This is a genomic window from Bradyrhizobium sp. CCBAU 51745, assembly GCF_028128715.1.
In the GTDB taxonomy this organism is placed as follows: domain Bacteria; phylum Pseudomonadota; class Alphaproteobacteria; order Rhizobiales; family Xanthobacteraceae; genus Bradyrhizobium; species Bradyrhizobium manausense.
Map to the genome: position 1 here is coordinate 1 of NZ_LBJP01000082.1, position 57,671 is coordinate 57,671.

The window sequence follows — 57,671 nt, forward strand, 5'->3', positions numbered from 1 at the left end:
TGGCGCCTCCCGGCTCCGCCAACATTCCCTTGACGGTGGGGGCGATCGCCTTCGGCATCACGGTCATCGCGGCGCTGGCAGCCGTCACTGCCCGGGAAACCTACCGGGTCCGCATCGACGATCTCGGTAATCCCAAAGCCGTTCCGATCGCGCGGGCCGACTATGATCGGCAGCGGACGGAGGCAGCGACCGGTGCTGCCGCAGCTCGGACCTGACCGAGAGAGGCCGCGCCGCTGCGATCGATGGCGCTCGCAGCGGCGCAGCTTCACGGTATAGACTGACGGTCGATCGACTTGGTATGCGCGTGAGCGCTCATGATGAGGTTGCAGGATGAATCCCGCTGTTGTTGCCGTCGCCATCACCGGCTCTGTTCCGCGCAAGAAGGATAATCCCGCGGTGCCGATCCTGCCCGCCGAGCAGATCGAATCGACGCACCAGGCCTTCGAGGCCGGTGCTACGCTTGCCCATATTCATGTTCGCAACGACGATGAGACGCCGTCTTCAGACCCGGAGCGCTTCGCCCTGGTGCAGGAAGGCATCCGGAAGCATTGCCCAGGGATGATCGTGCAGTTCTCGACCGGCGGGCGTGGCCGCGATCCCTCGGCACGCGGGTCATCGCTCTATCTGAAGCCGGACATGGCCTCGCTGTCGACGGGGTCGGTGAACTTTCCGACCATTGTCTACGAGAACAGCGCCGCGCTGGTCGAGACTCTCGCCGCCGGCATGAAGGCAAATGGCGTTCGTCCTGAAATCGAGATCTTCGATCTGTCGCATCTGCATGGCGCACGACGCCTGATCGAGGCGGGGCTGATGGATGCGCGTCCGCATGTGCAATTCGTCATGGGCGTCAAGAACGCGATGCCGGCCGACGAGCACGTGCTCGACATCCTGCTGGCCGAGCTGCGTCGCCTGATCCCGAAGGCAACCTGGACCGCGGCCGGCATTGGCCGCCATCAGGCCGAGGTCATGGACTGGGCCCTTTCGCGCGGCGCCGATGCGGTTCGCACCGGGCTCGAGGACAATATCAGGGTCGACAAGACGCGCCTTGCCGCCAGCAATGCGGAGCTCGTGAGCATCGCCTGCGAGGCCTTGGCGCGCCATGGCCGCCGAGCCGCAACCGCAACAGAGGCGCGATCCTTGCTCGGGATCGTGCGGTAGGGGACGACCGTCCCGCACCTGACATGCTCCTGGCTGCCTTCTGCCATTCGGCGGCCGGCGTTCCCGTGTGCTGAGTCTCCCGGTAAGAGGGGCTCACAGGCGTGATCGGCGCCTGCCGGGCAGGCGACGACTGGAATGCGGTTCTTGAAATCTGACAGCAGGCTCATCGGGGTCCTGCTGGTGCTCGCAATCACCCAGCTCATTGCATGGGGTACGATCGGCCTTCCGGCCGTGGTCGGCCGCGACCTCGCGGCCGATCTCGGCATGAGCTTGCCGGCGGTGTTCGCGGGCAGCTCGGTGCTCTATGTCACCATGGGCCTGTGTGCGCCCTGGCTCGCCAAGGCGTTTGCGCGCCACGGCGCGCGCAAGGTGATGATGGTGGGCACTGTCGTCTCCGCGCCGGGCTACGTCGTTCTGTTTTTCGCGCGCGAGCCGATCCTGTATTTTGCCGGCTGGATATTTCTCGGCATGGGCGGCAGCGCCACCTTGTCGACCGGCGCCTACATCATGCTGAACGAGATCGCGGGGCGGGGCGCCAAGAATGCCATCGGCGGGCTGATGCTGGTGACGGGTCTGTCCAGCAGCATCTTCTGGCCGACCACCTCGTTCCTCAGTGACCTGCTCGGCTGGCGCGGCACCTGTCTGGTCTTTGCAGTCATGCTGCTCGGCATCAATCTCCCTCTCTACGCGTTCGTCGCGCCGCGCCGCAAAATCGTGACTGACGAACATGCCGAGGCCGTGAAGGCGGTGCGGCGGCCTGCGATTCCAAGAAGCACTTTCGGCCTCGTCGCCTCCGTGATCACGATGAACGCCTTCGTCAATTTCGGCATCGGCGCCATCCTGATCGAGCTGTTGCGAGCGGAGGGCCTCGCGCCCGCCCAGGCGCTTGCATTCGGCTCGATGCTGGGCGTGATCCAGGTCAGCGCCCGCGGCCTCGACTTCCTCGGCGGCGGCCGCTGGGACGGCATCACCACCGGGCTGGTTGCCGGTACGGCGCTTCCCATCGCCATGGTGGTGCTGATGCTGAGCGAGGGCGCGACCTGGGCGGTCGCAACCTTCATCCTGCTCTATGGCGCCGGCAGCGGCGCGATGGGGGTGGCCCGGGCAACGATCCCGCTGGTCTTCTACGACCAGGCCGAGTTCGCCAAGGCGATGTCGATGATCGCATTGCCGCTCAATCTGGCCTCCGCGATCGCGCCGCCGCTGCTTGCCGGCCTGCTCACCCAGTTCGGCAGCCGCGGCGCGCTGGGCCTCACGCTGGTGATCTCCTGCGCGACGGTGCTGATCCTGGTCCTGCTCGGACGGCGTCGGCCGCGGCTGGCCGCAGCGGCCGCGACCTGAGGCGTTACTCGCAGCGCGGAATTCGTCGCAGCCGGATTGCGTCCGCTGCCAGGGCAGCAGATGGCCGTATGCCGCCAGTGCAGTGCTCAGGGCACCAAAATGGTGTATCCGCAGGGAGCGCGGTCACGGCCTCTCGCCGCTGCGCCAAGATCAGATTCAAGATCCAGTTCCCCGGAGGAAATCGCATGTCGGCCCTGCCGCTCTCAGGCATCAAGATCCTTGATCTCACGCGCGTCCTCGCCGGCCCCTTGTCGGCCCAGATGCTGGGCGATCTCGGCGCCGAGGTGATCAAGGTCGAGCGGCCCGGCACCGGCGACGACGCCCGCGCCTTTGGCCCGCCTTACCTCGCCGACCCCGAGGGCAAGGCCAACAACAACAATTCGTTCTATCTCTGCGCCAACCGCAACAAGAAGTCGGTCACCGTCAACATCGCCAAGCCCGAGGGGCAGGCGATCATCCGCGAACTCGCCAAGGACGCCGACGTCTTCATGGAGAATTACAAGGTCGGCGATCTCAAGCGCTACGGCCTCGACTACGAGACGATCAAGGCGATCAACCCCAGGATCATCTATTGCTCGGTGACCGGCTTCGGCCAGACCGGCCCTTACGCGCCGCGTGCCGGTTACGACGCCATTCTGCAGGCGATGGGCGGCCTGATGAGCGTCACCGGCCATATCGACGGCGAGCCCGGCGAGGGCCCGATGAAGGTCGGTCCATCCATCGTCGATTACATGACCGGCATGAACGCCTCGATCGGGATTCTCTCGGCGCTCTACCATCGCGACGCCAATGGCGGCGTCGGGCAGCATCTCGACGTCTGCCTGTTCGACACCGTGATCGCCTCGCTCAGCCACTGGCTGCAGATCTACCTCGTCAACGGCAAGATCCCGCCGCGCCGCGGCACCTGGGGCAATGGCGGCATGCCGGCCGGCGTATTCCGCTGCACCGACGGCGAGCTGATGGTGGTGGTCGGCAATGACGGCCAGTTCCAGCGCACCTGCGCCGTGCTCGGCGAGCCCGAGCTCGCGAGCGATCCGCGCTTCGTCAGGAACAACGACCGCGTCGTGCACGGCAAGGAGATCATGGCGATCTTCGCCGGCCTGTTCCTGAAAAAGCCGGTGGCCTATTGGCTGGACAAGCTCGAGGAGGCCGGCGTGCCGTCAGGCCCGATCAACAATTTCGAGCAGGTGTTTTCCGATCCGCACGTGCAGTCGCGCGGCATGCGGGTGAAGGTGGACCATCCCTTCCAGCCTGATCTGTCGCTGATCCGCAATGCACTGACCTTCGCCGGCACGCCGATCACCGACTACCGCGCTCCGCCGCTGCTCGGCGAGCACACAAAGGAGGTGCTCGGCGGCAAGCTCGGCTATGATGCCGGAAAGATCGACGAGCTGAAGAAGCAGGGGATCATCTAGCCCTGCGCATCATCTGGTGACCAAAGCATGACGATGGCGCGGCCTTATCTGAGGCTTGCGCGCAATCCCCAGATAAACCCGGTCCGTACTCGCACAGGCTTTCGTTTCGGCTCCGACTCAGTTTCGATCTCATCACTGAGTTCGGGGAGACAGGTGCATGTCCTACACGATCGGGTTCCAGGCAAAGAACCAGAAGGCAATTCTGGCGACCGAAGCGGCCACAGCCAACCAGGCGGTCGCGATCATTGCCGCACTGCGGCAAAGCGCCGAAGAGATCAAGTTCATCCGCTCGCCGCAGGAAGGCGACATGGGCATCGAGATGCTGCTGCTGCTCGCCAAGGAAGAGGCCGAGGAGATGCCGCAGCGGGGCTAGCCCCGCACCCACACTTCGATCAGAAGCGAAACATGCTGGCTGCAGAATAATGTAGTCAGCAAGCAGTCCGCTTGAATCGAAGGTGGCCCATGAAACGCGAAGTGCTCCGTGTCGAACCGATCTCGTCCTTTCTCGATCGTGTGAAGGCGCCGACCTCGCCGGTGACGCGCGCCGGCAACATGGTCTTCGTTGCCGGCCTGCCGCCGTTTCACCCGGAGACGGGCGAGATCGGCGGGATGGGAATCGAGCGCCAAAGCGAAATCGTCATGGAGCAGATGAAGCTGTGCCTTCAGACGGCCGGCGCCTCGCTCGACAATGTCATGAAGTGCAACGTCTACTGCACCTCGACCAGGCACTTCGCCACGTTCAACACGATCTATGCGCGCTATTTCCCTGAAGATCCGCCGGCTCGGATCTTCGTCGTAACGCCGGAATGGTTCGGTCCGTTCGACATCGAGATCGACTGCATCGCCATGATGTGAGGACTACCGCGCCGCGACCTTCGACGCCGCCTTGGTCTCCGTTCGTCCCGCCGTCAGCGCCATCGTCGCGACGCTGACGACGCGCCCGACCACGTCCTCGACGTCGTCGAGATCGCACTGGCCTTCCGACAGTTTCGTCAGGCGCTCGCTCTCGCGGATGGTGTGATGCGCCATCGCCAGCGCGAAATTCAGGCCCCAATAGATATCGACGTCGCTGCGGTCGGGCAGGGACCTGCGCATCGCACCCGCGAATTTGCGCAAATGGTCGATCTCGCGGTTCTTGATGCGACGGATCGGCGGCACTGACTCGATCGAGGCGCGGATCATGAAGCGCGCCGCGGTGGAGCGCTGGTTCTCGGGGCCCAGGCACCCGCGCAGCGTGGGACCGACCAGCGCGCGCAGGATCACCTCGATCGGCGCGCGGCCGCCGCCGGCTTCTTCTGCCGCCTTCAATTCGCGCAAGCGTTCGCGATTGGTTGCGATCGAGCGGGTGACAAATAATTCCGCGATCAGCTCGTCCTTCGAGCCGAAATGATAGTTCACCGCCGCGAGGTTGACGCCCGCCTCGGCGACGATGTCGCGCAGCGTGACGTCGCCAAAGCCGCGATCGGCATAGAGCCGTTCGGCGGCGGCGAGAATGGCAGACCTCGTATGATCGCTGGCCATGGTGAGAACCTCGTCATTCCGGGGCGCGACGCAGTCACGGACCCGGAATCTCGCGCCGCAGCTTCTGGATTCCGGGTTCGACGCTCCGCGTCGCCCCGGAATGACGAGCGGGGGCACGAAGCGAGGGGAGTTGCATTTCAAACACTTGTATGAAACTATCGTTTGAAGGCCGGAGAAAGTCAATCCGCATGATGGAATTGTGCCGCACCAGGGTGCCGCCGGTTCCACGCCCCGCAATCCGCTGATGGCGCTTGCGGGCCGCGCACCGCGGGAGGACAGTCCGGCGCAAAACAGGCTTTCAAAGCGAGAGACGAGGAGCGTCCCATGGACTTCGATATGTCGCCCAAGCAGAAGGAATGGCTCGAGCGCGTGCAGTCCTTCATGGCCAAGCACGTGCGTCCGGCGGTGCCGATCTACGATCAGCAGGACAAGAGCGGCGACCGCTGGAAGGTGATTCCGATCCTTGAAGACCTCAAGAAGAAGGCGAAGGCCGAAGGCCTCTGGAACATGTTCCTGCCGCCGAGCGAGCATGAGGACGACGAATTCCGCGGCGCGGGATTGACCAATCTCGAATACGCGCTGCTATCGGAAGAGATGGGCCGCATCACCTGGGCCTCGGAAGTGTTCAACTGCTCCGCGCCCGACACCGGCAACATGGAAGTCTTCATCCGCTACGGCTCCCGGGAGCAGAAGCGCAAATGGCTGCGTCCGCTGATGGACGGCGAGATCCGCTCGGCCTTCCTGATGACGGAACCGGCCGTGGCCTCGTCCGATGCCACCAACATCGAGACCCGCATCGAGAAGAACGGCGATCACTACGTCATCAACGGCCGCAAATGGTGGTCGTCAGGCGTCGGCGATCCCCGCTGCAAGATCGCGATCCTGATGGGCAAGACCGATTTCAGCGCCGCGAAGCATCAGCAGCAGTCGCAGATCCTGGTTCCGCTCGACACGCCAGGCATCAAGGTCGAGAAGATGCTGCCGGTGTTCGGCTTCGACGATGCGCCGCACGGTCACGCCCAGGTGCTGCTCGAGAACGTGCGGGTGCCGAAGGAGAACATCCTGCTCGGCGAGGGCCGCGGCTTCGAGATCGCGCAGGGCCGCCTCGGACCCGGCCGTATTCATCACTGCATGCGCACCATCGGCAAGGCCGAGGAAGCGCTGGAGAAGATGGTGAGGCGGCTCTCCTCGCGCACCGCCTTCGGCAAGAAGATCGTCGAGCACTCGGTGTGGGAGCAGCGCATCGGCGAGGCCCGCACCAACATCGAGATGACGCGTCTTCTGTGTCTGAAGGCTGCCGACATGATGGACAAGGTCGGCAACAAGACCGCGCAGGCGGAGATCGCCATGATCAAGGTCGCCGCGCCCAATATGGCGCTGAAGATCATCGACGAGGCGATCCAGGCGTTCGGCGGCGCCGGCGTCTCCGATGAGGCCGGCCTTGCCAAGGACTACGCCCACATCCGCACGCTGCGTCTCGCGGACGGTCCTGATGAGGTGCACAATCGCGCCATTGCAAGGTTGGAAGTTCGGAAGTATGCAAATTCTCCCAAGCACTAAGCGGGGGAGAACGCGGGATATTCCCAGCTCGTCATTCCGGGGCGATGCGTAGCATCGAACCCGGAATCTCGAGATTCCGGGTCTGGTCCTTCGGATCATCCCGGAATGACGACAATGAAAAGAGGGGAGCGTCACCGTGACTGACGGCGTCAGGAAAGACGAGGAGTTCTCGGGCACCAAGCCGGTCGAGGAGCGTCATCGCTTCGACGAGCTCAGGCTCGAGGCCTGGATGCGCGAGCATGTCGAAGGCTTTGAAGGCCCGCTGGTCGTCCTCCAGTTCAAGGGCGGTCAGTCCAATCCGACCTACCGGCTCAACACGCCCACGCGCTCCTACGTGATGCGCAGAAAACCGTTCGGCAAATTGCTGCCGTCGGCACACGCCGTCGACCGCGAATATCGCGTCATCGCAGCCCTTGGAAAGCAGGGCTTCCCGGTCGCGCGCGCCTATGCGCTGTGCCAGGACGACGGCGTCATCGGCGCTGCCTTCTACATCATGTCGATGGAGGAGGGGCGCGTGTTCTGGGATCCGACGCTGCCGAGCCAGGACAAAGATGCGCGCCGAAAGATCTTCACCAGCAAGATCGAGACGCTGGCGAAGCTCCATATGTACGATCCGGTCGCGATCGGCCTCGGCGACTTCGGCAAGCCCGGTAACTACTTTGCGCGCCAGATCGACCGCTGGACCAAGCAGTATCGCGCGTCCGAGACCCAGCACATTGCGGAGTTCGAGAAGGTCGCCGAATGGCTGCCCAAGACCGTGCCGGAGCAGGCGCGGGTCTCGATCGTCCATGGCGATTATCGTCTCGACAACATGATTTTCCACGCGACGGAACCGCGCGTGCAGGCCGTGCTCGACTGGGAACTGTCGACGCTCGGCGATCCCATGGCCGATTTCACCTATCTGTTGATGCAGTGGATCATGCCGGGCCTCGAGGGCGCCGACCTCAAGGCGCTCAACATCCCGAGCGTCGAGGAAGCCGCGCAGATCTATTGCAACGTTACCAGGATGACGGTGCCTGATCTGAACTGGTATTTCGCCTACAATCTGTTCCGCCTCGCCGGCATCACCCAAGGCATCGCCGGCCGCGTCCGCGACGGCACCGCTGCCAACGCCAAGGCGCTGGAGTCAGCCAGGCGCACCGTCCCGCTGTCGAAGGCATCGTGGGAATACGCGCAGAAGGCGGGCGCGGTGTAGGGACGAACGAGCGCGGCCGGTGGCCGCGCTTTTGTTTGGTGCGAATGCTGCTTCTACGTACACAGCGTCATTGCCCGCAAAAGCGGGCAATCCAGTACTCCGTGAAGGCGTGATTGAAGCGAGATGCCGCGGCGTACTGGATGCCCCGGTCAAGCCGGGGCATGACACCTGCGGTGGGGTAAGCTCGTTCCGCCGTCATTGCGAGCGCAGCGAAGCAATCCAGAATCTTTCCGCGGTTGCAGTCTGGATTGCTTCGCTGCGCTCGCAATGACGCTGAGGCAAATTGCGAGACGCCCTATCCGCACTGATGCGTAGGGCGGAATTGACACCCCGCCATCCCATCATATCTCCTCTTGTGCTGATCCGCTCCGGAGCCCGCCACATGATCGATCACGCCACTCTCATCACCTACGTCCTCATCGTTCTCGGCTTCGTCTTCATCCCGGGCCCGGCGACGCTGCTTACCATGGCGCGCGCCGCAAGCTCCGGCACAAAGGCCGGCATCGCGACCGGCGCCGGGATTGCCGCCGGTGACCTGATCCACACCAGCATGGCCATCGTCGGCCTCTCGGCGATCATCGCGACCTCGGCGCTGCTGTTTAGCATCGTCAAATATGCGGGCGCCGCGTTCCTGATCTATCTCGGCATTCGCGCCATGCTCGACAAGGCGCCGATCGAGCCGAACGGCGGCGCGCCTGCGATCGGCGCGGGCCGCGCCTTTCGCCAGGCCGTGCTGACCGAGGTGCTCAACCCCAAGACCGCGCTGTTCTTCCTCGCCTTCCTGCCGCAATTCGTGCGGCCGGAGCACGGTTCGATCGGACTTCAGCTTGCGATCCTGGGCATTGTCTTCGTGCTGCTCGGCCTGGTCAGCACCGTCGTATTCGCCCTCGGCGCCGGCCGGCTCGGCAATCTCCTGCGCCGCCACCCTGCCGTGGTGAAGTGGCAGGGCAAGGTGGTCGGGACCATCTACTGCGCCGTCGGCGTGCGGCTGGCGTTGCAGGAGCGATGAGGCGCAACGCTGACTCTGAGGCCGGACCCGGAGGGCGGATTAGCGCAGCGTGATCCGCCACGGTGCTGAGAGCGGAGAGAATGGCGGATTACGCTGCGCCAATCCGCCCTGCGTTTTCAATTCTTCGCGCAATGCGCGATCAGTCTCTCCACGAAGCTCGCGCACTTTTCCAGCTCCGCCATCTCCACGAACTCATCCGGCGTATGCGCCTGCGCAATCGAGCCCGGTCCGATCACCACCGAGGGGACATCGGCCATGCTGGCAAACAAGCTCGCCTCGGTGCCGAACGCGACCTTGGCGTGATCGTTTCGGCCGGCGAGACCCTTGGCCAGCGTGACGATGGCCGCATCCGCCCTGGTGTCGAGCGCGGGGTAGTCGAGGATCTCCTCGAAATCGATGCCGCAGTCCGAATGTCGCGCCTTCATCGCGGGCTCGAGCTCGGCTTTGGCCCAGGCGATGATCGCATCCGTCACCTCCTTGGATTCGGTGATGCCGATGCCGCGGCATTCGAAATCGACTGTGCAGGTATCAGGCACGATGTTCAGCGCCGCACCGCCATGCACGATGCTGGTCAGCAGCGTCGAATGCGGCACGTCGTAGAGGCTGTTGCGCTCGGCTTCGCCGGCGAGCTTCACCGCGCGGCGTCGGATCTCGGTGATCAGCTCGGCGGCATATTCGATGGCGTTGACGCCGTCGGGCGCGATCGAGGAGTGGCGGGCGAGGCCGTGGAACGTCGCGCGCACGCCGTGCTTGCCCTTGTGGCCGATGATGACCTTCATCTCGGTCGGCTCGCCGATGAAGGCGCCGAGCGGCCTCACTTTCTTCTTCGCGACCTCGGCAAGCATCGGCCGCACCCCGACGCACCCGATCTCCTCGTCATAGGAGATCGCAAGATTGATCGGCGTCGTCAGCTTCGCCTCCAGCATCTCCGGCACCATGGCGAGGCACACCGCGACAAAGCCCTTCATGTCGGTGGTGCCGCGGCCGAAAAGCTTGCCGTCGCGCTCGACCAGCTTGAACGGGTCGTGGCTCCAGTCCTGGCCGACGACGGGTACGACGTCGGTGTGCCCTGACAGCACGAGACCGGGCTTATCCTCCGGTCCGATCGTGACCCAGAGCGAGGCCTTCGTCCCTGTTTCGTCGGTGATGCGCTCGCCTTTGACGCCGAGGAAGGCGAGGTAGCTTTCGATATGTGCGATCAGGGGCAGGTTGGTGCGGTCGCTGATCGTGTCGAAGGCGACAAGCTCGGCAAGCATGTTGCGGATACGGTCGGGGCGTGAGTTCGGGAAGATCGGATTGGGCATTGTCAATTCTTGTCGGAGGAAGACGGAGGCAAAGGTGCCTGCATGAACCATACCAACGTGATGCTGGGGCGCGCAAATCAACACAGGGGCCGTAGCCCGGATGGAGCGCAGCGCAACCCGGGGCCTCCGCGGGTCTTGGCGAGAATCCCGGATTACGCTGCGCTCCATCCGGGCTACGAGATCTTGAGTTGCTTGACGAGCAAAACACGCAAGGCGGTGGGCGTGGGTCATACCGGCGCGAAGGGTTTTTGCAGGGCGGGCAACCGTGAGTTTGGCGACGAGTGGTTGTTCGGCGTTTCGATCTTCGGCGCTCGATAGATTCCGCGGTATGGGTCCCGGCTTTCGCCGGGACGACACCGACGATGTAGTGGCGCCGACGCCGGAGCCGCTAAACCGGCTTGCCCGTATACGGCATCGACGCCGTGAGACCACCATCCACCGGGAAGGCCTGGCCGTTGACATAGGACGCTTCATCGCTCGCCAGGAACAATCCCATCGCCGCGAGCTCGTGCGGCTGGCCCGCACGCTTCAGCGGATTGAGCTGGCCGATTTTGTCATGGGTGCCGCGCTCCTTGGCGCGGTCGAAGATCGGCTTGGTCATGCCGGTTTCGATCAGGCCGGGGCAGACCGCATTGATGCGTACGCCGGTGCCGGAGAGCGAATAGGCCGTGGTCTGCACCAGCGAGATGACGCCGGCCTTGCTCGCGGCATAGGGATGTCCGCTGGCACCGGCCTTGAGGCCCGCAACCGACGCCGTGAGCACGATCGCGCCGGATTGCTGCCTCACCATATGCGGCATCGCATGCTTCACCGCGAGGAACGGCCCGATCAGATTGACGCGCAGCACCTCCTGCCAATGCTCGACGGTCTGCTCGCCGAGCGGAACGAGCCCGCCGGAGACGCCGGCATTGGCCCAGATCACGTCGAGCCGTCCATGCGTCGTCACCGCCTTGTCGATGACATCAATGACATCCTTCTCGGAGCCTGCGTCGGCGATCATGGCTTCCGCAACGCCGCCGGCCTTCTTCACCTCGTCGACGGTCTCTTTCACCGCCTCGGTGCGATCGACCGCGATCAGCTTGGCGCCCTCTCTGGTGAACAGCAGCGAAGCCGCGCGGCCGATGCCGCTGCCGGCGCCGGTGATGATGACGGATTTGCCTTGCAGGCGGCCCATGCGTTTCTCCCTTTGCTTCGCACGCGACGCTTGCCGCGCGACGGAATTTCAAACAAGATTTCAAACAGTAAAGTGTCTTGAGACACGTCCGCACCTCACGTACAGCGACATGAGACAGGATGGAAGGGTTTCGATGGCAGCCGAAGACAAGCCTGATGTGGTCATCACGCGATGGTGGTGGGTCCGGCATGCGCCGGTGCGCAACGACGGCGGCAACATCTACGGGCAGAGCGACATCGCCTGCGATACCAGCGACACCTACGTCTTCAATGCCGTTGCCAAGGTGCTGCCACGCCAGGCGGTGTGGTATTCGAGCAATCTGATGCGCACGCATCAGACCGCGGAAGCGATCTGGGCGGCGGGCTATCCAAAGCCTGAATCGATGACATGGGAGGCGGACCTCGCCGAGCAGAATCTCGGCCGCTGGCAGGGCATGAACCGCGCCGCCTTCATTGCGAGCCGTCCCGTCGGCTCGAACTGGTTTGCCGACATCAACGAGCCCGCACCCGGCGGCGAGAGCTTTATGGATCTCTATATCAGGACGCGCCGGACCATCGATCGGATCAACAATGACGCGGCTGGGCGGGACGTGATCGCGGTCGCGCATGGCGGCACCATCAAGGCGGCGATCGGCCTTGCGCTCGACGGGCAGGTCGAGCGGGCGCTGTCCTTCGACATCGACAACGTCTCGATCACGCGGCTCGATTATTTCGCCAGCCCCGAGCGCTCGGTCTGGCGGCTGCCGATGGTGAACCAGCAGCCCTGGATCGCCGACGATGCCCATGCCGAGATGCATCAGCCGTCAGGGCCGGAAGTCAAGAAGCTCGCGTGAGCTCGCAGTCATTCCGGGGCGGCTCGAAGAGCCGAACCCGGAATCTCGAGATTCCGGGTTCGATGCTTCGCATCGCCCCGGAATGACATTGAAGATCAATCTGGGAGGAAAGCATGACCTTGTTCGACATGAAGGGTAAAGTTGCCGTCATCACCGGCTCGACGCGCGGCATCGGGCTTGCGATCGCCGAGCGCATGGCCGAGCACGGCGCCAAGGTCGTGATCTCCTCGCGCAAGGCTGACGTTTGCGAGCAGGTCGCCAAGAACATCAACGAGAAGTACGGCAAGGGCACCGCGGTCGCGATCGCCGCCAACATCTCCTCGAAGGAGAATCTGCAAAACCTCGTCGACGAGAGCAACCGCGCCTTCGGCAAGGTCGACGTGCTGGTCTGCAACGCCGCGTCGAACCCGTACTACGGCCCGCTCGCGGGCATTTCCGACGACCAGTTCCGCAAGATTCTCGACAACAACATTGTCGCCAACAACTGGCTGATCTCGATGGTGGTGCCGAAGATGATCGAGCGCAAGGACGGCTCGATCATCATCGTCTCCTCGATCGGCGGACTGAAAGGCTCGACCATTCTCGGCGCCTACGCGATCTCGAAGGCCGCCGACATGCAGCTCGCGCGCAACCTCGCTTGCGAATACGGCAAGCACAACATCCGCGTGAACTGCATCGCGCCCGGCCTGATCAAGACCGATTTTGCCAAGGCGCTGTGGGACAATCCGGAGAATTTGAAAGCGTCGACCTCGCGCTCGCCGCTCTTGCGCATCGGCATTCCCGACGAGATTGCGGGTGCAGCCGTGTTCCTGGGTTCGAAGGCCGGCGACTTCATGACCGGCCAGACCATGGTGATCGACGGCGGCGCGACGATTAGTTGAGATAACAACAGGTGTCATCGCCCGCGAAGGCGGGCGATCCAGTATCCCTGTGGCCGGCGATAGAGAGCTCGCTCTCACAACATCCGCCTCGGCGTACTGGATGCCCCGGTCAAGCCGGGGCATGACAGCGAGGATTAGGATGCGGCGTTGCGACTAGACGAAGGGAAGCAACCTTACTCCACCGCCGCGTAAACCAGGTTCCGCACCAGCGTCCTTGTCAAATCACGCTGTCCCGGGCCCTGGCTCATGAACACCGTGACCAGGTCCTCCTTCGGATCGATCCAGAAGAACGTTCCGGCGATGCCGCTCCAGGAGTACTGGCCGACGCTGCCGGGGAAGGGCGCGATACCAGCTTCGCGACGCACGGCGAAGCCGAGGCCAAAACCGTGGCCGGGCGCGAGCAGCGTGCCGTTGGTCTGAACGTGAGGTCCGAGGTGGTCCGAGGCCATCAGCTCCAGCGTCTTGCGACCGATGATCCTGGCGCCGTCGAGGGTGCCGCCATTGCGCAGCATCAGTGCGAAGCGGGCGTAGTCCATCGTGGTCGAGACCAGACCGCCGCCGCCGGACTCCATCACCGGCTGCTCGAGCATGTTGAACAGCGCGACCTTGTCGCCGGTCCATGGGTCGGCTTCGAACGGCTGGGCGAGCCTGCCGGCATTGGCCTCGGAGGTCGAGAAGCCGGTCTCGGTCATCTGCAAGGGCGCAAGGATACGCTCAGACAGGAATGCGCCGAGCGATTTACCGCTGACGACCTCGATGATGCGGCCGAGGATATCGGTAGAGCGGCTGTAGTTGAATTCGTCGCCGGGATGGCAGACCAGCGGAAAGCTCGCCACCAGTGCGGCGTGCTCCGCATTGGTGATCTTGCGGCTGCGGACGCGGGATTCCTGATAGAGCTTGTGCACGGGGCCGTCGCCCTGGTGCTCGTAAGTAAGACCCGAGGTGTGGCGGAGCAGGTCCTGCACTGTCATCGGCCGCTTTGGTGCAACCAGTTCCAATTTGCCGCCGCTGACGACGCCGACTTTCTGATTAGCGAATTCCGGAATGAACTTGGCGACGGGATCGCCGAGCAGAAGGTGGCCGTCCTCGACCAGCGCCATGACGCCGACCGAAACGATCGGCTTGGTCATCGAGAAGATCCGGAAGATCGAATCAAGCGCCATCGGCGCCGCGGCTGCCGGGCTCTGCTTGCCGAGCGCCTCGAACCAGCCGACTTGGCCGCCTCGGGCGACCAGCACGGTCGCACCGGGGATGGTTCCCTTGTCGATCTCGCGCTTGAACGCATCCGACATCGCCTGCAGGCGGGGCCGCGACAGGCCGAGGGTTTCGGGGCGGGCGTCCGGCAGGGCCGGTGTGCGGGCTGCAGAGGCGACTGTCGTGGCGGCGTGGGCGTTCATGGGGGCTCCCGGCTGTGTTCTTGTCGTTAGGGCGCAACACTGGCCCAGAAGCGGCACTGTGAACAAGCGGCCCCGATGCGCTTCTCCCTTGCAATCCGGTCGTCCCCTGTGCTTGAAAGCGCCCCTGAGCCGCGGCGACGCAGGTTCGTAGGAGTGTAGCTCAATTGGTAGAGCACCGGTCTCCAAAACCGGGGGTCGCAGGTTCGAGCCCTGCCACTCCTGCCAGCAAAATCAATAACTTAGCCTAAATGTGAGTGCGGTAGAACGAGGGTTTCTACCGTCCTTGTACCCAATTTTCTCTGATGGCTCGTCAAGCAGGAAGCTTGCTGCCAAGTCAGTGATGGTACTCGTCAGGGGCTGATCGGCTTGCCGGCTGCGCCTGCGCTTCGTGCAGGTGCGCTGCAAAACCGCTGGGTCGTCACCCATCCGCTGGGCCAGGCTGTGGATCGGCACACCTGCGTCGAGCAGGGCTGGGGCGTGGATGATAGTCCCGAGAGAAGTTCCGGGGATGCCATGGGGGTAGCCGACACGGAGATGGCTGCAAACATGAGAGCTGCTTCCGGCAGGCCGATCATGGATAGGTCTACGTCAGGGTCGTGAAGCTCGGTGAGCAGCCGAAGCTGCCGCTCCTTTTCAGCCAACAGGATCGCCACTATTGCCGGGTCGAGCTGGATAGTCCGATAGCCGCGCCGAGTCTTTGGTGGGAGAGCGTGAGACGGCGGGTGAGACGCGCGGTCGGAGCGGTTAGCTGGCGCCGGCAAACACGGCAGCGCTCAAACGCGAAGATGAGCGCCCACTGTCGCGACAGGCTTCAGCGACGACGAAAACCCGTTGGCGAGTTGACGAATGTCAGTGCGAGCTTGTGGAAACCCAAAGAGCATGCAGCGTGCGCGCCTTGCGCATAGATCACCAAACGGCGTGCGGTTTGGCGACCAGATCGTGGATCTTCAATACCTTGATCGCGATCGAACGCAAAACCGGTACCCATCTTTTGCTGATCGCACTCGGGGGCGGAGCGGCATCGCCGAGAGAAGAGGACGATGAATATTGAACAATATACCGAGCGCTCGCGCGGTTTCATCCAGTCCGCGCAGTCGTTGGCGATGCGCGAAGGTCATCAGCAGTTTTCCACGCTGCATCTGCTGAAGGTCCTGCTTGATGACAGCGAGGGCCTTGCTGGCGGTCTGATCGACCGCGCCGGCGGCAATTCCCGTGCAATCCTGAAGGCGACCGAGGACGCCCTGAACAAGGTGCCAAAGGTCTCCGGCGGCGGTGCCAGCCAGGTTTATCTTGCACCCGAGCTCGCCCGAGCATTCGACGCCGCGGAAAAGGCAGCCGAAAAGGCCGGCGACAGCTTTGTCACGGTTGAGCGTCTCCTGCTCGGCCTCGCCATGGACAAGAACAGCGAGGCAGGCCAGCTACTGGCCAAGGGCGGCATTACCGCGCAGAACCTAAATGCTGCGATCGAATCGCTGCGCAAGGGCCGCACGGCTGACTCCGCGACGGCCGAGAACGCCTATGACGCGCTGAAGAAATATGCCCGCGACCTGACCCAGGCTGCGCGCGACGGCAAGCTCGATCCGGTCATCGGTCGCGACGAGGAGATCCGCCGCACCATTCAAGTGCTCTCGCGTCGGACCAAGAACAACCCCGTCCTGATCGGCGAGCCCGGCGTCGGCAAGACCGCCATCGCCGAAGGCCTCGCACTGCGCATCGTCAATGGTGACGTGCCCGAGAGCCTGCACGACAAGAAGCTGCTCGCGCTCGACCTCGGAGCGCTGATCGCTGGCGCGAAATACCGCGGCGAGTTCGAGGAGCGGTTGAAGGCCGTGCTCCAGGAAGTGACTGCGAGCGAGGGCACCTTCATCCTGTTCATCGACGAGATGCACACGCTGATCGGCGCAGGCAAGGCCGACGGCGCAATGGATGCGTCCAACCTGCTCAAGCCCGCGCTTGCCCGCGGCGAACTGCACTGCATCGGTGCGACCACGCTCGATGAGTACCAGAAGCACGTCGAGAAGGACGCCGCGCTGGCGCGGCGATTCCAACCGATCTTCGTCAACGAGCCCTCGGTCGAGGACACCATCTCGATCCTGCGCGGCTTGAAGGACAAGTACGAGCAGCACCACGGGGTGCGCATCACTGATTCCGCGCTGGTTGCGGCTGCGACGTTGTCGCACCGCTATATCACCAACCGTTTCCTGCCCGACAAGGCGATCGATCTGATGGAAAGCGTCGCAGGTCCGCTCATCCCTCACGCCGCCACGGCGGAGGAGCCAGTCTGCTCGTTCTGGCGGGCGCGCAACTTGAAGGACAGAACGACCAGCGCAATACCGAAGGCCATCGCGTAGGCTCCCATCCACCACGTAAGTACCACTGCCCCGATCAGCGGCATAGCAGCCAGCAGCGCGCCGTAAACGAGAGACAACAGCCCGCCCAGAACCATCCACCAGCGGCCATGGTCAAGCTTGAGGCGAAAGCCAGCAGCCAGCATCAGCGCGCCTGAGATGACCGCCCAGGCGGCGACCAGAAAAACAAAGGCAAGCACCGTCAGGCCAGGCCAGACAAAGGCTGCAACGCCGACGGCGATATTAAGAAGGCCTTCAAATATCAGCAGTCCCCATTCATCCTTCCGTCGCATCGCCCGAACGGCGGAAATGATTCCTGCTATGCCGTCGACCAACATGTAAGCCGAGAACAACAACGCCAGCGAAAGCATGGTGGGCCCCGGAAAGAGAAAAGCGAGCAACCCGAAGATAATTCCGAAGATGCCCCGCAGCAGGAACAGCCACCAATTCTTGGCAAGCATCGGGGAGGCGGAGTCGATGTTGAAGTCAGCATTGCTGTTGAACGTCGTGCTGGTCATGTCTAGCTCCAAGAATAGCCGTCGGTTCCAGGTCCCCGCCATACTAGCGACCTGCCGCCAGGACGTGCCTTGACAGCTATCAAGCTTTGAGCGCTCCGAGAGAATTCGGATCGTAGAGTCTTACGTATTACTTCTAGATGGCAGAACCGCCCTTGAGCAGTATGATGAGCAGGGGCGCGAGTACCTCTGCAGAGGCAAGGAGAAGAGCGTGCCGAAAGACCGTCCCATGAACGGCGTTGAACCCGAGAAGTCAGAAGATGACATTCAACGCGAGATGTTGGGGCCGCGCGGCGTTCCCGGAGCGCCAGACCCCGCCAAGATGACGCCGCAGCGCGCGAAGAAGACGCCGCTCTACCATTTGGACCCCGGCCACCCTTCGTAGAGGGGGACGATCGTGCTGATCGGTACCATCGGTGGGAGCGATCGACAGAACTGCTCGGCCTCTTCGTCCGGCCGGGCATTGTGGCCGCTGTGCTGTGCGTGGATCCGCGCCGGCGACGCCTGTCTCTCACTCGCGTGGAGAAAGAAAGGACCGCTCAGCTGTGTGCTGGCGGTCCAAGTCAAGGGAGGACGCCCGGGAAAGGGCAGCGATGGTGGACACCGCGTTTGGTTCATCGCAAAGGCTAAGGGGCCGCGCATTGACGGTTCTCAATTGGATCGCGGTAAAAGTGAAGAGCGTGAGGCCATGAGCGCCGGACACGCTGACACCAGTCTGGGCGGCAGAATATCCTCCGGCCATATGGTCCCGGCTGACATCGCATGGGAAGAAAGCGTCGGGGGCGTGCGCGCGGTCCACTCCGATGTCCTGCTGGATTCATGGCCGGCGATCAACCCTCAATTTTCTTGATCGTTGAAATGGGCCACTGACCATCATGTCCAACTATGGATATGCGCAGCCCATGAATGTCGTCGAGAAATAGGCGTTCAATCGAACCTGCCTTACCGTCCGTCAAGATGACGGCGCGCCCTATCAGCTCTTCCTCAGCTTCATGTAGCTCGGCAAGGATGTTCATAGCTCGCTGGTCACCCGTCACTTCGGGCACCGCTACTTGCCGGTGAGCGACTTCATCGCCTCAAGAAGGCGTTCAAGTCTGAATGGCTTTTGAAGCATGACACTGCCCGATACCGGACGCGGCGCGGTGTGAGTGTAGCCGGTCGCGTAGATGACCGGGATGCGTGGATTCGACTCCCTACATTTGATGGCTACATCCCATCCCGACAAAGTGCCGGCCAACCTTATATCGGTGAATAGAAGTTCGGGTGCGGCCTGCGCGCAGAGCTGGAGCGCGCGTTCGCCGCTATCGGCCTCCATCACTTGATGTCCGTGCGCCTCCAGAATGTCCACCACCACGTCACGGATCAGGTCTTCGTCCTCTGCTACAAGAACCCGCAAGTTATCCTCCGCTCGCGCTCTTCGTCCACGACATGAGGACCTTGCGCAAAATCGTGGTCCCTTCCCCGCGGGAAAGGGCCGCTCGCCGATGCAGCCAGCAAACCAGCGCATAACAATTCGCCGCCGGTTCCAGCGTTCCTAAGGACACCAAGCCTTATCTCTCCAGACGAGCCGCAGGCAATTCGAGGATTGGTAGGCCGAGATCCCGCGTTCTTTCCGAGGGTCTAGAATAGTCGATCGTGGAGACGTGGCGATGTGACAGTGATCGGACCTGGCTATCCCGGTTGCGTTCCTCCGCAGTGCTTTCCTGCTTGTTTGGTCGCGGAGTGGTTGGAGCGGCTACTAGGAACGATCCAACAGAAGGTGAGTTCGTCCTCGAGACAACAATTGAAAACAAGACCAAGAGGACGAACATGACTCGATCGGTGGAGGAGCTACGACGCGAGTCCGAGCGTAGCCGGGCAGAGTTGGCGGCCACGGTCGACCGTCTGAAGCAGGGGATCTCCGAAACGACGCGGGATCTGCGTCAGATGGTCTCGCCCCAGCACGTCAAATCGGAAGTGTCGGAGTATGTGAACGACAAAGCTCAAGGCTGGGTCGAAGGGCTCAAACAGCAGGCGATGGACAACCCGATGCATGCGATCGCCGCGGGCACCGCAGTGGCCGTGCCTCTGCTGCGATTGGCGCGAGGTGTACCCCTGCCGCTTCTCATGATTGCTGCGGGCCTCGCTCTTACCTCCAAGAGCGTCCGCGAGCGGGCTGCTGGAGCGGCGTCGCCGCTGGTGGATGGTGCGGGCCGATTCATCGGCCAAACTGCCGAGGGAGTGCAGGCGAAGGCGAAATTTTCCGAATTCCAAGGACGGGCCGCCGGCGCAGTCAACGATGCGATGGACGCGGCCAAGACGGCGGCCGACGACCTCAAGACGCGAGCAACGGAGGCGGCTGGAACAGTAGCTACCAAGATCACCGGGGGAATGGACGCCATCAGGGATTCGGCGACCGCCGCTCCGGAACAGGCGCGCCAGATCGTCGGCGACAATGCCGCGCTGATTGGAGGACTCGGTATCGCCATCGGAGCCATGATTGCGGCCGCGCTCCCGGAAACGAAATTCGAGGACAGGACGGCAGGCCCGACCAGCGACAGCCTTAAGGAGGCGGCAAGCGAAATGGCTCAATCCGGTTTCGAGGCAGCCAAGGAGGCCACGTTGTCTGCCGCCGATGCTGCCACGAGATCTGTGAGTGAAGCCGATCTCGGGCGGCACGCGAGCCGCATGACACGCAATTTTGCCGACAACCTCAAGGAGGCGGCGGGCGAGGCCGTCGACGCAGCATTCAGCCCACCCTCAAAATCGAGCACCTGAGAGACAGAACATGAGCGATTCAGATGTGATCAAACCGGCCAACTTCAACAAAGGTAAGAACAGCTCCTCCACAAGCCTGAAGGATCAGGTTGGGGACGCCGGGGCCGAGATGAAGCAGCGCGCCACGGAGGCCCTGCAGGCATCGGCGGACATGGCCCGTGACGGGTTCAGCGAAGCCACCGATGCCGCTAAGGACGTCGCGAATGGTACCGTCGACCAAATCCAAGAGCATGCGCGGGGACAACAGCGAGCGGGCGCCGATTTCATCGAGCGCCTAGCGGGCAACTTCCGCCAGGCCGCCGGCGCCTTCGAGACTGACGTGCCATTCGCCGCACGAGGGATCAATTCAGCTGCGGACTACGTGGAAGAAGCGGCCGCGAAGGTTCGCGACGGCAGCTTCCGCGAACTCGTGGGCGGTGCGACCGATTTTGCGAAGCGGCAACCCGCGGCATTTCTAGGCCTGTCCGTTTTGGCCGGGTTCGCCGCAGTACGCTTTCTAAAGGCTTCGGGCGGCTCCTCGACCTCACAGCGAACGGGCTCGACGACAGCCGCAGGAGCTGGCTCATCTGGGCAGAGAGCCGCCTACGCGAGCGGCTTCAGTGGCCAAAACTCGACGGAATCGACGACTGGACAGCAGCAGAAGTCACCTTCGGGGAATGGTGGCGCATCATGAGCATCAAGCACGATATCGAAACCGGCGAGAACGATCTTCACAAAATTTCGGGACTCGTCGGCGACGCAATGGCTCAGGTCGCGAAGCTTTTCCAGAATGAGCTTGATCTGGCGAAGGCCGAACTTGCGGAAAAGGTGCAGAGGCTCGGTGGAGCCGTTGGACTATTTGCCGGAGGCGCAGTCCTGGTTATACCTGCCGTAGTGATGGCATTGTTCGCGTTGTCATCGGCGCTGATCAGTGCCGGGTGGTCGCCGACATTGGCCTACCTAAGCGCGGCGATTGTCGCGGCCGCCATATCGGGCGCCTTGTTTGCTGTTGGCGTGAAGCGGCTGGACCCGCGCAACCTCACGCCGCAGGAGACGATACGGCAGCTTGAAAAAGACAAGGACACTGTGAAGGGAATGGTGCGATGAGCGGTGGTGCGCAAACCGGTTTTTTTGACAGTCTCCTCGCTGCGGCCCGAGAAAACCCGCTCTCCGCCGCGCTGATCGGGGCTGGAGCACTCTGGCTGCTGGTTGGCGACGAGAAGATTAAGGGTGCTGCACGATCAGCTGCCAACGTCGCGTCAGATGTCGTCGACACCAGCGCGAGCAATCTTCGGGCTGCCGCCTCGGGCTTGCAGCGGACGGCAGCACCGCCGACTGCCCCGGAGTTTGACCATGAGGGGAGCGATGCGGGCGGGACGATACGCTCGGCCGCCGGATCTGCAGCCGACACGATGTCTGATGCGGCGGAGGGCGTCCGGGACCATTTCGAGGAAGGCGTAGCTTACGCTCGCGAACGGTTCGCCAACGTGGGCACAGCAGAGACCTTGGCGAAAGCTCAGTCTTCGCTCGGCGAGATTATGGAGAGGCAGCCGCTGGTCATCGGCGCCATCGGCTTGGCCATCGGCGCCGCACTCGCGGGCGCGTTTCGAACGTCTCAGATCGAAGACGAGTACATCGGCGGGGTCAGCGACGAGGTGAAGGATGATCTGAGCAGGCGTGGGACTGCCGTGTCGAAGGCGCTGCGCGAAGCGGCCGATACGCTGGTGGCGGAGGCGGGCGATATGGGTGCCGAGGCGGTGGATCGGATGAAGCAAGCGGGAACGGATGCCGTCAAAGCAGCCAAGGAAAAGGCAAAGCAGTCGTGAGGCCGGACGGCCTTGCGATGGGCCACTATCTCGCAGTTCTAAATCTTGAGCCAGGCGGCCGAAAATGAGCCGCCGAATCTCACGACTCATTCCAGAGGCCGCAGCCGGCGCACTCCAATGGCGATGCTTTGGAGTCTTCGCGAAGCCCGATCTACCCTCTGAAGGCGCCCCAAGCGCGCGTACGGACCGACACGAACGCTTCCCAGACTTTCGCGAACCATGGAATTGTGAGCAGCTTCGGTTTGACGATGATGAAAAGTCGCTCGACCACGAGAAGGCTAAGCGCGTAGCACGCAACCATCATCGCCGTACCTGTAATCCAGTGGCCTTTGCCGGCCACCGCCACCGCGACGAGTTTCAGTGGTTCTACGGTCGCCACCGGAACTGCCAGCAGGAGCAGCGACTGATAAGGTCCGAGACGTTCGATCGATTTCCTCAATCTCATGGAATGCTCCTGGGCAGGAAACCAACGTCGCCCGCCCGTTGTTCCCCGTAGCGCGCCATCCGTTTCGCCATCCCATTTATGCGCGCTGCACCGCTGGGTAGTGGAGGGTCGCGGTCCGTCCGCCACGCAATGAAGGGGCCACACGCTTCGAGATGCGAACGACCTGCCAGCACCTTCCCAGCGGATGCGACCGACAGGAGCACTGCCGCGCAGTCACCGAACAGGTTTGGGCGCATCGCGTCGGCCTCTCACTTGGGGAAATCACGACACAATCCTGTCCTTCCGACATCGTTCCTGTCGACGCGCCAAACCGAGCCGCGAGACGTCGCGCGTAAACCTAGGTTAGGTCGAAGCGTCGGCCGAAGAGGCACCGCACATCGCCTTCGCATTGGCAACGTGTGCATCGGAAGATTTTGGCCAGGTCCAGCTGTTGACGATCCTCATGATCGCAGCGGAACGAGCCCGCCGCCGGGACGCCGCTGCGCGGACTGGGCTTCAGGAGACCTGTCAATTGCCACCCCGGAGATAGCTCGCTTTTGGTCAAAAGCGCCGTTGCGATCGGGCGTTTCCTGTTTACCTCCGCCTTCGGACATCTCGCCGCGACGCCATGATGGAAGCGATGGGCACAACAACCGATATCGAAGCTCGCCCTATTTTAGTGCGGCGCTGATCGCGTTAACTAGGTCGTTTTCCGTGAATGGCTTCAAAATTATTCGCAGGTCGTTGAATTCCTTCCGGACATTCAGATCACGATAGCCGCTCATGAGGACGACCGGCAAAATTGGCCGCATCGCGCGGATCGCTTTCGCAACCTCGCCGCCGCTCATTTCCGGCATCGCGAAGTCCGCGAGAACGAGATCTATTTCCTGATTGCTTGCGAGCACGCGGAGCGCTTCGCTGCTGCTCTCCGCCGACACCACTGCATATCCGAGAACATCGAGCATCCTGACCGTGGACCTCAGAACAGCCTTGTCGTCATCCACGACCAGAACACGCAGTCGCGTCGTGGTCTGCAGACGTTTGCTCGCATCGACGGAGTCCGCATGGTGATCAGCAGCGTCGATCGCAGCGCGCGGCAAGAAGACCTTCACCGCAGTACCCTGGCCGAGGCGGGTCTCAATACGCACGCCACCCCCGGACTGTTTAGCAAAACCGAAGACTTGCGCCAATCCGAGGCCCGAGCCCTTTCCCGGTTCCTTCGTCGTGAAAAACGGCTCGAAAACATGCAGCAGGGAATCGTCTGGGATACCGGTGCCGGTATCCTTGACGGCGAGAACCACGTAGTCTCCCGGCGACGGCTCTTCCGGCCGGAAGGACTCGCTTTCGATAACGGTGTTGAACGTCTCGATGGTGAGCGTGCCGCCGGGCTGCATCGCGTCCCTGGCGTTGATGGCAAGATTGAGAACGATCATCTCGATTTGGTTTGGATCGACCAAAGCGGGCCAGAGGTCCGGAGCAAATATCATTTTGAGTTGCACCCTCCCGCCCAGGGTGACACCGAGCAGATCGCCCATTCCGGCGATCCTGCTGTTCAGATCGACCTGGTCGGGCTCAAGCCGCTGTTGCCGCGAAAAGGCGAGGAGTTGCGCAATGAGCTTCGCACCCCGATCGGCAGCAGACCGGATCAATTCGATGCCTTCCTGATCGTAAGGCCCTTGCACCGTATGGGAAAGCAGACGCGCATTGGTGAGCACCACGCTCAGCAGGTTGTTGAAATCGTGCGCCACGCCTGATGTGATTTGCCCGATCGCATCGAGCCGCTGCAACTGCTGGACCTCGGCTTCGGCGATCTCCCGTTTCTCTATCTGAGAGCGCAGCGCGTTATTGGCCTCTTCCAGCTCCCGAGTTCGTGCTTCGACGCGGCGCTCGAGTCTTTTCTCAATACGTTTTCGGTCGGTGACATCGATCACGACACCATAAAACCAAACGGGCTTGTCATTCTCGAACTGCGTCTGGCCACGCGTCGCGATCCAACGCTCCCCGCGGTCATTGCCGAGCACCCGATATTCGACGTCGTAAACCCCGTCGCCCTGTGGATCGATACATCGTTGAATAGCAGCCTCGACAGCTCCCACATCCTCCGGATGCACCGCTGTGAGCCAGGTGTCGTAGTCCACGGTCGCATCCGCTGGAAGGCCCCACATTGCCCGGCACTTTTCGTCCCATTTCAGCTCATTGGTTTGAGGGTTCCAGGAATAGCGGCCCAATTCTACCAAGTCGACCGCAGCCTTTAGCCGCGCTTCGCTCTCGCGCAAGGCCGCTTCGGTTTGCGCCCGCTCGATCAGGTCGGCCGCTTCCCGGCCCAGCACATCGAAGCGGCTGAAATCGTCCTTGCTGGGCTCGTGCGGCTCCCGCCAATGGGTCGAGACCATGCCGAGCGCGCGGCCATTGCGAGACTGCAGCGGCGTCGACTGGACCGCGCGCAGGCTGGAGAGGCGGTAGGCCTCCAGGTCCTCGGTCCCCGCCATGAAGGCGCAGGTCTCGGTGTCGCTGACGAGAATGCGCCGTCCTGTCTTCAGCGCTTCGCCGCACGTGCTCGCCGAGTTGCAGTCGACGCGATCCCAGAACGCCGCCGCGTCCGGATGAAAGCCGCGCCAGGCCAGCAGCTTCAAAATCCCCGTATCCGGCTCAAGTATCTGCATGCTCGCACCCTGTGAGCGCATCACCGCCATGGCCGCATCGAGAATTTGCTCGTAGAGAAGCTCAGGGCGGTTGGAGAGCAGCTCCAAGCTGACCTGCTGGAGCTGACGAGCACCTTCGAGCTCTTGCGCGAGTCTGGCTTCGCTTTTTCGCGCGCCTTCTTGGGCTTCCGAGAGGTCGCGGGTGCGGTCCTCAATCCGCCGCTGCAGTTCCATGCAGCGGGCTTCTGCTTTATCCAACGCCTCGGTAGTCTGGAAGGTGCCGGCCGCGGTGTGGGAAAGGCTTTGCAACAGGCGGGCATCTTCCCCGTCGAATTGCCCCTCCGGCGTATGCTTCATCGCCCAGAGCGCGCCGACCGGCTTCCCGCGCGCATGCCAGGGCGCCAGCAGGACCTCGTAGACATGCGGTCCATGTCCCGTCATCCCGGGAAAGAGCCGCTCCCCTTCGCGGAACAGGACTACGCTGTCGCGAGCGATCACGGCCTCGCTCAGGCGAGCGTCATCAGGCACGGTACGGCCAGCCTCGGCCGCGAGCTCGCCGCTAATGGCGCGCCAGCGGAAAACCCGGTCGCCACGTTCGGGAAGGCTGATGCCAGCGGAGTCGGCATGGCATAGCAACACGGCCAACTCGGCGCATTTCTGAAGCACGGCGCGCGGCTCGGCGGTCATATCTTGAACCAGAGCAGTCAGGGCCCGGTTCTCGGCCTCATAGTCCGGGGCCTTGCACGGGCGCCGGGCCAGCTCCGCCGTAATCACGCAACCGTCAAGTCCATCCAGTGTATTGGTCTGGCCTTCAGGCGTGGTCATGATGACCTCCTGAGATGAGCCAAGAGTGCTCGCGAACCCTGACGCATTCAATGTGCAGCGAACTGGCTCCGGCCAAGTGGCCACCTCGATCTCGATCGCGCGAGATGATGTCATCGCGGTCCAGATGCGGTGGCATACGGACTGATCGCCAGCACAATGAGCAGCGATAGCGCGCCGTTCCTAGATTGGCGCGACTGGTAGTGACTTATGTTGGCCCGAAGGTCCCCGGCGAGCGATTGCAAGCAAGCGTCTGATGAGCTTTTGGTGCGGCATGGCTGTGCTCCCAATTATGCAGGCGGGAGCTCGCTCGGTCTCTCAGCCACCGGTGCCTACGGACAAAGCCTCGACCGATGATAGAAGCAAGCTACCACAGGTCGTACTGGACCGAAAGGCGACATCGACAGATGGAGGAGGGAGCGCTCAATTACTCACTTGGCTTGGACTGCCGTGAACCCGACGATCGTCTTAGGACAGGATAGGCCGACGTGACGATCCTCTGGACTAACGAGCCGAATTTTGCGCGCTGACGCGCCACACCGCGTTGCCGGTATCGTCGGCAACCAGCAGCGCACCGGTGCGGTCAAGCGCTACGCCCACGGGTCGACCATGCACCGTATCGGTATCATTGCCGAGAAATCCGCTGACGACCGGGATGGGTTTGCCCTCCGGTCGCCCATTCACCAGCGGCACGAAAATGACCTGGTAACCGTTGACCGGGCTGCGGTCCCAACTGCCGTGCTCGCCGACGAAGATGCCGTTGTCAAACTTCGGAGATAGCGTCTCGCCTTTGCTGAATGCAAGGCCGAGCGCGGCCACGTGAGAACTTAGGCCGTAGTCGGGCTTGACGGCCTTGGCCACAAGGTCAGGTCTCTGCGGATGGACTCGGACGTCAATGTGCTGGCCCCAATAGCTGTAAGGCCAGCCATAGAAGGCGCCCTCCTGCACCATTGTGAGATAGTCCGGGACAAGATCCGGGCCAATCTCGTCCCGCTCGTTCACCACCGCAAACAACCGGCCAGTGTCGGGATCGACCGCCAGATTAGTTGGATTGCGCGTACCCGAAGCAAAGATGCGCTTGGCACCAGTCTGGCGGTCGACTTGATAGATCGCGGCGCGACCCTCTTCGGCGTCGAGGCCGTTTTCGGTGATATTGCTGTTCGACCCGACCCCAACGTAGAGCTTGGATCCATCGGAGCTCGCAGCCATCGCCTTCGTCCAGTGGTGGTCGATCGGTCCGGCAGGAAGGTCCGCAAGCTGCGAACCTGGCTCCGTGATCTTGGTCTGTCCGAGCGTGTATTTGAACGCCATGATCGCGTCCGTGTTGGCTACGTAGAGTGTGCCGTCCACATAAGCCACGCCGTAGGGTGAGTGGAGGTGGTCGACGAGTATTGTTTGCTGCTCCGGCGTTCCATCTCCGTCGGCATCGCGAAGCAGTGTGATGCGGTTACCGCCCTTGCCGGCGGTTCCGGCCCGCGCCTTAACCTTGCCTTGGATGAAGTCCTTGGGCCGGAAAGGTGTGGTGCCGGGGCTGTTGCCCTCGACAACGAGGACGTCGCCGTTCGGCAGAGGATAGACGATGCGAGGATGCATCAGCCCTGTCGCCATTGCCTGAACTTTCAATCCTCCCGCGACCGTTGGCGTCTCCCCTGGTTTCCAGCCAATCTCCTTGGGAACGCTCATGGGTGGCAACAAGTAGTTCTGAGGCTCCGGCAGGTAGGGATCTGACCCGTATTGCCGCATTGGATCACCGCCTTGGTCGCTGCAGGCGGTCAGCGCGAGGAGGGCGCAGAGGGCTGGCAAGGCTCGAAGCATTGCATGGGTCACAGGTTGTCTCCGGTCGCGGTGGTACGAACCGTTGTCACCTTCCAACCGGTGGCGGCGGCCATCAGGAGCAGAATCGTCACGATCGCGGAAAGCGAAATCCCCTGCGGCACTACCGAGGTCCAAGCGTCGCGACTGTGAACGAAGACATTCACGAGCGACAGCAGCGCCGCCGCTGCCACGAGCAGGAAGGGGACCCAATTGATCCGTCCAGCTCGGCTGGTGAGAAAATCGATGATCAGGATGATGGTGGCGAACAGAGCCAGGACCAAGCCTGCCGCGATCAACCATGTTGACGAATTGGCCCACTGCCAGTTCGACGTATTCCAGTACATGATATCGGTCGCCAACCCTGCGATCAGCAGGGTTGATCCGGCACCGATGAAGCCGGGATGCAGCAGCGATCTGGGAGCGGCTCCGGGCGCCAATCTCGACATTTATCCTCCGAAGGCATCGCCGCCGCGCCAAGCCGGCGCATTCGCTGAATTCAGACGTGGCGGGAACGCGGGAGCACTCGGGCAGTTCCTACCTACCGGCGGGGGCGCTGGCGACCATCGGTTAAGCGCGGGCCATCAGCCGTTCTAGAAGGCGGAGGAGTTTGAGCTCGTCCAATTTCGTCCGTTCCGTGGTCGATCCGGCCATGGAACTCGCGGGCGCGGTGGGTGTTGCATGGCCGCGGCAGCAGGAGCGAGTAGGAGGGCATGTGAACCGACGCCAGCTTGTTCAAGGGTCGGCAGTGCTGCCGGCGTTGCTGCTCGCTTCGCGCAGCGGTTTCGCCGCGGCGCCGGATGGTGTGTTTGGGCCGTCAACGGTGAGAGACTTGGCCCGCATGCTGGCGGGCAAGCCGTACGAGGCTCCCGACGAAAAGCTTCCGAGCGAATTGAAGGACTTGGATTACGATCAGTACCGTTCGATCCGCTTTTTGACCGAACGGGCGCTTTGGCGCGACAAGAATCTTCCATTCGAGGCGCAGTTCTTTCATCGCGGCTTCTTCTACAAGAACAAGGTGACGATCTTCGAGGTCGCCGACGGAAAGGCAACCGAGTTCAAGTACCGCAAGGCGGACTTCTCGTTCGGCGAGAAGGTCCCGGCGTTCGAAGACATCGATCTCGGGTTCGCCGGCTTCCGCATACACTCGCCCATAAACCGCCCCGACTATTACGACGAGGTCTGCGTCTTCCTGGGCGCGAGCTATTTCCGCGCCGTGGCCAAGGGGCAGACGTACGGGCTTTCCGCCCGGGGGCTTTCGATCGATACGGGTGAAGCCAAGGGCGAGGAATTTCCGCTCTTCAAGGCCTTCTGGCTCGAGCGGCCGGCACCGGGTGCGACCTCGCTGGTGATCCATGCTCTGCTCGATAGCAAAAGCTGCGCAGCGAGCTACCGGTTCACCGTGCGGCCCGGGGACACGACGGTGTTCGATGTCGAGATGTCGGTTTACCCGCGAGTCGAAATGCAGCGCGCCGGCCTCGCACCCATGACCAGCATGTTTTTCTACGGCCCGAACGACCGCAACGACATCGACGACTTCCGTCCGTCCGTCCACGATTCCGATGGGCTTGCGATCTTCAACGGAAAGGGCGAAAGCCTCTGGCGCCCACTCAGCAACCCTCGCGATCTGCAGATCAGCACCTTTCAGGATCTCAATCCGCGGGGGTTTGGCTTGATGCAGCGCGAGCGAAATTTCTTCGCCTACCAAGACATCGAATCCGGCTTCGAGAAACGCCCAAGTCTGTGGATGGAGCCGATCGGTGACTGGGGCGAGGGCGGCGTCATGCTGTTCGAGATCCCGACCAAAGAGGAAGTCCACGACAACATCGCCGCGTTCTGGCGGCCCAAAACCCCGCTCCAGGCTAAAGGCGAACACAACTACACCTATCGGCTGCATTGGGGACCGGATAGCCCAAAACCGCATTCGCTCGCCAGATTCACCCGAAGCGGAATCGGCGCGAGGGGTGAGGACGCGCGCCTCTTCGTGCTCGATCTGGTCGGCGACAACCTCAAGGGCATCGATCCTGCGGCCGTCAAGGGCGTGGTGACGGCGGAGAAGTCCGAGGTGAAGAACATCGTGACGCAGCCCAACCCGTACACCGGCGGCTGGCGGCTCAGCTTCCAGTGCCAGGTGAAAGGCGAGCCGATCGAGCTGCGCGCGTTTCTCACCCAAGTCGACAAGCCCTTGTCGGAAATCTGGGTCTACCGATGGGCACCCTGACTGCTCCGCAGCCGATGGCTGGCGATATCGCGACCCAGCGCCTGCTGCCGCGCGAGGCCCCGCTTCCGATGGCTGCTGGTGACCTCGGAAAGAGCCGGATACCGGACCGTCTTCCTGCGGCGGCTGTGCCCGCGTTGGCCTGGCGACGCGGCGTCATCCTCGTCTCCACGGCGGCGCTTACGGGAGCGGGTGGCTACGAGATGTATCGCGTGCTGCAGGTCGGCGGCGTTACCATCCTCGAAGCCATGGTGCTGGCGCTCTTCTTGGTTCTGCTCGCTTGGGTCGCCTTTTCTTTCGCGTCTGCATTGGCCGGCTTCTTTGTGCTGCTGGCCCATCGTCCGGACGGGGACGGCCCGGCGACGGAGCTGCCTGCCGTCGCAAGCCGCACCGCTATGCTGCTTCCCACCTACAATGAAGACCCGCACCGATTGACGGCGCGGCTTCGTGCGATGATCGAATCCTTGGAGACGACAGCGCACGAAAAGCTGTTTGACTGGTACGTTCTGAGCGACAGCACTGATCCGGACATCTGGGTGGCCGAAGAAAAAGCCCTGCTCGCGTTGCGACAGGCCGTTGGAACGCGGCTGTATTATCGCCACCGGGCTGACAACACGGCGCGGAAAGCCGGTAACATCTCCGACTGGATCACGCGGTTCGGTGGCATCTACGACTTCATGATCGTGCTCGATGCCGACAGTCTGATGAGCGGGCAGACCATCGTCCGATTGGTCCATGCTATCGAGAGCAACCCGAGCGCCGGGCTCGTCCAGACGCTTCCCATGGTCGTGAACGCGCGAAGCCTGTTCAGCCGCGTCCAGCAATTTGCGGGCCGCCTGTACGGCCCCATGATCGCCGCCGGCGTGGCGTGGTGGCACGGCTCGGAAGGCAATTACTGGGGCCACAACGCGATCATCCGGGTGAAGGCCTTCGCGGAATCGGCCGCGCTGCCGCAGCTGCGCGGACGCAAGCCATTCGGCGGCCACATCCTGAGCCACGATTTTGTCGAGGCCGCACTGATGCGGCGGGCCGGATGGGGCATCTACATGCTGCCGGCGCTTGGCGGCAGCTACGAAGAGGTGCCACCATCGCTCCTCGATTTTGCGGCGCGCGATCGACGCTGGTGCCAAGGCAATCTTCAGCATCTCGCTGTCGTGCCGGCGCGAGGTCTGCATTGGGTGTCGCGCCTGCATTTCATGGTGGGAATCGGGGCATATCTGACGGCACCGCTGTGGCTGCTCTTCCTGCTGCTGGGCATGTTGATCTCGCTGCAGGCCCGCTTCGTGCGGCCGGAGTATTTTCCGAAGGGGTTCTCGTTATTTCCGACCTGGCCGGCCCAGGATCCCGTACTCGCCATTTGGGTGTTCGTCGCCACCATGGGTCTGCTGCTGCTACCGAAGCTGCTCAGCCTAATCCTGCTTTGCATGCGGGGTTCGGCGCGACGCCAATTCGGCGGCGCATTGCGAGCCTTGGCCGGACTTTTCGCAGAGATCATCGTATCCGCGCTGATGGCACCGGTGATGATGATCTTTCAGTCGATCGCGGTGGTCGAGATTCTGGCCGGTCGCGATGCGGGCTGGCAGACGCAAAGGCGCGACGACGGCACGGTGGAGCGCCGCGAGCTCTATCGGAAATACGGCGTTCCAACCCTGTGCGGCGTGGCGATGGCGGCAAGCGCCTACGCCGTTTCGCTGCCGCTTCTGCTCTGGATGTCGCCGGTTATCGTCGGACTGCTGTTCGCCGTTCCCATCGGCGCGCTCACCTCCCAGCCCGTCTCGGGCAATTTGTTTGTCACCCCCGAAGAACGAGAGCCGCCTCCGATCCTGCGTCGGGCGAACGAATTGAGCGCGTCGGCGGATGCAGGGATCAAACCCGCGTTGGTGGAGCTGCGCGAAGACCCTGCGCTCCTGACCTTCCATCTCGCGCAGCTGCCGCCCCCCCGCGCCGCCAGGCCCGACATGGTCGACCCCAATCTGGCGGTCGGCCGTGCCAAGGTCGATGCGAGCGATACTTTCGAGGAGGCCGCAGAACATCTGTCTTCGCGGGAGGTCTTTTCGATCTTGAACGACGGTTCGGCGCTCTCGACCGTGTTGCAGAAGCGATGAAGGTTTGGTCTGCCGGCGCGTCTATCGGCGAGAGGCAAGGGTTGGGCTCGAAGCCCTTGCTTCGATTGCGCCGCCCCTGCAGCGCCGCTCGTCTTTCCGCGACCGCATGATTGTTCCCACAAAGGCGAGCGCCCAAAGGCGAGGGCCCAAGCCGAGGGCGCTGATGGGCGATCTGCAGGGAACGGGTCAAAGCCGTTTTCGGCGCGCCCCAAGGGACAGATAAATCCTTGATCGGCTTGGGCTCTGCCTCGTCGCCCAGGCAGGGCCGGAAGGGACGGGAAGGCTCCCTCGATCTTGACCTTTGGCCTCATTCGCAGTAGATACCCGGCACTCGCAGCCGGCCCGTTAAACGCGGATCTCCGGCGCGGCTTTGAAATCCCCGAACATCAGAGCCCGGTTTTCCGGCTCATCCTTCGAGACAGAGGGCTGGGCCACAGGCGGCTGTTCGGATCCCTGAAATCCTTATTGGCGTCTCAAACGATGGCAGTCAGCCCGTTCAAGTTCTTGCAGGAAGTGCGCTCGGAGACCGCCAAGGTCACCTGGCCGACCCGTCGTGAGACCACGATCACCACCATCATGGTGTTCGTGATGGTCGCCGTGGCCTCGATCTTCTTCTTCGCCGCCGACCAGATCATCCGCTACCTCATCACCTTCCTTTTGGGCATTCACTGATGGCAACAGCCGCCGCAACCCAATCGTCCGACAAGCGCTGGTATATCGTCCACGCTTATTCGAACTTCGAGAAGAAGGTCGCCGAATCGATCCGTGAGCAGGCCAAGCAGCGCGGGCTCGAGGAGCTGTTCGAGCTGGTGCTGGTTCCGACCGAGAAGGTCACGGAAGTGCGCCGCGGCCGCAAGATCGACGCCGAACGCAAGTTCTTCCCGGGCTACGTGCTGGTGAAGATGAAGCTGACCGACGAGGCGTTCCATCTGATCAAGAACACGCCGAAGGTGACGGGCTTCCTCGGCGCGGAAAACAAGCCGATGCCGATCTCGGAATCCGAGGCCATGCGCATCCTGCACCAGGTGCAGGAAGGCGTAGAACGGCCGAAGGCGTCGGTGTCGTTCGAGATCGGCGAGAACGTGCGCGTGGCCGACGGCCCGTTCGCTTCGTTCTCCGGTGTGGTCGAGGAAATCGACGAGGCGCGCTCGCGCGTGAAGGTCGCCGTGTCGATCTTCGGCCGCGCCACGCCCGTGGAACTGGAATTCGGTCAGGTCGAGAAGGTCTGACCGGGTACGCGTGAGACTCAGGTCTCGCGCAAAGAGAGGCCGTGGGAGGGAGAGGGCGGTCGCCAGCCGCATCCGACCCAGACCACGAACCTGAACCGCCGGCGTCAGCCGGCACAACAGGAGTGATACATGGCAAAGAAAGTGACCGGATACCTGAAGCTTCAGGTCCCGGCCGGTGCGGCGAATCCCTCGCCCCCGATCGGTCCCGCGCTTGGTCAGCGCGGTCTCAACATCATGGAGTTCTGCAAGGCGTTCAACGCCCAGACCCAGAAGGAAGAGAAGAACACCCCGATCCCGGTGATCATCACCATTTACGCGGACCGTTCCTTCACCTTCGAGATGAAGACGCCGCCGATGTCCTACTTCCTCAAGCAGGCCGCCAAGATCCAGTCCGGCTCGAAGGCGCCGGGTCGTGACAAGGCCGGCAAGGTGACACGCGCGCAGGTGCGCGAGATCGCCGAGAAGAAGATGAAGGATCTCAATTGCGACACCATCGAATCGGCCATGAAGATGGTCGAGGGCTCCGCCCGTTCGATGGGTCTGGAAGTTGCGGGGTAAGCGGTCATGGCAATCGGAAAGCGTTTGAACAAGGCCCGCGAAGGCATTGACCGCGAAAAGCTTTACCCGCTCACGGACGCCATCAAGATGGTCAAGGAGCGCGCCAAGGCGAAGTTCGACGAGACCATCGAGGTCGCGATCAATCTCGGCGTCGATCCGCGCCACGCCGACCAGATGGTCCGCGGCGTGGTGACCCTGCCGAACGGCACCGGCCGTACGCTCCGCGTCGGTGTGTTCGCCCGCGGCGCCAAGGCTGACGAAGCCAGGGCCGCCGGGGCCGACGTCGTCGGCGCCGAAGACCTGGTCGAGAAGGTGCAGAACGGCGCGATCGATTTCGACCGCTGCATCGCCACCCCCGACATGATGCCACTGGTCGGCCGCCTCGGTAAGGTGCTTGGCCCGCGCGGCCTGATGCCGAACCCGAAGATCGGCACCGTGACCATGGACGTCACCGGTGCGGTCAAGGGGGCCAAGGGCGGCTCGGTCGAGTTCCGCGTCGAGAAGGCCGGCATCCTGCAGGCTGGCGTCGGCAAGGCCTCCTTCTCAGAGGAGAAGCTGGTCGAGAACATCAAGGCGCTCGCTGATGCGGTCGCCAAGGCAAAGCCGGCCGGCTCCAAGGGCACCTACATCCAGCGCGTTGCGGTGTCCTCGACGATGGGCCCGGGCGTGAAGGTCGAACCGGGCACCATTCTCGGTTAAGTCTGGAAATTGCATGAGGCGAGGGGCGGAATCGGGCAACCGATTCCGCCCCTCGTCGTTTGTGGGCGGCACTCATCGGAAACAACAATGGCTGACAAGGTCCTGGTCTACTCACGCTTTCCCAAGTCGATGATCGCGCGCTTCGCCGAGCGGTTCGAACTGCTCGACACGCGCGGCCAGCCTGCGCAGGAGGTGTTTTCGGCGGACGAACTCGGCTCCGTCCGCGCCTTGCTCACGGCCGGCGGATCGCCGCTGGATACGGATGCGATGGAACTGTTCCCGAAGCTCGGCGCGATCGTCTGCTACGGCACGGGCTATGACGGGGTCGACCTGGAGGCCGCGGCCGCGCGCAACATCGCTGTCGGACACAGCCCGGGCGCCAATGCGGCCTCAGTCGCGGATATTGCGATGACCCTGATGCTGGCGACGACGCGGCGGCTCACGGTCGCCGACCAATATGTCCGCAGCGGCGACTGGGCCACATCGAAGCCCTCGCCGATGATGCGCCCGCAAGCCGGCATGCCCGGCCGGCGCATCGGCGTCTATGGCATGGGCGAGATCGGCCGCAAGATCGCGGCGCGCTGCGCCGCGTTCGAGAGTGAGGTCGGCTATTTCAGCCGCAGCAAATACGATCTGCCCTATCAATATTTCCCGACCCTGGAGGCGCTGGCCGACTGGTGCAGCGTCCTGATGATCGCAGTTCGGGCAGGGGCGGCGACCCAGCACGTCGTCAACGCCGACATCCTGGGGCGCCTCGGCGCGGACGGCTACGTCGTCAACATCTCCCGCGGCTCGGTGATCGACCAGAAGGCCCTGCTCGCGGCCTTGATCGACAAAACCATCGCCGGTGCCGGTCTCGACGTCTTCGAGAAGGAGCCGCACACCCCTGACGCGCTGACGGCGCTATCGAACGTGGTGTTCTCCCCGCATATCGGTGGCCACACCCTCGAATCGCAGGTCGCCATGCAGAACTGCGTGCTGGCCAACCTCACAGCGTTTTTCGAGGGCAAGCCGCTGCCTTATGCGGTCAAATCGGCCTGAATCGGCCCTTGTTGGCCCGGATCAAGCCGAGTCGGCAACGGATTGAAACTGGTGTGAATTTTGCTCTTGGCAATCCGGCAGAGAGCGGTTAAAGAACCGCTTCCGGACGTGCCGGCCTTGGCTGGCGCGTTCGTGCACGCATTCCGAAAACCGACACGGTAGGAGATCATTCCTTTTCAGGACGTCCGTAAGGATTTGCCCGAAAAGGAAGGAAAATCCATCGGCCGGTGGGATGCGGGCAGGGGTCAGGCGGTTCGCCGGCTGGCCTTGTCCTGTCCAAGACTGCAGGCGCCCGCGGGAAATTTCGATTTCTCAACGGCTTAATCGCATGGCCTGCATAGACGGGTGAAGACCGGATTTCACTTCGCCTTCCACCTTAAAGGTGGTTGCGGAACGGGTCTGGTTCGGACCTCGACACGCCGTGGGCCCTTGGGCTCCCGGAGGGCAGGCTTTGAATTGTCGTCTTGCCCGGCGTGTCCGATGGGTTTTGGCCCTGAGGTTCAGGTTTGGGCGGGACGATGGGTGCAACCCGGCGGTCCCGCTTTCGCGATGACCGCCAACCGGAAAGAGCTTGCTGTGGAACGAGCGGCAAAAAAAGAGGCGGTCGAACAGCTCAACGGGGTCTTCAAGACCACGAGCGTCGCGATCGTTGCTCAATATTCCGGCCTGACCGTTGCCCAGATGCAGACCCTGCGCAAGCAGATGAAGCAGGCTGGTGCCTCGGTGAAGGTCTCGAAGAACCGTCTCGCCAAAATTGCTCTTGAAGGCACCGACGTCGTTGCCATCGGCCCCATGCTGAAGGGACCGACCGTGATCGCCACTTCGAACGATCCGGTAGCGGCGCCGAAGGTCGCCATCGAATTCGCCAAGGCGAACGAAAAGTTCGTCATCGTCGGCGGCTCGATGGGGAAGACCGTCCTGAATGTCGATGGCGTGAAGGCGCTTGCCTCGCTGCCGTCGCTTGACGAACTGCGCGGCAAGATCGTCGGCCTGCTTGTGGCCCCGGCGACCAAGCTTGCTCAGCTCGCCAACGCGCCCGCGGGCAAGCTCGCGCGCGTCATCCAGGCTCATGCCTCAAAGGGCGAAGCGGCCTGACGCCCTTCGCAAAACTCAAACCCGAACCAGACTTACACCTAAGGAAACTGAACAATGGCTGACTTGCAGAAGATCGTTGACGACCTCTCGAGCCTCACCGTGCTCGAAGCCGCTGAACTGGCGAAGCTCCTCGAAGAGAAGTGGGGCGTTTCGGCTGCCGCGGCTGTCGCCGTGGCCGGTCCGGCTGGTGGTGGCGCTGCCGCCGCTCCGGCTGAAGAGAAGACCGAGTTCACGGTCGTTCTCGCCTCCGCCGGCGAGAAGAAGATCGAGGTCATCAAGGAAGTCCGCGCCATCACCGGTCTCGGCCTCAAGGAAGCAAAGGACCTCGTCGAGGGTGCTCCGAAGCCGCTGAAGGAAGGCGTGAACAAGGAAGAAGCCGAGAAGATCAAGGCCCAGATCGAGAAGGCTGGCGCCAAGGTTGAGCTGAAGTAACACAGGTTGCTTCAGCGATATCCCGGGCTCGCGAAGCGAGACCCGGGATCTCGTCTCGAGATCGTGGATGGCCGGGTCAGGCCCGGCCATGACGATCGCAAGGGGCGGGGCCAGATGCAAAAGGCGTGCGACGGATCGTCCCGACGCGGGCCACACACGAAAATGTGTGGGGATTTGAGGGTTTGACCCTCGAATCTGCACTATTGTCGCCCCATATCGGGTCGGCAGCACGAAAGCGCGGTGGGCAGGGATGCCGGGTTTCCCTGTAAGCCGTTGGGAGAGCAGGCTATTTCGGGCTTTTGCAGTCCGTGAAGACGATCGTTGTGACGGGCGGGCGTGCCTATGCGCCCCGCGCGTCGTTTTGCGTTTTGAAGGTCTGAAGAACAGATTCAGGACATGACGGCCTGAAACTGGTTTTTTGGTCCCCCAAAACGGGTTCGAAAAATTCAACCCGGGGGCGGCGGCAGCTGCGTTCCGGACGGTTCGCCCAAATCGGGCGACGAAAATGAGAGGCCACGATGGCGCAGCAGACATTCACCGGTCGCAAACGCGTTCGCAAGTTTTTCGGACACATCAAGGAAGTCGCCGAGATGCCGAACCTCATCGAGGTTCAGAAGGCGTCCTATGACCAGTTCCTGATGGTCGATGAACCCGCGGGCGGGCGCCTCGACGAGGGCCTGCAGGCTGTGTTCCGTTCCGTATTCCCGATTTCCGACTTCTCGGGCACCTCGATGCTCGAATTCGTCCGCTACGAGTTCGAGCAGCCCAAGTATGACGTCGACGAGTGCCGCCAGCGCGGCATGACCTTCGCGGCCCCCCTCAAGGTGACGCTGCGCCTCATCGTGTTCGATATCGATGAAGAAACCGGCGCGAAGTCGGTCAAGGACATCAAGGAGCAGGACGTCTACATGGGCGACATTCCGCTCATGACGATGAACGGCACCTTCATCGTGAACGGCACCGAGCGCGTCATCGTCTCGCAGATGCACCGTTCGCCGGGCGTGTTCTTCGACCACGACAAGGGCAAGACCCATTCGTCGGGCAAGCTGCTGTTCGCTGCCCGCGTGATCCCGTATCGCGGCTCCTGGCTCGACATCGAGTTCGACGCCAAGGACATCGTCTATGCGCGTATCGATCGTCGCCGCAAGATTCCGGTGACGTCGCTGATGTTCGCCCTCGGCCTCGATGGCGAGGCGATCCTGTCCACGTTCTACAAGAAGATCCTCTACAAGCGGACCAAGGAAGGCTGGCGCGTTCCGTTCGACGCCAACCGTTTCCGCGGTTACTCGACCGTCAACGACCTGATCGACGCCGACACCGGCAAGGTCGTGCTCGAAGCCGGCAAGAAGCTCACCGTCCGTGCCGCCCGCCAGCTCCAGGAAAAGGGGCTCAAGGCGCTGCGTCTGTCGGATGAAGAGCTCGTCGGCAACTACCTCGCCGAGGACCTGGTCAACCCGAAGACCGGCGAGATCCACGCCGAAGCCGGTGAGGAAATCACCGACAAGTCTCTGAAGGTGCTCAACGAGCATGGCTACAAGGAACTGCCGCTGCTCGACATCGACCACGTCAATGTCGGTCCCTATATCCGCAACACGCTCGCGGCCGACAAGAACATGACGCGTGAAGACGCGCTGTTCGACATCTACCGCGTGATGCGTCCGGGCGAGCCGCCGACGCTGGATTCGGCGCAGGCGATGTTCCAGTCGCTGTTCTTCGATGCCGAGCGTTACGACCTCTCCGCGGTCGGCCGCGTCAAGATGAACATGCGCCTCGACCTCGATGCGCCCGACACCCAGCGTACGCTGCGCAAGGAAGACATCCTTTGCGTCATCAAGACGCTGGTGGACCTGCGCGACGGCAAGGGCGAGATCGATGACATCGACCATCTCGGCAACCGCCGTGTGCGCTCGGTCGGCGAGCTCATGGAGAACCAGTACCGCATCGGCCTGCTCCGCATGGAGCGCGCGATCAAGGAGCGCATGTCCTCGGTCGATATCGACACGGTCATGCCGCAGGATCTGATCAACGCCAAGCCGGCGGCTGCCGCCGTGCGCGAGTTCTTCGGCTCCTCGCAGCTCTCGCAGTTCATGGACCAGACCAATCCGCTCAGCGAGATCACCCACAAGCGCCGCCTCTCGGCGCTTGGACCGGGCGGTCTGACCCGCGAGCGCGCCGGCTTCGAAGTGCGCGACGTGCACCCGACGCATTACGGCCGTATCTGCCCGATCGAGACGCCGGAAGGCCCGAACATCGGTCTGATCAACTCGCTTGCGACCTTCGCGCGCGTCAACAAGTACGGCTTCGTCGAGACGCCGTATCGCAAGGTCAAGGACGGTCGCGTCACCGACGAGGTCGTGTACCTCTCGGCGATGGAGGAAGGCCGCTATTCGGTCGCGCAGGCCAACGTGCCTGTCGACGCCAAGGGCCGCTTCACCGAGGACCTCGTGGTCTGCCGCGCCAGCGGCACCCGCGACGTCGTGCCGTTGACGCCCGACAAGGTCGACTACATGGACGTGTCGCCGAAGCAGCTCGTTTCGGTCGCCGCGGCGCTGATCCCGTTCCTCGAGAACGACGACGCCAACCGCGCGCTGATGGGCTCGAACATGCAGCGCCAGGCGGTGCCTTTGGTTCGCGCCGAGGCGCCGTTCGTCGGCACCGGCATGGAAGGCGTGGTTGCGCGTGACTCGGGTGCCGCGATCGCGGCGCGCCGTTCCGGCGTGATCGACCAGATCGACGCGACCCGCGTCGTTATCCGTGCGACGGAAGATCTCGATCCGACCAAGTCGGGCGTCGATATCTACCGTCTGATGAAGTACCAGCGCTCCAACCAGTCGACCTGCATCAACCAGCGTCCGCTGGTGAAGGTCGGCGACATCGTCAAGAAGGGCGACATCATCGCTGACGGTCCGTCGACCGATCTCGGCGAGCTCGCTCTGGGGCGCAACGTGCTCGTCGCGTTCATGCCGTGGAACGGCTACAACTTCGAAGACTCGATCCTGCTCTCCGAGCGGATCGTGAAGGAAGACGTCTTCACCTCGATCCACATCGAGGAGTTCGAGGTGATGGCGCGCGACACCAAGCTCGGGCCTGAGGAAATCACCCGCGACATTCCGAACGTCTCGGAAGAAGCGCTGAAGAACCTCGACGAAGCCGGTATTGTCTACATCGGCGCGGAAGTGCGTGCGGGCGACATCCTGGTCGGCAAGATCACGCCGAAGGGCGAGAGCCCGATGACGCCGGAAGAAAAGCTGCTGCGCGCCATCTTCGGCGAAAAGGCGTCCGACGTTCGCGACACCTCGCTGCGCGTCCCCCCGGGCGTGCAGGGCACGATCGTGGAAGTCCGCGTGTTCAACCGCCACGGCGTCGACAAGGACGAGCGTGCGCTGGCGATCGAGCGGGAAGAGATCGAGCGTCTGGCCAAGGACCGCGACGACGAGCAGGCGATCCTGGACCGCAACGTCTACAACCGTCTCGCCGAGCTCCTCGAGGGGCGGCAGGGCATCGCCGGTCCCAAGGGCTTCAAGAAGGACACCAAGATCACCCGTGCGGTGCTCGAGGAGTACCCGAAGTCGCAGTGGTGGCTGTTCGCTTCGCCCAACGACAAGCTGATGGCCGAGATCGAGGCCATGCGGAAGCAATACGACGAGTCGAAGAAGGGGCTGGAACAGCGCTTCCTCGACAAGGTCGAGAAGCTTCAGCGCGGTGACGAATTGCCGCCCGGCGTGATGAAGATGGTCAAGGTCTTCGTCGCGGTGAAGCGCAAGATCCAGCCCGGCGACAAGATGGCCGGCCGCCACGGCAACAAGGGCGTGGTGTCGAAGATCGTGCCGATCGAGGACATGCCGTTCCTCGAGGACGGCACGCATGCCGACATCGTGCTCAATCCGCTCGGCGTGCCCTCGCGCATGAACGTCGGGCAGATCCTCGAGACGCATCTTGGCTGGGCTTGCGCCGGCCTCGGCAAGCGTATCGGCCAGACGGTCGATGCTTACCTGTCGAAGCAGGACATCAAGCCGCTCAAGGAAACCTTGAAGAAGGTCTACGGCGAGGACGAAACCATCAAGTCGCTCAACGACAACGAGCTGCTTGAACTCGGCCATAACCTGAGCCGCGGCGTGCCGATCGCGACGCCGGTATTCGATGGTGCCAAGGAGACCGACATCGAGGAGATGCTGAAGCTCGCGGGTCTCGACGCTTCGGGTCAGTCGACCGTCTATGACGGCCGCACTGGCGACGCCTTCGATCGCAAGGTGACGGTGGGCTACATCTACATGCTCAAGCTGCACCATCTCGTGGACGACAAAATCCACGCGCGTTCGATCGGTCCGTACTCGCTCGTCACCCAGCAGCCGCTGGGCGGCAAGGCGCAGTTCGGCGGCCAGCGTTTCGGCGAAATGGAGGTGTGGGCGCTCGAAGCTTACGGCGCGGCCTACACGCTCCAGGAAATGCTGACCGTGAAGTCGGACGACGTCGCCGGCCGTACCAAGGTGTACGAGGCGATCGTGCGTGGCGACGACACCTTCGAGGCCGGTATTCCGGAATCGTTCAACGTGCTGGTCAAGGAAATGCGCTCGCTCGGCCTCAACGTCGATCTGCACAATTCCAAGATGGGTCCGGCGCCGACGTCGGAAGCGGCCGAGTAACACGACCTTTCATGCCCGGCCATCGCGGCCGGGCATTGGCGCCCTTTCCGATGCCTTGAGGGCAGGGCGCCCCGCTCGAGTGATTTTCGAATTTGCGGCCGGAGGCGACCGGTACGCGAGGAGAAGACGATGAACCAAGAAATTATGAATCTCTTTAACCCGACGACGCCGGCTCAGGTCTTCGACCAGATCCGGATCTCGATCGCGTCCCCGGAGAAGATTCTGTCCTGGTCCTACGGCGAGATCAAGAAGCCGGAGACCATCAACTACCGCACCTTCAAGCCCGAGCGCGACGGCCTGTTCTGCGCCCGCATCTTCGGGCCGATCAAGGATTACGAGTGCTTGTGCGGCAAGTACAAGCGCATGAAGTACAAGGGCATCATCTGCGAGAAGTGCTCGGTCGAGGTCACGCTGTCGCGCGTCCGGCGCGAGCGCATGGGCCACATCGAGCTCGCGGCGCCCGTTGCCCACATCTGGTTCCTGAAGTCGCTGCCCTCGCGCATCGGCCTTCTGCTCGACATGACGCTGAAGGATCTCGAGCGGATCCTGTACTTCGAATATTACGTCGTGCTGGAGCCGGGCCTCACCGCGCTGAAGGACCGTCAGCTGCTGTCGGAAGACGAGTATCTGAAGGCGCAGGACGAGTACGGCCAGGACAGCTTCACCGCCATGATCGGCGCCGAGGCGATCCGCGAGCTGCTCAAGGGCATGGACCTCGAGAAGCTCGAGCTCAGCTTGCGTGCCGAGATGCAGGAGACCGACTCCGACATCAAGCACAAGAAGCTCGCCAAGCGCCTGAAGATCGTCGAGGCCTTCCGCCACTCCGGCAACAAGCCGGAATGGATGATCCTGACCGTCGTTCCCGTGATCCCGCCGGACCTGCGTCCGCTGGTGCCGCTGGACGGCGGCCGCTTCGCGACCTCCGACCTCAACGACCTCTATCGCCGCGTCATCAACCGCAACAACCGCTTGAAGCGGCTGATGGAGCTGCGCGCGCCCGACATCATCATCCGCAACGAGAAGCGCATGCTTCAGGAAGCGGTCGATGCGCTGTTCGACAACGGTCGCCGCGGCCGCGTCATCACGGGTGCCAACAAGCGCCCGCTGAAGTCGCTCGCCGACATGCTGAAGGGCAAGCAGGGCCGCTTCCGTCAGAACCTGCTCGGCAAGCGCGTCGACTATTCGGGCCGGTCGGTGATCGTGGTCGGTCCCGAGCTGCGCCTGCATCAGTGCGGCCTGCCGAAGAAGATGGCGCTCGAGCTGTTCAAGCCGTTCATCTATTCCCGGCTTGACGCCAAGGGCCTGTCCACCACCGTGAAGCAGGCGAAGAAGCTGGTCGAGAAGGAGCGGCCCGAGGTCTGGGACATCCTGGACGAGGTCATCCGCGAGCATCCGGTGCTGCTCAACCGCGCGCCGACGCTGCATCGTCTGGGCATCCAGGCGTTCGAGCCGGTGCTGATCGAGGGCAAGGCGATCCAGCTTCACCCGCTGGTCTGCTCGGCGTTCAACGCCGACTTCGACGGTGACCAGATGGCCGTGCACGTTCCGCTGTCGCTCGAAGCGCAGCTGGAAGCGCGCGTCCTGATGATGTCGACCAACAACATCCTGCATCCGGCGAACGGCCAGCCGATCATCGTGCCGTCGCAGGACATCGTGCTCGGTCTCTACTACGTCTCGATCATGCGCGAAGGCCTGCCCGGCGAGGGCAAGCTGTTCGGCGACATGGCCGAGCTCGAGCACGCCCTGCATGCGAAGGTCATCCACCTCCACACCAAGATCAAGTACCGGTGGGAAGGCATGGACGAGACCGGCAAGGTCTCCAAGCGCTGGATCGAGACCACCGCCGGCCGCGTCATGCTCGGCAATCTGCTGCCGAAGAACCCGCGCATCTCGTACGAGATCATCAACAAGCTGATGACTAAGCGCGAGATCTCGGGCGTCATCGACCAGGTCTATCGTCACTGCGGCCAGAAGGAGACTGTGATCTTCTGCGACCGCATCATGGCGCTCGGCTTCTACAACGCGTTCAAGGCCGGCATCTCGTTCGGCAAGGACGACATGGTCGTGCCGCACGGCAAGTGGAAGATCGTCGACACCACCCGTACGCTGGCGAAGGATTTCGAGCAGCAGTACAACGACGGTCTGATCACCCATGGCGAGAAGTACAACAAGGTCGTCGACGCCTGGTCGAAGGCCACGGAAGAAATCGCCAAGGCGATGATGAAGGAAATCTCCGCCACCAAGAAGACGGCGAGCGGAGCCGATGCCGACATCAACTCGATCTACATGATGGCTCACTCCGGTGCCCGCGGTTCGCCGGCCCAGATGCGCCAGCTCGCCGGCATGCGCGGCCTGATGGCCAAGCCGTCGGGTGAGATCATCGAAACGCCGATCATCTCGAACTTCAAGGAAGGCCTCTCGGTTCTCGAGTACTTCAACTCGACCCACGGCGCCCGCAAGGGCCTCGCGGACACCGCGTTGAAGACCGCGAACTCGGGCTACCTGACCCGTCGTCTGGTCGACGTCGCGCAGGACTGCATCATCACGCAGTCCGATTGCGGCACCAAGCTCGGCATCAAGATGCGCGCCATCGTCGATGCCGGCACCGTGGTCGCTTCGCTCGGCTCGCGCATCCTCGGACGCACGGCCTGCGAAGACATCAAGGACGCTTCGGGCAAGGTGATCATCAAGCGCGATACGCTGATGGAAGAGAGCCATCTGGAGGCCATCCAGCAGGGCGGCGTTCAGGAGGTGAAGATCCGCTCGGCGCTGACCTGCGAGCTCGTCAACGGCATCTGCGGCAAGTGCTACGGCCGCGACCTCGCCCGCGGCACGCCGGTCAACCACGGCGAAGCGGTCGGCGTCATCGCGGCGCAGTCGATCGGCGAGCCGGGCACCCAGCTCACCATGCGCACCTTCCACATCGGTGGTGCGGCGCAGCTCAACGAGCAGTCGTTCGTCGAAGCCAATTTCGACGGCAAGATCGTGATCCGGAACAAGGCCATCGCCCGCAACAGCGAAGGTCACCTGATCGCGATGGTGCGCAACATGGTGGTTGCGGTGGTCGACGCCGACGGCACCGAGCGCGCGACGCATCGTGTCCAGTACGGCTCGCGCCTGCACGTCGACGACGGCGACATGGTCAAGCGCGGCCAGCGCATCGTCGAGTGGGATCCGTACACCCGTCCGCTTCTCACCGAAGTGGAAGGCACCATCGGCTTCGAGGATCTGGTCGAGGGCCAGTCGATCTCGGAAACGCTGGACGAGGCCACCGGTATCGCCAAGCGCGTGGTCATCGACTGGCGCTCGACCCGCGGCGGCTCGGACCTGCGTCCGGCCATCGTGGTGAAGGGCAAGGACGGCAAGGTGCTCAAGCTCGCCCGTGGCGGCGATGCCCGCTACATGCTGTCGGTCGACGCCATTCTCTCGGTCGACGTCGGGGCCAAGGTCAACCCGGGTGACATCCTCGCCCGTGTCTCGACCGAAAGCGCCAAGACGCGTGACATCACCGGCGGTCTGCCGCGGGTGGCGGAACTGTTCGAGGCACGGCGTCCGAAGGATGCGGCGATCATCGCCGAAATCGCGGGCACCATCCGGTTCGGACGCGACTACAAGAACAAGCGTCGCATCTCGATCGAGCCGATGGACAAGACCGACGAGCCGCGCGAGTACCTGATCCCGAAGGGCAAGCACATCCACCTTCAGGACGGTGACATCGTCGAAAAGGGCGACTTCATCGTTGAAGGCAACCCGGCGCCGCACGACATCCTTGCGGTCAAGGGCATCGAGGAACTGGCCGCCTATCTGGTCAACGAAATCCAGGAGGTCTACCGGCTCCAGGGCGTGCTCATCAACGACAAGCACATCGAGGTGATTGTCCGTCAGATGCTTCAGAAGGTGGAAATCACCGACCAGGGCGACACGGACATGATCTCCGGCGAGCAGGTCGACAAGATCGAGTTCGACGCGCTGAACGAGAAGGCCAAGGAAGAGGGCAAGAAGCCCGCCACGGGTACGCCGGTTCTGCTCGGCATCACCAAGGCGAGCCTGCAGACGCGCTCCTTCTTCTCGGCGGCCTCGTTCCAGGAGACCACTCGCGTCCTCACGGAAGCGGCGGTCAACGGCAAGATCGATCCGCTCGAAGGCCTCAAGGAGAACGTCATCGTCGGCCGGCTGATCCCGGCAGGCACCGGCGCCTCCATGGCCAAGATCCGCGAAGTCGCCATGAAGCGCGACAAGCTGATCCTGGACGAACGCGAGAAGCAGGCGGCCGTCGTGTCGCCGGCGCCGGAGGCCGAGCTTCCTGCGCTGCCGCCCGCGGAATAATAGCTCCTCCGTACGATTACTGAGGATAACGGAAAGGCCGGCTTTTGCCGGCCTTTTTGTTGCTTTCTCCGTCTGCTGCGATGCGGGATCAACCTTTGTTCATCTTTCCTTCAGCCTGAAAAGCGCTTCTGCTAAGGGAGCTTAGACCGGTGGTCCCGTGACGGGGGCAGGGCCGGAGACCACGGAACTCACATGCTTGATCTCGCAATCGTAGGCGGCGGCCCCGGCGGGCTGATGAGCGCCTGGTACCTGAAGCGTAAGCTCGGCGACCTCTGCCGCATCACCATCTTCGAGGCCTCCGACCGGCTCGGCGGCAAGATCGTCACGCGCAAATTCGATTCCGCGCCGGCGATGTACGAAGCCGGCGTTGCGGAGATCTACGATTACTCGATGACGGGCCCGGATCCGCTGCGCGAGCTGATCCAGCATTTCGGCCTGCAGACCATTCCGATGGACGCCGAGCAGGTGCAGTTCGGCGGTGAGCTGCTCGACGACGTCGCCGGCATGCGCCGCAAATACGGCGCCAAGACCGCAGCGGCAATCGAGGCGTTCCGCAAGCGCTGCACCGAGGTGATGTCACCGATCGAATATTACGAGGGCGTCGGCGCGCACGACAACGAGAACCCCTGGGCCTACAAGACCGCCGAACAGGTGCTCGACGAGGAGGTCGAGGACGAGACCGCAAAGCGCTTCTTCAAGGTGATGGCGCGTTCGGACATCGCGACCGAGAGCCACAACACCAACGGCCTCAACGCTCTCAAGAACTATCTGATGGATGTCGACGGCTATATCGGCCTCTACTCCATCCAGAACGGCAACGAGCAGCTGATCGAGTGCCTGCAGTCCGAGGTCAACGCCGACATCCAGCTCAATCATCGCGTGCTCGCCGTCGGCAAGGCGCCGACCGGCCGCTATCAGCTCAAGATGATGAACGGGAAGGGGCCGGAGACGCGCGACTTCGATCTCGTGCTGGTCTGCCTGCCGCATTCCTGGCTCTCCACGATGGGCTGGGAAGGCGAGCAGCTGCGCAAGTCGATGGTCAAGCACGTCGCTTATTTCGACCGTCCCGCGCATTATTTGCGCGTCTCGATCCTGTTCGATAGCCCGTTCTGGGGCGACATGATTCCCGGCGCCTGGTTCATGTCGGAAGCCTTTGGCGGCTGCTGCGTCTACAACGAGGGCGCGCGCCACGACGTCGGCAAGCACGGCGTGTTGAACTGGCTGATTCCCGGCTCCGATGCGCTCGCCTTCGCCAATCTGTCGGACCAGGAGCTGATCGACGCTGCGCTGAAATCGCTCCCCGCGTCGCTCGGCGATGCCCGTGCGCACTTCATGGAAGGCAAGATCCACCGCTGGCTGTCCTCGGTCAATGCGATACCGGGCGGTCTGCCCGTGCGCGACGTCATGACCAATCACCGGCCCGAGCCGAAGGAACATCCTGGGATCGTCGTGGTCGGCGACTATCTGTTCGATTCCACGCTGAACGGCCTGCTCGATTCCTCGGATGCCGCGACCGACATCATCCTGACCGAGATGATGCGGCTGCGCCGTGAGCGCGCGCAGCAAAAGGGCGAGCCGATCTCCGACAAGATCGATCGCGACTATTTCGAGAATTATCGCGGCCTCGGCCCCTATAGCGAGGCGTGGAGCCACTTCACCGATCCCGACTATCTGACCAAGCTGATCGGCATCGTCTGGGGCAGGGCCAAGGGCACAAAGCTCCTGGTCGCGGGCTCCGCCAGCGGCGAGCTTGTCGGCGCGCTGCGCGAGCGCGGCATCGATGCCTTCGGCATCGAGAACAACCGCGCCATCCACGCCAAGACGCCGAAGGCGCTGAAGAAGTACAACAAGCTCGGCTCGATCACCGACATGCCTTTCAAGGATGGCTCGTTCGATTTCGTGTTCGAGACCTGCCTCTGTCACATTGCCCCGAAGCAGGTGGTCCGCGCGATCCGTGAGCTCAACCGCGTGGTCAAGACCGGACTCGTGTTCGGCTCGGTGACTTCGGACATGGCCCCGGCCGTGATCGACCGCTACGACCTCCTGCGCGGGGTCAAGAAGCTCGGCACGTGGTGGGAATGGTCCGAACTGTTCTTCGGCAACGGCTTCGATCTGTCGATGCACCGCAAGGACTGCACCGATGCGCTCTGGACCGCGACGCTCGCCGCAGGCAAGGGCCCGGGCCAGTGGTATGCCGACGCCGACAGCTTGCGCTATTCCTTCTTCGACAAGGTCGAGGACGAAGACGACGACTAGCACTTCAAGGCGGAATGAATTCGCCAATTGCTTTGCCGAATTCATCCTGATCGCATAGAATCGGTGCAAGTAGCGGCTTTCCGCTATTTTCTGCTTTCTCTGCGGTCATGCCGGCCGTCAGCATCGGTTGGTTTCATGGCGTCCAGGCCCCTTTCTCCCGACAAACAGAAGCTCGCCGCGCAAGAGGCGGCCGAGCTCGACGACAAGCTCGCCTCCAGCCTCAAGCCGGACCTCGAAGACGACGAGGGCGACGAAGAGGAGGATGATGACGAGCTTGAGCTCGACGACGACGATGATGATGAGGATCTTGTCGTCTTTACCGCGCGCGAAGCCGCCGGCGCGCTCGCGACCATCCTGGGTTTCGTCAAGCCCTTCCTGTCCAACTACAAGCGCATCCTGGGCTATGTGGCGTTCGGCGTTCTGGTCGAGACGCTGTTCAACGTCATCATGCCGCTCAGCCTGAAGTTCCTGATCGACGACGCGCTCGGCGAGGAGGATTTCCAGGCGCTGTACAAGATCCTCGGCGTGCTCGCGGCCGCCGGCATCTTCACCTCGATCGTCGCGGTCTGGTACGAACGCTGGGACGCGCGGCTCGCCGCCTGCGTCATCTCCGATGTCCGCAAGCGCCTGTTCGAGCACGTTCAGGACCTGCCCGCCGCCTATTTCGGCCGCACCAAGCGCGGCGAGATCCTGTCGCGCTTCTCGGTCGACCTCTCGGCCTTCGAAGGCTCGGTCAAGACCTTCACCAACAGCGCCGCGCTGCCGTTCCTGGAGTTGATCGCCGGCATTATCCTGATGCTGTTCCTGAACTGGCAGCTCGCAGTCGTCGCGCTGCTGGTGTTCCCGATCACGCTGATCGGTCCACGTATCCTGACGCCGAAGGCGGTGCAGGCCAATTACGAGCAGAAGCTCAACGAAAGCGCGCTGCTCGGCATGGTGCAGGAGAACGTGGCGGCGCAGGCCGTGATCAAGGCCTTCAGCCTGCAACGCAAGATGTTCGGTTTCTTCACCTTCCGCAACGACGAGACCCGCAACAAGATCGCGGCTGCCGGGTTCCTGTCGACGATGGTGGAGCGCACCGTCACCATCTCGGTGCTGTTGCTGCACCTCGTCGTGCTCGCGATCGGCGCTTACCTGGCGACCAAGGGCCAGATCACCATCGGAACTTTCGTCACTTTCGAGAGCGCGTTCTGGGAGGTCTCCTACAACATCGCCCATGTGATGCACTTCATCCCGGTGTCGATCTCCTCGGCCGCCGCGATCCGCCACATGCAGGAGTTGCTGGACGAGCCAACTCGCGCTGCGGACCGTCCCGGCGCGCCCGATCTGCCGCGCATCACCCACGACATCACCTTCGACCACGTGACGTTCCAGTACGAGGGCGCGCAGACTCCGGTGCTGGACAATCTCAGCCTCAGGCTCAACGCCGGCAAGCGCATCGCCATTGTTGGACCCTCGGGCTCCGGCAAGAGCACGCTGCTGAACCTGATCCTGCGGCTCTACGTGCCTGACGAGGGCCGCGTCACCATCGACGGTGTCGACGTCCGCAAAGTGACTCTGGATTCGCTGCGCCGGAGCATGGCGGTGGTGTTTCAGGAGAACATGCTGTTCAACATGTCGATCCGCGAGAACATCCGGCTCGGCAAGGAGGGCGCGACCGATGATGAGGTGGAGGAGGCGGCCAAGAAGGCCGAGATCCACCGCTACATCATGAGCCTGCCGCAGCGCTACGACACCCCGGTCGGCGAGCGCGGTGATACACTCTCAGGCGGCCAGCGCCAGCGCATCGCGATCGCGCGCGCGGTCATCCGCAATCCCTCCGTGCTGCTGCTCGACGAGGCGACCTCGGCGCTCGACCAGACCACGGAGGCCGCGATCAACCGCACGTTGCTGAAGGTCGCCAAGGGCCGCACCATGATCTGGTCGACCCATCGCCTGACGTCGGTGGTCGAGATGGACGAGATCATCGTGATTTCAGGGGGCAGGGCGATCGAGCGCGGTTCGCATGCCGAGCTGCTCGCCAAGAACGGCACCTATCGCAAGCTGTGGAACGACCAGATCCACCAGCCGCACGGCGTGGCCGCTCAGGCTGACGATGACAGCGATGACGACGAGGACGATGAGGACCTCGACGAGGACGACGAGGACGAGGAGTGACCGAGGAAGTTCGGCTCCAGGTGGACAGCGCCTCCGAGCCGCCGCATTAATCCCTGGGTCGACCATGCCATGAAGCGCGCCCAGCGCTGCGCCGTCCAGTAGGGGCTCGTCGCAATCGAAACCGAGCGGAAGTCGAAGGCTTTCGCCGCCGACCATTCATCGCAGGCCCGCTTGACGGGATCAGCGTAGAAGGCGGCGATCTTGTTCGCATCCATCCCGTCCGACGCCAGCCATTGCGGGATGTAGACGTTGCAGAGCCGCTCGACGTCCGTGAACACCTTGTCGCAACCCGTGCCCGCAGCCGGGCAGGAGGTTGCGTAGGCATCGCCTGCCAGCACCACGCCGGGCTGATCGCTGGCATCGTTCACATAGAGATCGACCGGGCGAATCTTCACCTCGCCCATGATGTCGAAGGCGCTGGTGATGCACTTGAGCCGCGGCAGGGCGGCGTTCAAGGTCTCGGCCGGCGCGCGGCGGAATTCGTTCAGCCAGGGATCGTCGAAGCTGCGATAGACGAACAGATTGGCCCGCATCCGGGTGCCGATCGGAAAAAGCGAGATGTAGGCAATACGGTCGCTCGGCCGCTCGGAGAAATAGGTCAGCGCCGGGAAGTCGAACGCGTTCCGCCCGGCCGGAGCCACATCGAACCCGATCGAGATCGAATGACAGGCGCTGACGATGTTTCTGCTGATGCCGAGCTGGTGCCGCAAGCCGACATTCAGACCGTTGGCGAGCACGACCAGGCGGGCGGAAATCGTCTCGTCATTGGCGAGCGCCACCCTCTGCCGTTCGGGGCTGGTCTCGATCGAGACCGCCTTGGTCCAGATTCGCTCGACGGTGCCGGGAATCTCGGCGCGGATCGCGTTGACCAGGGCATCATAGAGGAGGTTGAACTGCCGGCTCGGCGCCTTGTCGAGCAGATGGCCGAACCGTGCGATCCAGTTCTCGCCGGATAAAGTCGCGCGGCGCAGCACTGAGTCGGCGATTCCCGTGCGCTGGAATCGCTCGAGCTGCGCGTGACCGCTGAGTTTCTCGACACGAAAATCGGCCGGATAGGTCTCGCGCGGGTCGATCAGCACGGCTGAAGCTCCGGCACGCCCAAGCATTGCGGCGGCGGTCGAGCCGGCAAGTCCCCCACCAATGATGGCAATATCGGTGTACCGCATCGCGCTTGCCTCTGCCGAAAGTGGGCAGATTGCCGCGTGAGCAGAAAAAAAGCCTTAGCGTTTGTTATAAAAGTACATTACATCCGGGTAAAAATTGGTCTGAGGCTGGCGGAGCAGGGGCTTCGTTCCCATATCCGGGGCGCGCTGTGAGGGCGCCAAGCAGGCAATTTCTGAAGGCGCGAGAAGCGCTTTGTGACTGTCGTTTCGCCTTGACTTGAACGATTCTCACTTATAGAAAGCGCCTCACTTAACGACAGGCGGTGAGCATCGCCAACGTCGGAACGGGCTACCCGTTTGATCCCTGAGGGGTCGCAAAGACGGGCACCAACCTCGACGAATGCCGCTCAAACGCTGTCGATAATAGCTAGGCAATGCCAGTGCGATTTTAGGTCTTCCGAGCATGTTCTCGCGAGGCCGAATTCGGATGCATGACCTCAGTGCGCGGGCCGTCGCTTTACGCTGATCGGCCCAAAGACTGCGGTCCTCTGTGGCGTCGAAGCGCTTTCCGCTCAGCGATGGAGCGGTTGGCGCGATTTCGCTTTGTGCGGATTGTTCCCGTGCGAGGCGGCCCCGTCGGGCGGGTAGCGCGACAGAATTTGCGGTCCCGGCAACGGGCTCGCGGCAAGACAGCGGACCCGCAAGGGGCTGCGATAACAAAGGGTAAGGCCAGGATGCCGACGATCAACCAGCTGATCGCTCAACCGCGTGAAGTGCAGAAGTCGCGCAAGAAGGTGCCAGCGCTGCAGCAGTCGCCGCAGAAGCGTGGCGTTTGCACGCGCGTCTACACCACGACCCCGAAGAAGCCGAACTCGGCGCTTCGTAAGGTCGCCAAGGTGCGTCTGACCAACGGTTTCGAGGTGATCGGCTACATCCCGGGTGAGGGCCATAACCTTCAGGAGCACTCGGTGGTCATGATCCGCGGCGGCCGCGTCAAGGACTTGCCCGGCGTGCGCTACCACATCCTCCGCGGCGTTCTGGATACCCAGGGCGTCAAGAACCGTAAGCAGCGTCGTTCGAAGTACGGCGCGAAGCGTCCGAAGTAAGCGGGAACCAGCTCAATGTCTCGTCGCCACTCAGCGGAAAAGCGCGAAGTTCTTCCCGATCCGAAGTTCGGGAACATCATCGTCACGAAGTTCATGAACTCGGTGATGTACGCCGGCAAGAAGTCGGTCGCGGAAGGCATCGTCTACGGTGCGTTCGGCATCATCGAATCCAAGACCAAGCAGAACCCGCTCGGCGTGTTCGAGCAGGCGCTCGAGAACGTCATGCCGACGATCGAAGTGCGCTCCCGCCGCGTCGGCGGCGCGACCTATCAGGTTCCGGTCGAAGTTCGCTCGACCCGCCGTCAGGCCCTGGGCATCCGCTGGCTGATTTCGGCTGCACGCGAGCGCAACGAGAAGACCATGACCGAGCGTCTCTCGGCAGAGCTGCTGGATGCATCGAACAACCGCGGGAACGCCGTCAAGAAGCGTGAAGACGTGCACCGGATGGCGGAAGCCAACCGCGCCTTCTCGCATTATCGCTGGTAACGGCGAACCAAACGGACTCGCAAGGAACACCCCATGCCCCGCCAACATGCCATCGAGGACTACCGTAACTTCGGTATCATGGCGCATATCGACGCCGGCAAGACGACGACGACCGAGCGCATCCTCTATTACACCGGCAAGAGCCACAAGATCGGCGAAGTGCACGAAGGTGCCGCGACGATGGACTGGATGGAGCAGGAGCAGGAGCGTGGCATCACGATCACCTCGGCTGCGACCACCGCGTTCTGGAACGGCAAGCGCCTGAACATCATCGACACTCCCGGCCACGTCGACTTCACCATCGAAGTCGAGCGTTCGCTGCGCGTGCTCGACGGCGCCGTCTGCGTGCTCGATTCGAACCAGGGCGTTGAGCCCCAGACCGAGACCGTCTGGCGCCAGGGCGACAAGTACAAGGTTCCGCGCATCGTCTTCGCCAACAAGATGGACAAGATCGGTGCCGACTTCTTCAAATGTCTGGCCGACATCGTCGACCGTCTGGGTGCCAAGCCCGTCGCGATCCAGCTTCCGATCGGTGCCGAGAACAACTTCAAGGGTCTCGTCGACCTCGTGAAGATGAAGGGCGTCGTCTGGAACGACGAGTCGCTCGGCGCGAAGTTCGACTATGTCGACATTCCGGAAGACCTCGTCGACCAGGCCAAGGAATACCGCGAGAAGATGGTGGAAGCCGCCGTCGAGCTCGACGACGACGCCATGGCCGCTTACCTCGACGGCAAGGAGCCGGACGAGGCGACCCTGAAGCGCCTGATCCGCAAGGCGGTGCTGACTGGCGCGTTCTATCCCGTGCTGTGCGGCTCGGCCTTCAAGAACAAGGGCGTGCAGCCGCTGCTCGACGCGGTCGTCGACTATCTGCCGTCGCCGCTCGACGTGCCCGCGATCAAGGGCACCGACGACAAGGGCAACGAGGTCGTGCGCAAGGCGGACGACAAGGAGCCGCTGGCTCTGCTCGCTTTCAAGATCATGGACGACCCGTTCGTCGGCACCATCACCTTCTGCCGCATCTACTCCGGCGTTCTGCAGAGTGGCACCGGCGTCGTGAACTCGACCCGCGAGAAGAAGGAGCGCATCGGGCGCATGCTCTTGATGCATGCGAACAACCGCGAAGACATCAAGGAAGCCTATGCCGGCGACATCGTCGCGCTGGCTGGCCTGAAGGAAGCGCGCACCGGTGACACGCTGTGCGATCCCGACAAGCAGGTGATCCTGGAGAAGATGGAATTTCCCGAGCCGGTCATCGAGATCGCGATCGAGCCGAAGTCCAAGGCCGACCAGGAGAAGCTGGGCGTGGCGCTGGCCAAGCTCGCCGCGGAGGATCCGTCCTTCCGCGTGTCGACCGACCACGAGTCCGGCCAGACCATCCTCAAGGGCATGGGCGAACTCCACCTCGACATCAAGGTCGACATCCTCAAGCGTACCTACAAGGTCGACGCCAACATCGGCGCGCCGCAGGTTGCGTTCCGCGAGCGGATCACCAAGCGCGTCGAGCACAGCTACACCCACAAGAAGCAGACCGGCGGTACCGGCCAGTTCGCGGCCGTATCGTTCATCGTCGAGCCGAACGAGCCCGGCAAGGGCTACGAGTTCGAATCGAAGATCGTCGGCGGCGCGGTGCCGAAGGAATACATTCCCGGCGTCGAGAAGGGTCTGGAGAGCGTGCTGTCGTCCGGCGTGGTCGCGGGCTTCCCCGTGGTCGACGTCAAGGTGACGCTCGTCGACGGCAAGTATCACGACGTTGACTCGTCGGCGCTGGCCTTCGAAATCGCTTCGCGCGCCTGCTTCCGCGAAGCGCTGCAGATGGGCAAGTCCGTCCTGCTCGAGCCGATCATGAAGGTCGAAGTGGTGACCCCGGAAGACTATACCGGTTCGGTCATCGGCGACCTGAATTCCCGGCGCGGTCAGATCCAGGGCCAGGACATGCGCGGCAACGCCAACGTCATCAATGCGATGGTGCCGCTCATGAACATGTTCGGTTACGTGAACAACCTGCGCTCGATGAGCCAGGGCCGCGCGACCTTCACCATGCAGTTCGATCACTACGCAGAAGCGCCGGCTAACGTGTCGGCGGAAGTCCAAAAGAAGTTTGCCTGATTGTCGTCGGTCCAGAGCTGACGATTGAACGGAGAGTCAAATGGCCAAAGCAAAGTTTGAACGTACCAAGCCGCACTGCAACATCGGCACCATCGGTCACGTCGACCATGGCAAGACGTCGCTGACCGCGGCGATCACCAAGGTTCTCGCCGAAGCCGGCGGTGCGACGTTCACCGCGTACGACCAGATCGACAAGGCGCCGGAAGAGAAGGCGCGTGGCATCACCATCTCGACCGCACACGTCGAGTACGAGACGCCGAACCGCCACTACGCGCACGTCGACTGCCCCGGCCACGCCGACTACGTGAAGAACATGATCACCGGCGCCGCCCAGATGGACGGTGCGATCCTGGTCGTGTCGGCTGCTGACGGCCCGATGCCGCAGACCCGCGAGCACATCCTGCTCGCCCGCCAGGTCGGCGTGCCCGCGCTCGTCGTGTTCCTCAACAAGTGCGACATGGTCGACGATCCGGAGCTGCTCGAACTCGTCGAGCTCGAGGTTCGCGAGCTGCTCTCCAAGTACGACTTCCCGGGCGACAAGATCCCGATCATCAAGGGTTCGGCTCTCGCCGCTCTCGAAGATTCGGACAAGAAGCTCGGCCACGACGCGATCATCGAGCTGATGAAGAACGTCGACAGCTACATCCCGCAGCCGGAGCGTCCGATCGACCAGCCGTTCCTGATGCCGGTTGAAGACGTGTTCTCGATCTCGGGCCGCGGCACCGTCGTGACCGGCCGTGTCGAGCGCGGCGTCGTCAAGGTCGGCGAGGAAATCGAGATCGTCGGTCTCCGCGCCACCCAGAAGACCACCGTCACCGGCGTCGAAATGTTCCGCAAGCTGCTCGATCAGGGCCAGGCCGGCGACAACATCGGTGCGCTGCTCCGCGGTACCAAGCGTGAAGACGTCGAGCGCGGCCAGGTGCTGTGCAAGCCGGGTTCGGTCAAGCCGCACACCAAGTTCAAGGCCGAGGCTTACATCCTCACCAAGGAGGAGGGCGGTCGCCACACCCCGTTCTTCACCAACTATCGTCCGCAGTTCTACTTCCGCACCACCGACGTGACCGGTGTCGTGCATCTGCCGGAGGGTACCGAGATGGTGATGCCGGGCGACAACATTGCGATGGAAGTGCACCTGATCGTGCCGATCGCGATGGAAGAGAAGCTCCGCTTCGCGATCCGCGAAGGTGGCCGCACCGTCGGCGCCGGCGTCGTCGCCTCGATCATCGAGTAATTACGCGAATAGGGATTGGCGGGTAGCGAATGGGGACATTCGCTATTCGCTATTCGCCACCCCCCACTAAAGAGAGACCACGGCAATGAACGGCCAAAACATTCGTATCCGTCTCAAGGCGTTCGACCATCGTATTCTCGATACGTCGACCCGCGAGATCGTGAACACGGCGAAGCGCACCGGTGCGCAGGTCCGCGGACCCATTCCGCTGCCCACCCGCATCGAGAAGTTCACCGTCAACCGTTCGCCGCACGTCGACAAGAAGAGCCGCGAGCAGTTCGAGATGCGCACTCACAAGCGCCTGCTCGACATCGTCGATCCGACCCCGCAGACCGTCGATGCTTTGATGAAGCTCGACCTGGCCGCCGGTGTCGACGTCGAGATCAAGCTCTAAGATTTTGGATCACGTTCGCACCTAGCGGACAGAAAGAACAGGAAGCACGCCGATGCGCTCCGGAGTGATCGCACAAAAGGTCGGGATGACGCGGGTCTTTACAGAGGCCGGCGAACATATCCCCGTGACCGTGCTGAAGCTCGGCAATTGCCAGGTCGTAGGCCACCGCACTGAAGAGAAGAACGGTTACGTCGCGCTCCAGCTGGGTTCTGGCAGCCGCAAGACCGTGTACATGCCCAAGGCGGAGCGCGGCCAGTTCGCGGTCGCCAAGGTCGAGCCGAAGCGCCAGGTCGAGGAGTTCCGCGTCACCGCGGACGCCATGATCCCCGTTGGCGCCGAGATCCAGGCCGATCACTTCGTCGTCGGCCAGTTCGTCGACGTCACCGGCACTTCGGTCGGTAAGGGCTTCGCCGGCGGTATGAAGCGCTGGAATTTCGGCGGTCTGCGCGCCACGCATGGTGTGTCGATCTCGCACCGTTCGATCGGTTCGACCGGTGGCCGTCAGGACCCCGGCAAGACCTGGAAGAACAAGAAGATGCCCGGCCACATGGGTGTCGACCGCATCACCACGCTG

46 protein-coding genes, 1 tRNA gene and 2 pseudogenes (1 of these 49 running past the window's edge) are annotated in these 57,671 nt (G+C 62.8%); 37 read left to right on the forward strand and 12 right to left on the reverse strand.

Going from position 1 to position 57,671, the window contains the following annotated elements; translation table 11 throughout:
* The 6 genes and pseudogenes from XH98_RS22775 to XH98_RS22800 all read left to right on the forward strand — a co-directional run.
* Positions 1-215: pseudogene (locus XH98_RS22775) on the forward strand (MFS transporter); the annotation flags it as partial.
* 115 nt (positions 216-330) lie between these two features.
* A complete protein-coding gene (locus tag XH98_RS22780) occupies positions 331-1,158 on the forward strand; it encodes a 3-keto-5-aminohexanoate cleavage protein (RefSeq protein ID WP_271597651.1) in 828 nt (275 codons plus the stop codon).
* Between the two features lie 135 nt (positions 1,159-1,293).
* Positions 1,294-2,499: an MFS transporter gene (locus XH98_RS22785; protein ID WP_271620019.1), complete on the forward strand. Its 1,206-nt coding sequence runs from the start codon at positions 1,294-1,296 to the stop codon at positions 2,497-2,499.
* A 185-nt stretch (positions 2,500-2,684) separates the two neighbouring features.
* On the forward strand, positions 2,685-3,914 hold the full coding sequence (locus XH98_RS22790; protein WP_271620020.1) for a CaiB/BaiF CoA transferase family protein: 1,230 nt from the start codon (positions 2,685-2,687) through the stop codon (positions 3,912-3,914).
* Positions 3,915-4,071: 157 nt separating this feature from the next.
* The gene (locus tag XH98_RS22795; protein ID WP_271620021.1) at positions 4,072-4,287 is read left to right on the forward strand and encodes a hypothetical protein; all 216 of its coding nucleotides are present in this window, start codon (positions 4,072-4,074) and stop codon (positions 4,285-4,287) included.
* Between the two features lie 89 nt (positions 4,288-4,376).
* On the forward strand, positions 4,377-4,769 hold the full coding sequence (locus tag XH98_RS22800) for a RidA family protein (RefSeq protein ID WP_271620022.1): 393 nt from the start codon (positions 4,377-4,379) through the stop codon (positions 4,767-4,769).
* A gap of 3 nt (positions 4,770-4,772) precedes the next feature.
* Here the strand turns inward: XH98_RS22800 and XH98_RS22805 are convergent, their stop codons facing one another.
* Positions 4,773-5,435 (reverse strand): TetR/AcrR family transcriptional regulator, encoded by a 663-nt coding sequence (locus tag XH98_RS22805; protein ID WP_271620023.1) that lies wholly within the window; start codon positions 5,433-5,435, stop codon positions 4,773-4,775.
* A 324-nt stretch (positions 5,436-5,759) separates the two neighbouring features.
* Between XH98_RS22805 and XH98_RS22810 the strand changes: the two genes are divergently transcribed.
* From XH98_RS22810 to XH98_RS22820, 3 genes are all read left to right on the forward strand, one after another.
* Positions 5,760-6,995: an acyl-CoA dehydrogenase family protein gene (locus tag XH98_RS22810; protein ID WP_271597646.1), complete on the forward strand. Its 1,236-nt coding sequence runs from the start codon at positions 5,760-5,762 to the stop codon at positions 6,993-6,995.
* Between the two features lie 136 nt (positions 6,996-7,131).
* On the forward strand, positions 7,132-8,190 hold the full coding sequence (locus tag XH98_RS22815; protein ID WP_271620024.1) for a phosphotransferase family protein: 1,059 nt from the start codon (positions 7,132-7,134) through the stop codon (positions 8,188-8,190).
* A 382-nt stretch (positions 8,191-8,572) separates the two neighbouring features.
* Positions 8,573-9,199, forward strand: coding sequence for a LysE family translocator (locus XH98_RS22820; protein ID WP_271620025.1), 627 nt, complete (start codon positions 8,573-8,575; stop codon positions 9,197-9,199).
* 116 nt (positions 9,200-9,315) lie between these two features.
* Here the strand turns inward: XH98_RS22820 and argE are convergent, their stop codons facing one another.
* Both argE and XH98_RS22830 read right to left on the reverse strand, forming a co-directional pair.
* Complete coding sequence (gene argE / locus XH98_RS22825; RefSeq protein WP_271620026.1) at positions 9,316-10,503, reverse strand: acetylornithine deacetylase; 1,188 nt, start codon at positions 10,501-10,503, stop codon at positions 9,316-9,318.
* A 388-nt stretch (positions 10,504-10,891) separates the two neighbouring features.
* On the reverse strand, positions 10,892-11,677 hold the full coding sequence (locus tag XH98_RS22830; protein ID WP_271620027.1) for an SDR family NAD(P)-dependent oxidoreductase: 786 nt from the start codon (positions 11,675-11,677) through the stop codon (positions 10,892-10,894).
* A gap of 133 nt (positions 11,678-11,810) precedes the next feature.
* On the opposite strand from XH98_RS22830, the gene XH98_RS22835 reads away from it, so the two are divergent.
* Both XH98_RS22835 and XH98_RS22840 read left to right on the forward strand, forming a co-directional pair.
* The gene (locus XH98_RS22835) at positions 11,811-12,509 is read left to right on the forward strand and encodes a histidine phosphatase family protein (RefSeq protein ID WP_271620028.1); all 699 of its coding nucleotides are present in this window, start codon (positions 11,811-11,813) and stop codon (positions 12,507-12,509) included.
* A gap of 113 nt (positions 12,510-12,622) precedes the next feature.
* Positions 12,623-13,390 carry an SDR family NAD(P)-dependent oxidoreductase gene (locus XH98_RS22840; RefSeq protein WP_271620029.1) on the forward strand — a complete coding sequence of 256 codons (768 nt, stop codon included), beginning with the start codon at positions 12,623-12,625 and terminating at the stop codon, positions 13,388-13,390.
* Positions 13,391-13,563: 173 nt separating this feature from the next.
* On the opposite strand, the gene XH98_RS22845 is transcribed toward XH98_RS22840, so the two are convergent.
* Positions 13,564-14,787: a serine hydrolase domain-containing protein gene (locus XH98_RS22845; protein ID WP_271620030.1), complete on the reverse strand. Its 1,224-nt coding sequence runs from the start codon at positions 14,785-14,787 to the stop codon at positions 13,564-13,566.
* 149 nt (positions 14,788-14,936) lie between these two features.
* Between XH98_RS22845 and XH98_RS22850 the strand changes: the two genes are divergently transcribed.
* Positions 14,937-15,012 (forward strand) — tRNA-Trp (locus XH98_RS22850).
* An 815-nt stretch (positions 15,013-15,827) separates the two neighbouring features.
* Positions 15,828-17,036, forward strand: a pseudogene (locus XH98_RS22855) (Clp protease N-terminal domain-containing protein); the annotation flags it as partial.
* Between the two features lie 5 nt (positions 17,037-17,041).
* On the opposite strand, the gene XH98_RS22860 reads toward XH98_RS22855, so the two are convergent.
* Positions 17,042-17,653: an HdeD family acid-resistance protein gene (locus tag XH98_RS22860; protein WP_271620031.1), complete on the reverse strand. Its 612-nt coding sequence runs from the start codon at positions 17,651-17,653 to the stop codon at positions 17,042-17,044.
* Between the two features lie 208 nt (positions 17,654-17,861).
* On the opposite strand from XH98_RS22860, the gene XH98_RS22865 reads away from it, so the two are divergent.
* Positions 17,862-18,035: a hypothetical protein gene (locus tag XH98_RS22865; protein WP_271620094.1), complete on the forward strand. Its 174-nt coding sequence runs from the start codon at positions 17,862-17,864 to the stop codon at positions 18,033-18,035.
* A gap of 445 nt (positions 18,036-18,480) precedes the next feature.
* Here XH98_RS22865 and XH98_RS22870 read toward each other — a convergent pair whose 3' ends face one another.
* Both XH98_RS22870 and XH98_RS22875 read right to left on the reverse strand, forming a co-directional pair.
* A complete protein-coding gene (locus XH98_RS22870) occupies positions 18,481-18,666 on the reverse strand; it encodes a photosystem reaction center subunit H (protein ID WP_083514119.1) in 186 nt (61 codons plus the stop codon).
* Between the two features lie 32 nt (positions 18,667-18,698).
* A complete protein-coding gene (locus tag XH98_RS22875; RefSeq protein ID WP_271597343.1) occupies positions 18,699-19,046 on the reverse strand; it encodes a response regulator in 348 nt (115 codons plus the stop codon).
* A gap of 413 nt (positions 19,047-19,459) precedes the next feature.
* Between XH98_RS22875 and XH98_RS22880 the strand changes: the two genes are divergently transcribed.
* From XH98_RS22880 to XH98_RS22895, 4 genes are read left to right on the forward strand one after another with little or no spacing between them, the layout of a single operon-like run.
* Positions 19,460-20,407: a DUF3618 domain-containing protein gene (locus tag XH98_RS22880; RefSeq protein ID WP_271597344.1), complete on the forward strand. Its 948-nt coding sequence runs from the start codon at positions 19,460-19,462 to the stop codon at positions 20,405-20,407.
* Positions 20,408-20,417: 10 nt separating this feature from the next.
* Complete coding sequence (locus tag XH98_RS22885) at positions 20,418-21,080, forward strand: hypothetical protein (RefSeq protein ID WP_271620032.1); 663 nt, start codon at positions 20,418-20,420, stop codon at positions 21,078-21,080.
* Positions 21,077-21,493: a phage holin family protein gene (locus XH98_RS22890; protein ID WP_057745562.1), complete on the forward strand. Its 417-nt coding sequence runs from the start codon at positions 21,077-21,079 to the stop codon at positions 21,491-21,493. The genes XH98_RS22885 and XH98_RS22890 overlap by 4 nt, the downstream gene beginning before the upstream one ends.
* Entirely contained in the window at positions 21,490-22,212 is a 723-nt protein-coding gene (locus XH98_RS22895) for a hypothetical protein (RefSeq protein WP_271620033.1), read from the forward strand. Before XH98_RS22890 ends, XH98_RS22895 begins: the two co-directional genes overlap by 4 nt.
* A 151-nt stretch (positions 22,213-22,363) precedes the next feature.
* Here the strand turns inward: XH98_RS22895 and XH98_RS22900 are convergent, their stop codons facing one another.
* From XH98_RS22900 to XH98_RS22915, 4 genes are all read right to left on the reverse strand, one after another.
* On the reverse strand, positions 22,364-22,657 hold the full coding sequence (locus tag XH98_RS22900) for a hypothetical protein (protein ID WP_271597347.1): 294 nt from the start codon (positions 22,655-22,657) through the stop codon (positions 22,364-22,366).
* Between the two features lie 650 nt (positions 22,658-23,307).
* Positions 23,308-26,103, reverse strand: coding sequence for a response regulator (locus tag XH98_RS22905; protein ID WP_271620034.1), 2,796 nt, complete (start codon positions 26,101-26,103; stop codon positions 23,308-23,310).
* Positions 26,104-26,604: 501 nt separating this feature from the next.
* The gene (locus XH98_RS22910) at positions 26,605-27,927 is read right to left on the reverse strand and encodes a PQQ-dependent sugar dehydrogenase (protein ID WP_271620035.1); all 1,323 of its coding nucleotides are present in this window, start codon (positions 27,925-27,927) and stop codon (positions 26,605-26,607) included.
* Entirely contained in the window at positions 27,924-28,352 is a 429-nt protein-coding gene (locus tag XH98_RS22915) for a DUF2231 domain-containing protein (protein ID WP_271620036.1), read from the reverse strand. The genes XH98_RS22910 and XH98_RS22915 overlap by 4 nt, the downstream gene beginning before the upstream one ends.
* A gap of 275 nt (positions 28,353-28,627) precedes the next feature.
* Between XH98_RS22915 and XH98_RS22920 the strand changes: the two genes are divergently transcribed.
* The 13 genes from XH98_RS22920 to XH98_RS22980 all read left to right on the forward strand — a co-directional run bounded on the left by XH98_RS22920 (position 28,628) and on the right by XH98_RS22980 (position 50,671).
* On the forward strand, positions 28,628-30,133 hold the full coding sequence (locus XH98_RS22920; protein ID WP_271620087.1) for a glucan biosynthesis protein G: 1,506 nt from the start codon (positions 28,628-28,630) through the stop codon (positions 30,131-30,133).
* On the forward strand, positions 30,121-32,235 hold the full coding sequence (mdoH, locus tag XH98_RS22925; protein WP_271620037.1) for a glucans biosynthesis glucosyltransferase MdoH: 2,115 nt from the start codon (positions 30,121-30,123) through the stop codon (positions 32,233-32,235). Before XH98_RS22920 ends, mdoH begins: the two co-directional genes overlap by 13 nt.
* A gap of 480 nt (positions 32,236-32,715) precedes the next feature.
* Complete coding sequence (secE, locus tag XH98_RS22930) at positions 32,716-32,907, forward strand: preprotein translocase subunit SecE (protein ID WP_007611620.1); 192 nt, start codon at positions 32,716-32,718, stop codon at positions 32,905-32,907.
* Positions 32,907-33,464, forward strand: coding sequence for a transcription termination/antitermination protein NusG (nusG, locus tag XH98_RS22935; RefSeq protein WP_015685389.1), 558 nt, complete (start codon positions 32,907-32,909; stop codon positions 33,462-33,464). The genes secE and nusG overlap by 1 nt, the downstream gene beginning before the upstream one ends.
* A gap of 129 nt (positions 33,465-33,593) precedes the next feature.
* Positions 33,594-34,022: a 50S ribosomal protein L11 gene (gene rplK, locus XH98_RS22940; RefSeq protein WP_057745528.1), complete on the forward strand. Its 429-nt coding sequence runs from the start codon at positions 33,594-33,596 to the stop codon at positions 34,020-34,022.
* A 6-nt stretch (positions 34,023-34,028) separates the two neighbouring features.
* Complete coding sequence (gene rplA / locus XH98_RS22945) at positions 34,029-34,721, forward strand: 50S ribosomal protein L1 (protein WP_271620038.1); 693 nt, start codon at positions 34,029-34,031, stop codon at positions 34,719-34,721.
* Positions 34,722-34,808: 87 nt separating this feature from the next.
* A complete protein-coding gene (locus XH98_RS22950; RefSeq protein ID WP_271620039.1) occupies positions 34,809-35,762 on the forward strand; it encodes a 2-hydroxyacid dehydrogenase in 954 nt (317 codons plus the stop codon).
* A 576-nt stretch (positions 35,763-36,338) separates the two neighbouring features.
* Positions 36,339-36,857: a 50S ribosomal protein L10 gene (rplJ, locus tag XH98_RS22955; protein ID WP_057745888.1), complete on the forward strand. Its 519-nt coding sequence runs from the start codon at positions 36,339-36,341 to the stop codon at positions 36,855-36,857.
* 54 nt (positions 36,858-36,911) lie between these two features.
* Positions 36,912-37,289 carry a 50S ribosomal protein L7/L12 gene (gene rplL, locus XH98_RS22960; RefSeq protein WP_018647233.1) on the forward strand — a complete coding sequence of 126 codons (378 nt, stop codon included), beginning with the start codon at positions 36,912-36,914 and terminating at the stop codon, positions 37,287-37,289.
* A 518-nt stretch (positions 37,290-37,807) separates the two neighbouring features.
* Positions 37,808-41,932 (forward strand): DNA-directed RNA polymerase subunit beta, encoded by a 4,125-nt coding sequence (gene rpoB, locus XH98_RS22965; protein ID WP_271598937.1) that lies wholly within the window; start codon positions 37,808-37,810, stop codon positions 41,930-41,932.
* 129 nt (positions 41,933-42,061) lie between these two features.
* Entirely contained in the window at positions 42,062-46,258 is a 4,197-nt protein-coding gene (gene rpoC / locus XH98_RS22970; RefSeq protein WP_220005471.1) for a DNA-directed RNA polymerase subunit beta', read from the forward strand.
* Positions 46,259-46,450: 192 nt separating this feature from the next.
* Positions 46,451-48,514, forward strand: a complete 2,064-nt coding sequence (locus XH98_RS22975; protein ID WP_271620040.1) for an FAD-dependent oxidoreductase — start codon at positions 46,451-46,453, stop codon at positions 48,512-48,514.
* A 135-nt stretch (positions 48,515-48,649) separates the two neighbouring features.
* Positions 48,650-50,671: an ABC transporter ATP-binding protein gene (locus XH98_RS22980; RefSeq protein ID WP_271598935.1), complete on the forward strand. Its 2,022-nt coding sequence runs from the start codon at positions 48,650-48,652 to the stop codon at positions 50,669-50,671.
* Here XH98_RS22980 and XH98_RS22985 read toward each other — a convergent pair.
* Positions 50,599-51,837, reverse strand: coding sequence for an FAD-dependent oxidoreductase (locus tag XH98_RS22985; RefSeq protein ID WP_271620041.1), 1,239 nt, complete (start codon positions 51,835-51,837; stop codon positions 50,599-50,601). The two genes, XH98_RS22980 and XH98_RS22985, sit on opposite strands and share 73 nt — an antisense overlap.
* 671 nt (positions 51,838-52,508) lie before the next feature.
* Between XH98_RS22985 and rpsL the strand changes: the two genes are divergently transcribed.
* The 6 genes from rpsL to rplC all read left to right on the forward strand — a co-directional run.
* Positions 52,509-52,880 (forward strand): 30S ribosomal protein S12, encoded by a 372-nt coding sequence (rpsL, locus tag XH98_RS22990; protein WP_007603006.1) that lies wholly within the window; start codon positions 52,509-52,511, stop codon positions 52,878-52,880.
* 15 nt (positions 52,881-52,895) lie between these two features.
* A complete protein-coding gene (gene rpsG, locus XH98_RS22995) occupies positions 52,896-53,366 on the forward strand; it encodes a 30S ribosomal protein S7 (RefSeq protein ID WP_008136420.1) in 471 nt (156 codons plus the stop codon).
* A gap of 33 nt (positions 53,367-53,399) precedes the next feature.
* Positions 53,400-55,472 carry an elongation factor G gene (gene fusA, locus XH98_RS23000; protein ID WP_057745506.1) on the forward strand — a complete coding sequence of 691 codons (2,073 nt, stop codon included), beginning with the start codon at positions 53,400-53,402 and terminating at the stop codon, positions 55,470-55,472.
* 40 nt (positions 55,473-55,512) lie between these two features.
* On the forward strand, positions 55,513-56,703 hold the full coding sequence (gene tuf / locus XH98_RS23005; protein ID WP_194467931.1) for an elongation factor Tu: 1,191 nt from the start codon (positions 55,513-55,515) through the stop codon (positions 56,701-56,703).
* An 85-nt stretch (positions 56,704-56,788) separates the two neighbouring features.
* Entirely contained in the window at positions 56,789-57,097 is a 309-nt protein-coding gene (rpsJ, locus tag XH98_RS23010; protein WP_002712302.1) for a 30S ribosomal protein S10, read from the forward strand.
* A gap of 52 nt (positions 57,098-57,149) precedes the next feature.
* On the forward strand, positions 57,150-57,671 hold the 5' portion of the coding sequence (gene rplC / locus XH98_RS23015; RefSeq protein ID WP_188104661.1) for a 50S ribosomal protein L3. The gene runs 195 nt beyond the window's last position; the window shows 522 of its 717 coding nt (coding positions 1-522); it begins with the start codon at positions 57,150-57,152; its stop codon lies off the right edge, out of view.

Excerpts from the sequence above, each read along its gene's own strand:
- XH98_RS22780 (WP_271597651.1), top strand. The coding sequence starts at position 331 with ATGAATCCCGCTGTTGTTGCCGTCGCCATCACCGGCTCTGTTCCGCGC.
- XH98_RS22785 (WP_271620019.1), top strand. The coding sequence starts at position 1,294 with ATGCGGTTCTTGAAATCTGACAGCAGGCTCATCGGGGTCCTGCTGGTG.
- XH98_RS22790 (WP_271620020.1), top strand. The coding sequence starts at position 2,685 with ATGTCGGCCCTGCCGCTCTCAGGCATCAAGATCCTTGATCTCACGCGC.
- XH98_RS22795 (WP_271620021.1), top strand. The coding sequence starts at position 4,072 with ATGTCCTACACGATCGGGTTCCAGGCAAAGAACCAGAAGGCAATTCTG.
- XH98_RS22800 (WP_271620022.1), top strand. The coding sequence starts at position 4,377 with ATGAAACGCGAAGTGCTCCGTGTCGAACCGATCTCGTCCTTTCTCGAT.
- XH98_RS22805 (WP_271620023.1), bottom strand. The coding sequence starts at position 5,435 with ATGGCCAGCGATCATACGAGGTCTGCCATTCTCGCCGCCGCCGAACGG.
- XH98_RS22810 (WP_271597646.1), top strand. The coding sequence starts at position 5,760 with ATGGACTTCGATATGTCGCCCAAGCAGAAGGAATGGCTCGAGCGCGTG.
- XH98_RS22820 (WP_271620025.1), top strand. The coding sequence starts at position 8,573 with ATGATCGATCACGCCACTCTCATCACCTACGTCCTCATCGTTCTCGGC.
- argE (WP_271620026.1), bottom strand. The coding sequence starts at position 10,503 with ATGCCCAATCCGATCTTCCCGAACTCACGCCCCGACCGTATCCGCAAC.
- XH98_RS22830 (WP_271620027.1), bottom strand. The coding sequence starts at position 11,677 with ATGGGCCGCCTGCAAGGCAAATCCGTCATCATCACCGGCGCCGGCAGC.
- XH98_RS22835 (WP_271620028.1), top strand. The coding sequence starts at position 11,811 with ATGGCAGCCGAAGACAAGCCTGATGTGGTCATCACGCGATGGTGGTGG.
- XH98_RS22840 (WP_271620029.1), top strand. The coding sequence starts at position 12,623 with ATGACCTTGTTCGACATGAAGGGTAAAGTTGCCGTCATCACCGGCTCG.
- XH98_RS22845 (WP_271620030.1), bottom strand. The coding sequence starts at position 14,787 with ATGAACGCCCACGCCGCCACGACAGTCGCCTCTGCAGCCCGCACACCG.
- XH98_RS22860 (WP_271620031.1), bottom strand. The coding sequence starts at position 17,653 with ATGACCAGCACGACGTTCAACAGCAATGCTGACTTCAACATCGACTCC.
- XH98_RS22870 (WP_083514119.1), bottom strand. The coding sequence starts at position 18,666 with ATGAACATCCTTGCCGAGCTACATGAAGCTGAGGAAGAGCTGATAGGG.
- XH98_RS22880 (WP_271597344.1), top strand. The coding sequence starts at position 19,460 with ATGACTCGATCGGTGGAGGAGCTACGACGCGAGTCCGAGCGTAGCCGG.
- XH98_RS22885 (WP_271620032.1), top strand. The coding sequence starts at position 20,418 with ATGAGCGATTCAGATGTGATCAAACCGGCCAACTTCAACAAAGGTAAG.
- XH98_RS22890 (WP_057745562.1), top strand. The coding sequence starts at position 21,077 with ATGAGCATCAAGCACGATATCGAAACCGGCGAGAACGATCTTCACAAA.
- XH98_RS22895 (WP_271620033.1), top strand. The coding sequence starts at position 21,490 with ATGAGCGGTGGTGCGCAAACCGGTTTTTTTGACAGTCTCCTCGCTGCG.
- XH98_RS22900 (WP_271597347.1), bottom strand. The coding sequence starts at position 22,657 with ATGAGATTGAGGAAATCGATCGAACGTCTCGGACCTTATCAGTCGCTG.
- XH98_RS22905 (WP_271620034.1), bottom strand. The coding sequence starts at position 26,103 with ATGACCACGCCTGAAGGCCAGACCAATACACTGGATGGACTTGACGGT.
- mdoH (WP_271620037.1), top strand. The coding sequence starts at position 30,121 with ATGGGCACCCTGACTGCTCCGCAGCCGATGGCTGGCGATATCGCGACC.
- secE (WP_007611620.1), top strand. The coding sequence starts at position 32,716 with ATGGCAGTCAGCCCGTTCAAGTTCTTGCAGGAAGTGCGCTCGGAGACC.
- nusG (WP_015685389.1), top strand. The coding sequence starts at position 32,907 with ATGGCAACAGCCGCCGCAACCCAATCGTCCGACAAGCGCTGGTATATC.
- rplK (WP_057745528.1), top strand. The coding sequence starts at position 33,594 with ATGGCAAAGAAAGTGACCGGATACCTGAAGCTTCAGGTCCCGGCCGGT.
- rplA (WP_271620038.1), top strand. The coding sequence starts at position 34,029 with ATGGCAATCGGAAAGCGTTTGAACAAGGCCCGCGAAGGCATTGACCGC.
- XH98_RS22950 (WP_271620039.1), top strand. The coding sequence starts at position 34,809 with ATGGCTGACAAGGTCCTGGTCTACTCACGCTTTCCCAAGTCGATGATC.
- rplL (WP_018647233.1), top strand. The coding sequence starts at position 36,912 with ATGGCTGACTTGCAGAAGATCGTTGACGACCTCTCGAGCCTCACCGTG.
- rpoB (WP_271598937.1), top strand. The coding sequence starts at position 37,808 with ATGGCGCAGCAGACATTCACCGGTCGCAAACGCGTTCGCAAGTTTTTC.
- rpoC (WP_220005471.1), top strand. The coding sequence starts at position 42,062 with ATGAACCAAGAAATTATGAATCTCTTTAACCCGACGACGCCGGCTCAG.
- XH98_RS22975 (WP_271620040.1), top strand. The coding sequence starts at position 46,451 with ATGCTTGATCTCGCAATCGTAGGCGGCGGCCCCGGCGGGCTGATGAGC.
- XH98_RS22980 (WP_271598935.1), top strand. The coding sequence starts at position 48,650 with ATGGCGTCCAGGCCCCTTTCTCCCGACAAACAGAAGCTCGCCGCGCAA.
- XH98_RS22985 (WP_271620041.1), bottom strand. The coding sequence starts at position 51,837 with ATGCGGTACACCGATATTGCCATCATTGGTGGGGGACTTGCCGGCTCG.
- rpsL (WP_007603006.1), top strand. The coding sequence starts at position 52,509 with ATGCCGACGATCAACCAGCTGATCGCTCAACCGCGTGAAGTGCAGAAG.
- rpsG (WP_008136420.1), top strand. The coding sequence starts at position 52,896 with ATGTCTCGTCGCCACTCAGCGGAAAAGCGCGAAGTTCTTCCCGATCCG.
- fusA (WP_057745506.1), top strand. The coding sequence starts at position 53,400 with ATGCCCCGCCAACATGCCATCGAGGACTACCGTAACTTCGGTATCATG.
- tuf (WP_194467931.1), top strand. The coding sequence starts at position 55,513 with ATGGCCAAAGCAAAGTTTGAACGTACCAAGCCGCACTGCAACATCGGC.
- rpsJ (WP_002712302.1), top strand. The coding sequence starts at position 56,789 with ATGAACGGCCAAAACATTCGTATCCGTCTCAAGGCGTTCGACCATCGT.